This window comes from Streptomyces sp. WZ-12 (genome assembly GCF_028898845.1).
Taxonomy (GTDB): Bacteria; Actinomycetota; Actinomycetes; order Streptomycetales; family Streptomycetaceae; genus Streptomyces.
Genome location: NZ_CP118574.1, coordinates 3,662,103 through 3,717,567, shown reverse-complemented (window position 1 = coordinate 3,717,567; position 55,465 = coordinate 3,662,103). Strand labels below are relative to the sequence as shown.

The 55,465-nt window shown below is 72.7% G+C and carries 53 protein-coding genes (2 of these 53 only partly in view); 29 read left to right on the top strand and 24 right to left on the bottom strand.

From position 1 onward, the window contains the following. The 5 genes from PV796_RS15650 to PV796_RS15630 form a co-directional block, all read left to right on the top strand. Positions 1-1,354: the 3' portion of a GMC family oxidoreductase gene (locus PV796_RS15650; RefSeq protein ID WP_274913777.1), read on the top strand. Its footprint begins 188 nt before the window's first position; only the last 1,354 of its 1,542 coding nucleotides appear in the window; the start codon falls outside the window, past its left edge; the stop codon is at positions 1,352-1,354. 44 nt (positions 1,355-1,398) lie between these two features. Continuing rightward, a complete protein-coding gene (locus tag PV796_RS15645) occupies positions 1,399-2,568 on the top strand; it encodes a quaternary amine ABC transporter ATP-binding protein (protein ID WP_446750686.1) in 1,170 nt (389 codons plus the stop codon). Further along, on the top strand, positions 2,568-2,738 hold the full coding sequence (locus tag PV796_RS15640) for a hypothetical protein (RefSeq protein WP_274913774.1): 171 nt from the start codon (positions 2,568-2,570) through the stop codon (positions 2,736-2,738). The genes PV796_RS15645 and PV796_RS15640 overlap by 1 nt, the downstream gene beginning before the upstream one ends. Before the next feature lie 73 nt (positions 2,739-2,811). Continuing rightward, a complete protein-coding gene (locus PV796_RS15635; protein WP_274913772.1) occupies positions 2,812-4,806 on the top strand; it encodes an ABC transporter permease in 1,995 nt (664 codons plus the stop codon). Positions 4,807-4,808: 2 nt separating this feature from the next. Next, the gene (locus PV796_RS15630) at positions 4,809-5,813 is read left to right on the top strand and encodes an ABC transporter substrate-binding protein (RefSeq protein ID WP_274913770.1); all 1,005 of its coding nucleotides are present in this window, start codon (positions 4,809-4,811) and stop codon (positions 5,811-5,813) included. A 111-nt stretch (positions 5,814-5,924) separates the two neighbouring features. On the opposite strand, the gene PV796_RS15625 is transcribed toward PV796_RS15630, so the two are convergent. Beyond that, positions 5,925-6,704 carry a GntR family transcriptional regulator gene (locus tag PV796_RS15625; RefSeq protein ID WP_274913768.1) on the bottom strand — a complete coding sequence of 260 codons (780 nt, stop codon included), beginning with the start codon at positions 6,702-6,704 and terminating at the stop codon, positions 5,925-5,927. After that, on the bottom strand, positions 6,701-7,243 hold the full coding sequence (locus PV796_RS15620; protein WP_274913767.1) for a GntR family transcriptional regulator: 543 nt from the start codon (positions 7,241-7,243) through the stop codon (positions 6,701-6,703). The genes PV796_RS15625 and PV796_RS15620 overlap by 4 nt, the downstream gene beginning before the upstream one ends. A gap of 139 nt (positions 7,244-7,382) precedes the next feature. On the opposite strand from PV796_RS15620, the gene PV796_RS15615 reads away from it, so the two are divergent. Then, entirely contained in the window at positions 7,383-7,571 is a 189-nt protein-coding gene (locus PV796_RS15615) for a hypothetical protein (protein WP_274913766.1), read from the top strand. A gap of 183 nt (positions 7,572-7,754) precedes the next feature. Here the strand turns inward: PV796_RS15615 and PV796_RS15610 are convergent, their stop codons facing one another. Together PV796_RS15610 and PV796_RS15605 are read right to left on the bottom strand one after the other, a co-directional pair. Then, entirely contained in the window at positions 7,755-8,501 is a 747-nt protein-coding gene (locus PV796_RS15610) for a BPL-N domain-containing protein (protein WP_274913765.1), read from the bottom strand. A gap of 11 nt (positions 8,502-8,512) precedes the next feature. Beyond that, the gene (locus PV796_RS15605) at positions 8,513-12,688 is read right to left on the bottom strand and encodes a Pls/PosA family non-ribosomal peptide synthetase (protein ID WP_274913764.1); all 4,176 of its coding nucleotides are present in this window, start codon (positions 12,686-12,688) and stop codon (positions 8,513-8,515) included. 267 nt (positions 12,689-12,955) lie between these two features. On the opposite strand from PV796_RS15605, the gene PV796_RS15600 reads away from it, so the two are divergent. Further along, positions 12,956-13,165 (top strand): hypothetical protein, encoded by a 210-nt coding sequence (locus tag PV796_RS15600; protein ID WP_274913762.1) that lies wholly within the window; start codon positions 12,956-12,958, stop codon positions 13,163-13,165. A gap of 29 nt (positions 13,166-13,194) precedes the next feature. Here the strand turns inward: PV796_RS15600 and fabV are convergent, their stop codons facing one another. Then, on the bottom strand, positions 13,195-14,412 hold the full coding sequence (fabV, locus tag PV796_RS15595) for an enoyl-[acyl-carrier-protein] reductase FabV (RefSeq protein ID WP_274913761.1): 1,218 nt from the start codon (positions 14,410-14,412) through the stop codon (positions 13,195-13,197). 226 nt (positions 14,413-14,638) lie between these two features. On the opposite strand from fabV, the gene PV796_RS15590 reads away from it, so the two are divergent. Then, positions 14,639-15,865 carry a trypsin-like serine peptidase gene (locus PV796_RS15590; protein ID WP_274913760.1) on the top strand — a complete coding sequence of 409 codons (1,227 nt, stop codon included), beginning with the start codon at positions 14,639-14,641 and terminating at the stop codon, positions 15,863-15,865. Positions 15,866-16,032: 167 nt separating this feature from the next. Here PV796_RS15590 and PV796_RS15585 read toward each other — a convergent pair whose 3' ends face one another. Beyond that, the gene (locus tag PV796_RS15585) at positions 16,033-16,299 is read right to left on the bottom strand and encodes an SCO4848 family membrane protein (protein WP_274913759.1); all 267 of its coding nucleotides are present in this window, start codon (positions 16,297-16,299) and stop codon (positions 16,033-16,035) included. Positions 16,300-16,399: 100 nt separating this feature from the next. Here PV796_RS15585 and PV796_RS15580 point away from each other — a divergent pair, with 100 nt between their 5' ends. Next, on the top strand, positions 16,400-17,695 hold the full coding sequence (locus PV796_RS15580; RefSeq protein ID WP_342456915.1) for a D-alanyl-D-alanine carboxypeptidase family protein: 1,296 nt from the start codon (positions 16,400-16,402) through the stop codon (positions 17,693-17,695). Positions 17,696-17,759: 64 nt separating this feature from the next. Here the strand turns inward: PV796_RS15580 and PV796_RS15575 are convergent, their stop codons facing one another. The 3 genes from PV796_RS15575 to trpS all read right to left on the bottom strand — a co-directional run bounded on the left by PV796_RS15575 (position 17,760) and on the right by trpS (position 20,699). Continuing rightward, the gene (locus PV796_RS15575) at positions 17,760-18,776 is read right to left on the bottom strand and encodes a YihY/virulence factor BrkB family protein (protein WP_274913757.1); all 1,017 of its coding nucleotides are present in this window, start codon (positions 18,774-18,776) and stop codon (positions 17,760-17,762) included. Between the two features lie 129 nt (positions 18,777-18,905). Further along, positions 18,906-19,505: a 2'-5' RNA ligase family protein gene (locus PV796_RS15570; RefSeq protein WP_274913756.1), complete on the bottom strand. Its 600-nt coding sequence runs from the start codon at positions 19,503-19,505 to the stop codon at positions 18,906-18,908. Between the two features lie 180 nt (positions 19,506-19,685). Then, complete coding sequence (trpS, locus tag PV796_RS15565; protein ID WP_274913754.1) at positions 19,686-20,699, bottom strand: tryptophan--tRNA ligase; 1,014 nt, start codon at positions 20,697-20,699, stop codon at positions 19,686-19,688. Between the two features lie 249 nt (positions 20,700-20,948). On the opposite strand from trpS, the gene rocD reads away from it, so the two are divergent. From rocD to PV796_RS15550, 3 genes are all read left to right on the top strand, one after another. Continuing rightward, the gene (gene rocD / locus PV796_RS15560) at positions 20,949-22,157 is read left to right on the top strand and encodes an ornithine--oxo-acid transaminase (RefSeq protein WP_274913753.1); all 1,209 of its coding nucleotides are present in this window, start codon (positions 20,949-20,951) and stop codon (positions 22,155-22,157) included. An 86-nt stretch (positions 22,158-22,243) separates the two neighbouring features. Continuing rightward, positions 22,244-23,161 carry a hypothetical protein gene (locus PV796_RS15555; RefSeq protein ID WP_274913752.1) on the top strand — a complete coding sequence of 306 codons (918 nt, stop codon included), beginning with the start codon at positions 22,244-22,246 and terminating at the stop codon, positions 23,159-23,161. A gap of 79 nt (positions 23,162-23,240) precedes the next feature. Further along, a complete protein-coding gene (locus tag PV796_RS15550) occupies positions 23,241-23,780 on the top strand; it encodes a GNAT family N-acetyltransferase (RefSeq protein WP_274913750.1) in 540 nt (179 codons plus the stop codon). Between the two features lie 54 nt (positions 23,781-23,834). Here the strand turns inward: PV796_RS15550 and pdxR are convergent, their stop codons facing one another. Continuing rightward, positions 23,835-25,265, bottom strand: a complete 1,431-nt coding sequence (gene pdxR / locus PV796_RS15545; protein WP_274913749.1) for a MocR-like pyridoxine biosynthesis transcription factor PdxR — start codon at positions 25,263-25,265, stop codon at positions 23,835-23,837. Positions 25,266-25,312: 47 nt separating this feature from the next. Between pdxR and PV796_RS15540 the strand changes: the two genes are divergently transcribed. The 7 genes from PV796_RS15540 (at position 25,313) to PV796_RS15510 (ending at position 30,345) form a co-directional block, all read left to right on the top strand. After that, a complete protein-coding gene (locus tag PV796_RS15540) occupies positions 25,313-25,825 on the top strand; it encodes a carboxymuconolactone decarboxylase family protein (RefSeq protein ID WP_376567314.1) in 513 nt (170 codons plus the stop codon). 5 nt (positions 25,826-25,830) lie between these two features. Further along, positions 25,831-26,280 (top strand): carboxymuconolactone decarboxylase family protein, encoded by a 450-nt coding sequence (locus tag PV796_RS15535; protein WP_274913748.1) that lies wholly within the window; start codon positions 25,831-25,833, stop codon positions 26,278-26,280. Continuing rightward, positions 26,277-27,026 (top strand): isocitrate lyase/PEP mutase family protein, encoded by a 750-nt coding sequence (locus PV796_RS15530; RefSeq protein WP_274913747.1) that lies wholly within the window; start codon positions 26,277-26,279, stop codon positions 27,024-27,026. Before PV796_RS15535 ends, PV796_RS15530 begins: the two co-directional genes overlap by 4 nt. Before the next feature lie 15 nt (positions 27,027-27,041). Continuing rightward, the gene (locus PV796_RS15525; RefSeq protein ID WP_274913746.1) at positions 27,042-27,806 is read left to right on the top strand and encodes a serine hydrolase; all 765 of its coding nucleotides are present in this window, start codon (positions 27,042-27,044) and stop codon (positions 27,804-27,806) included. A gap of 163 nt (positions 27,807-27,969) precedes the next feature. Continuing rightward, positions 27,970-28,281: a hypothetical protein gene (locus PV796_RS15520; protein WP_274913744.1), complete on the top strand. Its 312-nt coding sequence runs from the start codon at positions 27,970-27,972 to the stop codon at positions 28,279-28,281. A gap of 64 nt (positions 28,282-28,345) precedes the next feature. Further along, positions 28,346-29,770 (top strand): hypothetical protein, encoded by a 1,425-nt coding sequence (locus PV796_RS15515; RefSeq protein WP_274913743.1) that lies wholly within the window; start codon positions 28,346-28,348, stop codon positions 29,768-29,770. Between the two features lie 65 nt (positions 29,771-29,835). After that, on the top strand, positions 29,836-30,345 hold the full coding sequence (locus PV796_RS15510) for an FBP domain-containing protein (protein WP_274913742.1): 510 nt from the start codon (positions 29,836-29,838) through the stop codon (positions 30,343-30,345). A gap of 46 nt (positions 30,346-30,391) precedes the next feature. On the opposite strand, the gene PV796_RS15505 is transcribed toward PV796_RS15510, so the two are convergent. The 6 genes from PV796_RS15505 to PV796_RS15480 all read right to left on the bottom strand — a co-directional run bounded on the left by PV796_RS15505 (position 30,392) and on the right by PV796_RS15480 (position 36,075). Beyond that, a complete protein-coding gene (locus PV796_RS15505) occupies positions 30,392-31,213 on the bottom strand; it encodes an alpha/beta fold hydrolase (RefSeq protein ID WP_274913741.1) in 822 nt (273 codons plus the stop codon). A 753-nt stretch (positions 31,214-31,966) separates the two neighbouring features. Continuing rightward, positions 31,967-32,740 carry a succinate dehydrogenase iron-sulfur subunit gene (locus tag PV796_RS15500; protein WP_274913740.1) on the bottom strand — a complete coding sequence of 258 codons (774 nt, stop codon included), beginning with the start codon at positions 32,738-32,740 and terminating at the stop codon, positions 31,967-31,969. After that, complete coding sequence (gene sdhA, locus PV796_RS15495) at positions 32,740-34,494, bottom strand: succinate dehydrogenase flavoprotein subunit (RefSeq protein ID WP_274913739.1); 1,755 nt, start codon at positions 34,492-34,494, stop codon at positions 32,740-32,742. The genes PV796_RS15500 and sdhA overlap by 1 nt, the downstream gene beginning before the upstream one ends. Positions 34,495-34,525: 31 nt before the next feature. Continuing rightward, positions 34,526-35,005, bottom strand: coding sequence for a succinate dehydrogenase hydrophobic membrane anchor subunit (locus tag PV796_RS15490; RefSeq protein ID WP_274913738.1), 480 nt, complete (start codon positions 35,003-35,005; stop codon positions 34,526-34,528). 8 nt (positions 35,006-35,013) lie between these two features. Beyond that, positions 35,014-35,394, bottom strand: a complete 381-nt coding sequence (gene sdhC / locus PV796_RS15485; RefSeq protein ID WP_016574684.1) for a succinate dehydrogenase, cytochrome b556 subunit — start codon at positions 35,392-35,394, stop codon at positions 35,014-35,016. A 180-nt stretch (positions 35,395-35,574) separates the two neighbouring features. Beyond that, positions 35,575-36,075 (bottom strand): 2-oxo-4-hydroxy-4-carboxy-5-ureidoimidazoline decarboxylase, encoded by a 501-nt coding sequence (locus tag PV796_RS15480; RefSeq protein ID WP_342456962.1) that lies wholly within the window; start codon positions 36,073-36,075, stop codon positions 35,575-35,577. A gap of 406 nt (positions 36,076-36,481) precedes the next feature. Here PV796_RS15480 and PV796_RS15475 point away from each other — a divergent pair, with 406 nt between their 5' ends. The 3 genes from PV796_RS15475 (at position 36,482) to PV796_RS15465 (ending at position 40,498) form a co-directional block, all read left to right on the top strand. Next, a complete protein-coding gene (locus PV796_RS15475; RefSeq protein WP_274913734.1) occupies positions 36,482-38,191 on the top strand; it encodes a beta-N-acetylhexosaminidase in 1,710 nt (569 codons plus the stop codon). A 499-nt stretch (positions 38,192-38,690) separates the two neighbouring features. Beyond that, complete coding sequence (locus PV796_RS15470) at positions 38,691-39,425, top strand: RNA polymerase sigma factor (RefSeq protein WP_274913733.1); 735 nt, start codon at positions 38,691-38,693, stop codon at positions 39,423-39,425. Further along, positions 39,425-40,498, top strand: coding sequence for a hypothetical protein (locus PV796_RS15465; protein WP_274913732.1), 1,074 nt, complete (start codon positions 39,425-39,427; stop codon positions 40,496-40,498). Before PV796_RS15470 ends, PV796_RS15465 begins: the two co-directional genes overlap by 1 nt. A 211-nt stretch (positions 40,499-40,709) precedes the next feature. Here PV796_RS15465 and PV796_RS15460 read toward each other — a convergent pair whose 3' ends face one another. Next, positions 40,710-41,093 carry a peptidoglycan-binding domain-containing protein gene (locus PV796_RS15460; RefSeq protein WP_274913731.1) on the bottom strand — a complete coding sequence of 128 codons (384 nt, stop codon included), beginning with the start codon at positions 41,091-41,093 and terminating at the stop codon, positions 40,710-40,712. A 100-nt stretch (positions 41,094-41,193) separates the two neighbouring features. Here PV796_RS15460 and PV796_RS15455 point away from each other — a divergent pair, with 100 nt between their 5' ends. Together PV796_RS15455 and PV796_RS15450 are read left to right on the top strand one after the other, a co-directional pair. Beyond that, positions 41,194-42,774, top strand: a complete 1,581-nt coding sequence (locus PV796_RS15455; RefSeq protein ID WP_274913729.1) for an acyl-CoA mutase large subunit family protein — start codon at positions 41,194-41,196, stop codon at positions 42,772-42,774. Positions 42,775-42,829: 55 nt separating this feature from the next. Then, a complete protein-coding gene (locus PV796_RS15450) occupies positions 42,830-43,042 on the top strand; it encodes a hypothetical protein (protein WP_274913728.1) in 213 nt (70 codons plus the stop codon). Between the two features lie 42 nt (positions 43,043-43,084). On the opposite strand, the gene PV796_RS15445 is transcribed toward PV796_RS15450, so the two are convergent. Beyond that, positions 43,085-43,795 (bottom strand): FadR/GntR family transcriptional regulator, encoded by a 711-nt coding sequence (locus PV796_RS15445; RefSeq protein ID WP_274913726.1) that lies wholly within the window; start codon positions 43,793-43,795, stop codon positions 43,085-43,087. Positions 43,796-43,984: 189 nt separating this feature from the next. Here PV796_RS15445 and PV796_RS15440 point away from each other — a divergent pair, with 189 nt between their 5' ends. Both PV796_RS15440 and PV796_RS15435 read left to right on the top strand, forming a co-directional pair. Further along, positions 43,985-44,500 carry a gluconokinase gene (locus PV796_RS15440; RefSeq protein WP_274913725.1) on the top strand — a complete coding sequence of 172 codons (516 nt, stop codon included), beginning with the start codon at positions 43,985-43,987 and terminating at the stop codon, positions 44,498-44,500. Positions 44,501-44,744: 244 nt separating this feature from the next. Beyond that, complete coding sequence (locus PV796_RS15435; protein WP_274913724.1) at positions 44,745-46,142, top strand: GntT/GntP/DsdX family permease; 1,398 nt, start codon at positions 44,745-44,747, stop codon at positions 46,140-46,142. A 122-nt stretch (positions 46,143-46,264) separates the two neighbouring features. Here PV796_RS15435 and PV796_RS15430 read toward each other — a convergent pair whose 3' ends face one another. Together PV796_RS15430 and PV796_RS15425 are read right to left on the bottom strand one after the other, a co-directional pair. Further along, a complete protein-coding gene (locus PV796_RS15430; RefSeq protein WP_274913722.1) occupies positions 46,265-46,735 on the bottom strand; it encodes an NUDIX domain-containing protein in 471 nt (156 codons plus the stop codon). Positions 46,736-46,765: 30 nt separating this feature from the next. After that, the gene (locus tag PV796_RS15425) at positions 46,766-47,488 is read right to left on the bottom strand and encodes a GntR family transcriptional regulator (RefSeq protein WP_274913721.1); all 723 of its coding nucleotides are present in this window, start codon (positions 47,486-47,488) and stop codon (positions 46,766-46,768) included. Positions 47,489-48,637: 1,149 nt separating this feature from the next. Between PV796_RS15425 and PV796_RS15415 the strand changes: the two genes are divergently transcribed. Beyond that, positions 48,638-49,174, top strand: coding sequence for a class IV adenylate cyclase (locus PV796_RS15415; protein ID WP_274913720.1), 537 nt, complete (start codon positions 48,638-48,640; stop codon positions 49,172-49,174). A 55-nt stretch (positions 49,175-49,229) separates the two neighbouring features. Then, the gene (locus PV796_RS15410) at positions 49,230-50,336 is read left to right on the top strand and encodes a radical SAM protein (protein ID WP_274913719.1); all 1,107 of its coding nucleotides are present in this window, start codon (positions 49,230-49,232) and stop codon (positions 50,334-50,336) included. Between the two features lie 229 nt (positions 50,337-50,565). Here PV796_RS15410 and PV796_RS15405 read toward each other — a convergent pair whose 3' ends face one another. Next, positions 50,566-52,152 (bottom strand): FAD-dependent monooxygenase, encoded by a 1,587-nt coding sequence (locus PV796_RS15405; protein WP_274913717.1) that lies wholly within the window; start codon positions 52,150-52,152, stop codon positions 50,566-50,568. A gap of 38 nt (positions 52,153-52,190) precedes the next feature. Here PV796_RS15405 and PV796_RS15400 point away from each other — a divergent pair, with 38 nt between their 5' ends. Further along, a complete protein-coding gene (locus tag PV796_RS15400) occupies positions 52,191-52,868 on the top strand; it encodes a TetR/AcrR family transcriptional regulator C-terminal domain-containing protein (protein WP_274913716.1) in 678 nt (225 codons plus the stop codon). A 31-nt stretch (positions 52,869-52,899) separates the two neighbouring features. Here PV796_RS15400 and PV796_RS15395 read toward each other — a convergent pair whose 3' ends face one another. The 3 genes in view from PV796_RS15395 to PV796_RS15385 are tightly spaced (each overlapping or abutting the next) and all read right to left on the bottom strand, a layout consistent with a single transcriptional unit that may run on beyond the window. Then, positions 52,900-54,075: an acyltransferase family protein gene (locus tag PV796_RS15395; protein WP_274913715.1), complete on the bottom strand. Its 1,176-nt coding sequence runs from the start codon at positions 54,073-54,075 to the stop codon at positions 52,900-52,902. Continuing rightward, positions 54,075-55,454: a polysialyltransferase family glycosyltransferase gene (locus tag PV796_RS15390; protein WP_274913713.1), complete on the bottom strand. Its 1,380-nt coding sequence runs from the start codon at positions 55,452-55,454 to the stop codon at positions 54,075-54,077. The genes PV796_RS15395 and PV796_RS15390 overlap by 1 nt, the downstream gene beginning before the upstream one ends. Next, on the bottom strand, positions 55,454-55,465 hold the final stretch of the coding sequence (locus PV796_RS15385) for a glycosyltransferase family 2 protein (RefSeq protein ID WP_274913712.1). It continues 1,005 nt past the right edge of the window; only the last 12 of its 1,017 coding nucleotides appear in the window; the start codon falls outside the window, past its right edge; its stop codon occupies positions 55,454-55,456. Before PV796_RS15385 ends, PV796_RS15390 begins: the two co-directional genes overlap by 1 nt.

Here is a 55,465-nt window from a genome sequence, read left to right as displayed (position 1 = left end):
CACGACCACCGAGCAGCCCCGCGGCAACTCGCACATCCTGCACAGCCGCGCCAAGGTCCTCGGCGGCTGCTCGTCGCACAACACCCTGATCTCCTTCAAGCCGCTGCCGTCCGACTGGGACGAGTGGGAGGCGGCCGGCGCCACCGGCTGGGGCGCCAAGGCCATGGACCCCTACTTCGGCAAGCTGCGCAACAACATCGTGCGGGTGGCCAAGAAGGACCAGAACCAGATCGCCACCGACTGGATCGAGGCCACCAAGAGCGCCCTGGGCGTCCCCGAGGTCGTCGGCTTCAACGACCAGCCCTTCGACGAGGGCGTCGGCTTCTTCGACCTCTCCTACCACCCGGAGAACAACAAGCGGTCCTCCGCCTCCGTCGCCTACCTCCACCCGCACATGGAGGCCGGCGACCGCCCCAACCTCACGCTGATGCTGGAGACCTGGGCGACGAAGCTGGAGCTCGACGGCACCCGCGCCAAGGGCGTCCACGTCCGCACCAAGGACGGCGAGGAGGTCTACGTCGAGGCCGCCCGCGAGGTGCTGGTGTGCGCCGGTGCGGTGGACACCCCGCGGCTGCTGATGCACTCCGGCATCGGGCCGCGGAAGGACCTGGAGGCGCTGGGCATGGAGTGCGTGCTCGACCTGCCGGGCGTCGGTGAGAACCTGATCGACCACCCCGAGTCGGTCATCGTCTGGGAGACCAACGGGCCGCTCCCCGACAACTCCGCGATGGACTCGGACGCCGGTCTGTTCATCAAGCGGGACCCGGCCCACAAGGGCCCGGACCTGATGTTCCACTTCTACCAGATCCCGTTCACGGACAACCCGGAGCGGCTGGGCTACGAGCGCCCCGAGCACGGCGTCTCGATGACCCCCAACATCCCCAAGTCCCGCGCCCGCGGCCGGCTTTACCTGACCTCCGCCGACCCCGAGGTCAAGCCCGCGCTGGACTTCAGGTACTTCGAGGACGAGGGCGACTACGACGGACGGACCCTCGTCGACGGCATCAAGCTGGCCCGTAAGGTCGCCGAGGCCGAGCCGTTCAAGAAGTGGCTCAAGCGCGAGGTCTTCCCCGGCCCCGAGGTCACCGACGACGCCGAGATCAGCGAGCTGGTCCGCAAGGCCGCGCACACCGTCTACCACCCCGCCGGCACCTGCAAGATGGGCGCCAAGGACGACGCGCTCGCGGTCGTCGACCCGGAGCTGAAGATCCGCGGCCTGTCCGGCATCCGGATCGCCGACGCCTCCGTCTTCCCGACCATGCCCGCGGTGAACCCGATGCTGGGCGTGCTGATGGTGGGGGAGAAGTGCGCCGAACTGCTCCGCGAGACCCCGGCTCAGGGGGGTGACGCGTGATGGCCAGCGCGCCCGCCGATACCGCCGCCGAGAAGAACGGCGGGATGAACGCCGACCAGGCCGCCGACAAGGCAGCTGAGCAGACCTCCGAGGGCGGCGCCGAAGCCACCGCGGCCGCCGAACTCCGGGCCGGGGAGGCCGGTTCGGCCGCCGACGAGCGGCCCTCGGTGTTCTCCGTCCGCAACCTGTGGAAGGTCTTCGGCCCCAAGGCCGAGCGGATCCCCGAGGACGCCTCGCTGACCGGGCTGAGCGCCCAGGAGCTGCGCGAGCGGACCGGCTGCACCGCCGCCGTCCGCGACGTCTCCTTCGACGTGCGCAAGGGCGAGGCGTTCGTGGTCATGGGGCTCTCCGGCTCCGGCAAGTCCACCCTCGTGCGCTGCCTGACCCGGCTGATCGAGCCGACCGGCGGCACCCTGGAGATGGACGGCGAGGACGTCCGCGCCATGGACCGCACCGCGCTGCGCGAACTGCGCCGCCGCCGGGCCGCCATGGTCTTCCAGCACTTCGGCCTGCTGCCGCACCGCACGGTCCTGGACAACGTCGCCTACGGCCTGGAGATCCAGGGCATGGGCAAGGCCGAACGCCGCGAACGGGCCGCCGAGATGGTGCAGAAGGTCGGCCTGGCCGGCCTGGAGAAGCGCCGTCCCGGGCAGCTCTCCGGCGGTCAGCAGCAGCGCGTCGGGCTGGCCCGCGCGCTCGCCGTGGACCCCGAAGTCCTGCTGTTCGACGAGCCGTTCAGCGCCCTGGACCCGCTCATCCGGCGCGACATGCAGGAGGAGGTCGTCCGCCTGCACGTCGAGGAGGGGCGGACGATGGTCTTCATCACCCACGACCTCGCCGAGGCGCTGCGGATCGGCGACCGGATCGCCCTGATGCGGGACGGCGAGATCGTCCAGCTCGGCACCCCGGAGGAGATCGTCGGTTCGCCGGCCGACGACTACGTCCGCGACTTCGTCCGGGACGTGCCGCGCGAGCAGGTGTTGACCGTGCGCCGCGCGATGCGCCCCGCCGAGGCCGGCGAGGCCGCGGAGGGCCCCGCGCTCACCCCCGACACCCTGATCTGCGACGCGATCGAGGCGGTCGCCCGCACCGGCGGCCCCGTCCGGATCGTCGACGACGGCCGCTGCCTGGGCATCGTCGACAGCGCCTGCCTGCTGAACGTGGTGGCCCGGAACTCGGCGTCGCACGACGAGCTGGGGGAGGTGGCCGCCTGATGTACGCCGCCGCCCCCTACCGCGGTGCCGTCCGCGCCGTCATACCCCGCGCGCCCGCGGTCGGCCCCCGGGCCCGGCTGCGCGCCGTCCTGCTCCGCCAGTGGCGCCACGCCCAGCGCGCCGCCGCGATGAACGTGCCGGCCGGCACGGTGAAGCGGGGTCGGGCATGAGCGAGCGCAGCGGGCGAATAATCCCAAGGTGCGTGCCGTGGGCGTGCAGGGCCTCGCGAAGCGAGGTATCAGCATGAGCACCGCCGCACCCCCCACTGCTGGCGGCCTGGGCGCCGTCGGCAAACTCGGGCCCCTCCAGGGCCTGTTGAGCCGCCGCGGTCTCGCCAAGATCCTGCTGCTCGCCGTCGCCGCGGCGGTGTTGATCCCCCTCATCGAGGCCAAGTGGCCGGGCGCCGCCTGGCCCAGCGCGCTGACCGTCGACGTCTCCGGGCCGCTCGATCACGCCAGCAACTGGATCATCGACAACCGCGACAGCAACTGGCTGTTCGTCTACGTCCTCGGTCACCTCAGCAACGCCGTGGTGCTCTCCGTCCGCGCCGTCTACCTGGTGCTGCTGGCCCTCGGCTGGACCGGTGTGACGGCCGGCGTGACGCTGCTGGCCTGGCGCGTCGCCGGCCTCCGGATCGCCGCCGTCGCCCTGGTGTCCTTCCTGGTCAGCGGGGTGCTGGGGATGTGGGTCCCGACCATGCAGACGCTGGCCCTGATGATCGTGGCGGTGTTCGCCTCGGTCGTGGTCGGCGCCCTGCTCGGCCTGGCCGCCGGCCTCTCGCCGCGGCTGTTCAAGGTCCTGCGCCCGGTCCTGGACACCATGCAGGTGCTGCCGGCCTTCGCGTACCTGCTGCCGGTCGTCATGATCTTCGGCATCGGCGTGCCGGCCGCGCTGCTGGCCACCGTGATCTACGCGGCGCCGCCGATGGCCCGGCTCACCGCGCTCGGCCTGCGCGGCGCCGACGCCGGCGTGCTGGAGGCGGTCTCCTCGCTCGGCGCCACCGGGCGCCAGCGCCTGCTGACCGCCCGGCTGCCGCTGGCCCGCAAGGAGCTCCTGCTCGGCCTCAACCAGACGATCATGATGGCGCTGTCCATGGCCGTGATCGCCTCGATGATCGGCGCCGCCGGACTCGGTGACCGCGTCTACCAGGCGCTCGCCTCCGTCGACGTCGGCACCGCGCTCGCCGCCGCCATCCCGATCGTGCTGCTGGCCATCGTCATGGACCGCACCACCGCCGCGGCGGGCGAGAGGCTGGGCGCGAACCCGTCCGCCGGCCGCCACCGGCTGCTGACCGGCTGGCCCGCCTGGGTCGGGGTCGCCGCGCTCACCGCGGTGTGCGCGCTCGTCGGCCGGCTGGCCGGCTCCACGATCTGGCCCGCCGGCGCGACGCTCGCCATCGCCCGCCCGGTCAACGACGCCAAGGAGTGGATGGTCAACCACCTCTACTCCGGCGTCCCGGTCGTCGGCGGCACCGCCGACTGGGCCGCGCACTTCACCAACTGGGTGCTCAACCCGCTGCGCGACGGCCTGACCGCCCTGCCCTGGTACGGCGTGCTGCTCATCGTCGCCGCGCTGGCCTGGCTCATCGGCACCTGGCGCACCGCGCTCACCGCCGTCCTGGCCATGGCCGTCATCGGCGTGCTGGGCGTGTGGGGCCCGTCCATGGACACCCTCTCCCAGGTCATCGCCGCCCTGGTGGTGACCCTGGTCCTGGGCGTCGGCATCGGCGTCCTGGCCTCCGGCAGCAAGCGCTTCGAGGCGTTCCTGCGGCCGATCCTGGACGTCATGCAGACCATGCCGCAGTTCGTCTACCTGATCCCGGTCGTCGCGCTGTTCGCGGTGGGCCGCGCCCCGGCCATCGCCGCGGCCGTGGTCTACGCCCTGCCGGCCGTCATCCGGATCACCACCCAAGGCCTGCGCCAGGTGAACCCCGGCGCGATGGAGTCCGCCAGTTCGCTGGGCGCCACCCGCTGGCAGACCCTCCGCCAGGTCCAACTGCCCCTGGCCCGGCCCGCGTTGCTGCTGGCCGTCAACCAGGGCGTGGTCCTCGTCCTCGCCGTCGTCATCATCGGCGGCCTAGTCGGCAGCGGTGCGCTCGGCTACTCCGTGGTCACCGGCCTGGCCCGCGGCGACCTCGCCCTCGGCCTGGTCTCGGGCATCGCCATCGTCTGCCTGGGCCTGATGCTGGACCGGGTCACCCAGCCCACGGAACGGCGCACGACCGGGAAGGGAGCCTGACCATGTCCCGCACCTCGAAGCGCACCCGGACCCTGGCCAGGGCGCTCGCCGCCACCGCCGCGACCGGCGTGCTGGTCGCCTCCCTGTCCTCCTGCGGCAAGGCCGACATGACCAAGCAGGCATCGCCGTTCGCGGCCGCCGCGGGGTCCAAGTCGGTCACCCTCTCCGTCCAGACCTGGGTCGGCGCCCAGGCCAACGTGGCGGTGGCGAAGTACCTGCTCGAACACGAGCTGGACTACCACGTCGACACCGTCCAGGTGGACGAGATCCCCGCCTGGGACGCGCTCAGCCAGGGCCGGGTCGACGCCATCCTGGAGGACTGGGGCCACCCCGACCAGGAGAAGCGCTACGTCCAGGACAAGAAGACGATCACGGCGGGCGGCCCCAACGGCGTCATCGGCCACATCGGTTGGTGGGTGCCCAAGTACTGGGCCGACGCCCACCCCGACGTCACCGACTGGAAGAACCTCAACAAGTACGCCAGCCAACTCCGCACCTCGGAGAGCGGCAACAAGGGCCAGCTGATGGACGGTTCGCCGTCCTACGTCACCAACGACAAGGCCCTGGTGAAGAACCTCAAGCTGAACTACCAGATCGTCTTCGCGGGCTCCGAGGCCGCGCAGATCACCCAGATCCAGCAGTTCGCCAAGCAGAAGAAGCCGTTCCTCACCTACTGGTACGAGCCCCAGTGGCTCTTCAACCAGGTGCCGATGGTGGAGGTCAAGCTCCCGAAGTACACCGACGCCTGCGCGGCCAAGGGTGCCAAGGACCCGGACTCCATCGACTGCGCGTACCCCACCACCCCCCTCCAGAAGTACTTCAACACCGACTTCGCCAAGGGCAACAGCACCGCCGCGCAGTTCCTGAAGAACTTCCGCTGGGACAAGAAGGACCAGAACGAGGTCTCCGAACTCATCGCCTCCAAGGGCCTGTCCGCCGACGAAGCGGGCAAGCAGTGGGTCCAGGAACACCCGGACGTCTGGAAGCAGTGGCTGCCGAAGAAGTAGCCGCAGCCACACCGTCGTCCTGAACACCATCGGGCGGGCCCGTTCTTCCTGAACGGGCCCGCCCGATGGGCGTGTTGGAGCTCGGAGGCCCATCCGTGACGGTGATTCCCCTCACTCCGGGACGAACTCGTACTGCAGCTCGTAGAGATGGCCGGCCTTGGCCATGACGGTGACCTCGACGGGGCGTTCGTCATCGGTGTGGACGACGCGCAGCGTCCGCAGGACCGGCAGGCTGCTGGAGAGTTGGAGCGCGGTGTACTGCTCCTGTGTGGGCACCCGGGCAGAGACCCGGTCCACGCTGAGTCGGGGCGGGTATCCCAGCTCGGCGAGGAGCGTCGGAGTGCCGCCCTTGATCTTGCGACGCTCCATCATCGCGGTGCCGCGGGCGATCTCCAACGGGTAGTAGGACTTGACGAGTTCCACGGGTTCGTCGTCGATGAAGAGGACCTGGCGGCGGAGCAGGGCCGTGCCGCCCGCGGTCAGTCCGAGCGCTGCCGCGACGTCCGCGGGCGGCGTTGCCTCCGCCACCTCAAGGAGTTCGCTCCGTGCGCGTCCGCCCTGCTTCGTCGCCTCGGCGAGCCAGCGGTACGGCTCGCCGTCCTTTGCCGGGGCCATGTACGAGGCCGGCCGCATGGTCCGCTGCCGGTGTTCGCGGACTGTGACGGCTGCACCGGGGCGTCCGACGACGAGGCGTTCGTCCTTCAGGAGGTGCAGCGCCTTCTGCACGGTGGCGTTCGAGGCGGAGAACCGCTCCTTGAGCTGTGTGGTGGACGGCAGTCTGGCGCCCGGAGCGAGATCGCCGCTCATGATTTCCTCGCGCAGATCGGCGGCGACCCGCTCGTGCAGCGAGCGGCGGTCGTATGCGTCGGCTTCGGTCTTGGGCACGGTCATCCGATCCTGAGCTCGTAACGCAGTCGTTGACGTTGCGCGGGCATGACCATCATGTCGACCTGGATCGGCCGGTCGTCGCCGTCCAGTGTGAGGCGCGTCAGCTGTAGCACGGGTTCGAGGGGGCCGATCTGTAGCGTCTTGCGTTCCTCCTCGCTCGGCATGCGGGCGGTCACGTCCTCGTGGACCCGCACGCCTACGTGTCCCAGTTCGGCGAGCAGCTTGACGGCACCGCCGGGGATCTTGGCCGTCCCCGCGAGCCGGGTGCCGCGGGCGATGTGGCTCGGGTAGAAGGTGTCCGTCAACTCGCACGGCTCGTCGTCGAGGTACATGATGCGACGGCGCACAACTACGGCCTCTCCCACGGGCGTTCCCAGTAGCTCGGCCACCTCATCCGGCGGCGCGACCTCCTCGGCGCGGACGACGCGCTGAGTGCCGCGGCGGCCTTTGGACGCGGTCTCGGCGCCCCAGAGGTCGGACGGGCTCTTGTCTCCGGGGGTCAGGTACGGCATCGAGGTGCTGACCCACTTACTGGTGCCCATGGCGTCCCTCCTGCGAAGTCGTAGGTCTTCTTCCGGCGTTGTTGCTCTACACGGTAAGCGAACACCCGAAAGAGTACCTTGCTGCTTTTCGTGAATAGCGACATGATTGCCGTGCTGAGCTCCGACGAAAGGTGGAGCGATGCCCCTTGTCGACGAGCCCGCCGATTGCGACATCTGCACGGCACTTACGCGCCAGCGGGATGCGGCCCGCCAGGCTGGCCGTCATCTCACCGTGCAGGGCCGCAACGCCGAGATCGCCAACCATGCGAGACAATTGGACGTGCCCGCCGAGCTCCAGCCTGATCGTGAGCGGGGGCGGTGCTCGTGACCGCCGCGATCTGCCTCGAATGCGAGCGGCTCAAGGACGGTCTGCGGATCGCAGAGAAGGTTGGCGACAGGTCCAGGGCGACCGACTGCCGGCTCTTGCTCCGGCGTCACCCGCGGCATGATGACCTCCCGGTCCAAGCGCCCGCGCAGGCTGGGGACTTGGCCGCTCGGTGATGTCCCGCCTTCACTCCGCCAGTAGTTCGTTCACCAGGTCGACCGCGAGGTCGTGGGTGTGGTGGAGGGGGAGGCTTTCGTCGAGGAACCAGTCGTCGGTGGCCTCGGGGTGGGGGCCGACGACGGCGACGCGGCCGGTGCCGCAGGGGGCGACGACGGCGGCCACGGTGCCGTTGGGGTAGGTGGCCAGGACGGTGGCGTCGGCGCCCGGGTCGAGGAGGAAGTGCGGGCCGTCCTGGAAGAAGACGGTGCGGGGTTGGCCGCGCCACTGGGTCTCGACGACGGTGTCGCGGTCGTGGGTGACGGTGGCGCCCGGCGTGACGATGTACTGGTCGGTGTCGCCGGGGAGCAGGTCGAAGCCCGGGTCGTCGCCGGCGAGGTAGCCGCCGAGGCAGAAGCCCAGGTAGCGGCCGCCGCCGTGGACGTAGTCGCGGATCTCGTCGGCGTGCTTGTGCATGCGGCGGTAGGCGGGGGCCAACGAGCCGCCGCCGGGCTGGGCGTAGAGGTGGGCGTGGGCCAGGGACGCGGCGGAGAGCGGGATGTCCTCGTGCGGGCCGGTGTAGCGGACGTCGAGGTCCCAGGGGCCGGCGGCCAGCAGTTCGGCGACCGCCTCGGAGCAGCCGGCGGGGCGGGCGGCCGGGCCGCGGTAGACCAGCGCGAGGGGGCGGTCGCCGGGGGCGGGCAGCGGGGTCTTTGGGGCGTTGCGCGTGGCGAGGGTGCGGCGGAGGGAGGCGAGGAAGCGGGTGGGAGGGGACATGGTGTTCACCGTCAGGGGCTGGTGGGGTGTGGGGTGCGGGCGGGAGGGGAGTGGTCGGCCGTGCGGACGGCCAACCCCTGGGCGGGGACGCCGCGCCAGGCCGTGCCGGGGGTGAGGTACTCGCCCTTCATGACCAGGGAGAGGGCGTCGAGCCAGACGCCCTCTCCCACCACGCCGTCGTAGAGCACGATCGCACGGCTACCCACGGTGGCGCCCGCCCGGACGGTCACTTTTGACATCTTCATGACCCGGTCCTCGAACAGGTGCGTCTGGAGGCTCACGCCCGGGCCGACCGCCGCCTCGTCGCCGACGTCGACGAGGTCGAACTCGGTGAGGAAGGTGGTGCCCAGCCACGTCCGGCGGCCGATCCGGGCGCCGAAGAGGCGGAGGGCGGGCGGGAGGAACGGGGTGCCGGTGAGGGCGGCCAGACCGGCGGGGACGGCGGCCGCCTCGTAGAGGCCGGTGACGAACTCGGTGCGGCGGACGAACCAGCTCCACAGGGGCTCGACGCGGGGCCGGTAGCGGCCGACGACGAGGAACTTGAGCGCCGCGCAGGCGACGGTGACGGCCAGGCCGGCGGACATCAACAGGAGCGGGGCCAGGAGCACGGGGACGGCCGGGTGCGGGTCGTGGGCGACGCCGGAGAGGGCGAGGAGGAAGAGGAAGGTGGCGGCGCCGATGAGGGTCGCCGGCACGGTGGCGCGGAAGTACTCGATGGCCAGTCGGCGGCGGACCGCCCGGCGGGTGGGGCGGAAGGTCAGCTCCTCCGGGTAGCTGCCGCTGCTCTGGCGCCGCGGGAGGTGGATGGCGGGCGAGCCCAACCAGGCGGTGTCGGGCGGCACTTCGTCGCCGGGCGGGACGGTGCCGACGCCGATCAGCGAGCCCGGCCCGGTCCGGGTGCCGGCCGGCAGGTACGCGGCGTTGCCGACGAACGCGCGGCGGCCGACCTCGGTGCGGCGGCAGTCCACCCGGCCGCCGGCGAACGCGGCCCCGCCGATCCCGGCCAGGTCCGCGACGAACGAGCCCTCGCCGAGCGCCAGCAGGTCCGGGTCGAGGTGGGCGGCGGTGGAGACCTCGGCGCCGCCGCCGATCCGGGCGCCCAGCAGCCGCAGCCAGGGGACCGTGTAGAGGGTGGCGTAGAGGGAGTTGGTGAGGGCCAGGCTGGACTCCAGCAGCTTGTCGGAGAACCACTTGCGGACGCCGAGCGCGGAGCGGACCGGGTGGGTGCCGACCGGGGTGCGGGCCAGCACCACCCGCTTGGCCAGCGCGATCGCGGCGCAGACGGCCAGGACGTAGAGCGGGGCGGCGACGACCAGGGTGGCGGCAAGGGCCGGCCCGCTGCCCCAGGCCAGCCAGCAGCACCACACCAGCGCGGTGCCCGGCGCCACGACGGCCAACGGGAGGACCTCCAGGAAGGCGGTCCCCAGCAGCGCGGCGGCGGCGTGCCGGGGCCGGCCGGGCTCGGTCGTGCCGCCGGCCCGCAGCATCTCCTCGACGGTCGGGGCCAGCGCCGGCACCGGGGACGGCGGCGAGCCGGCCCACCGGGCGCCGGGCGGCACCCTCTCGCCCCGCCCGAGCACCGACTGCTCGCCGAGCCCGGAACCCGCCGCCATCCGGGCGCCCGGCTCCAGCACGGCGTGCGCCCCGACGTAGGCGCGCGGGCCGATGTCGATCGGGGCGACGGTGACCCAGCCGTCCGCCACCCGCCAGGCGCGCAGCGTCACGCCGTAGCCGACCGAGGCGTCCGCGCCGATCCGGACCAGCGACGGCAGCGGGACCACGCCGGTGGCGATCGTCGTCCGCGGCCCGATCCGGGCGCCCAGCAGCCGCAGGTAACGGCCCATCAGCGGGGAGCCGCTGAGCACCGGCAGCGGGCCGAGGCTCAGCAGCAGGCCGAGCGCCCACAGGCGCAGATAGGTCCCGCCCCACAACGGGTAGCGGCCCGGCCGGATGCCGGCCGCCAACGGGCGGGCCAGGGCCACCGGCAGCAGCCAGCGGACCCCGAAGTAGCCGACCAGCACGGCCAGTACGGGGCGCAGCGGGACCGGCGCGCGGCCGGTGAACTCCCCGCCCTGCCGGCTGAAGACGACCGCGAGGGGGAGGGCCATGAGGAAGAGCAGCAGGTAGAGCGCGGCGGCCTGGACCAGGCCGGCGGCGGCGATCCGGGCGCCGTGGTGCCGCAGCGGGCGGGGGCGGACGGGCGGCGAACCGGCCGCGGTGTCGGGGGAGTTGGCGGCGCCCTCGCGGTCGTCGCTCCTCCGGTCGCGGTCGCCCGGCCCGTCCCCGTCGTACGCCCGGCCGCCGTCCGCGGCCCCGGCGGCCGTCGCCGGGGTGCTCAACGCCGCCAGGTGGGCCGCGAGGCCGCGCACCGTCGGGTGGGCGTAGACGTCGCGCAGCGCGACGCCCATGTCGCCCCCGATGCCGCGGGTGCGCAGCAGCGAGACGACCTGGGCGGCGAGCAGCGAGTGCCCGCCGAGGTCCCCGAAGAAGTCCGCCTCGGTGGAGAGCGCGTCCGGGCCCATGCCGAACGCCTCGGCCCACACGTCCCGCACCCTGGCCTCCAAGTCGCCCCGCGGCGCCACCACTTGGCCGACCACCCCCAGTCGCCGACCGCTCGGCGCGGGCAGCGCCCTGCGGTCCACCTTGCCGCTCGGCAGGGCCGGCAGGCGGGGGAGGACGTCCAGGAACGGCGGCACCATGTAGGACGGGAGCCGGCTGCGCAGCCGCCGGTGCAGCCGGGCGGCCAGGGCGTCCCCGCCCGCCGTCCCGGCACCGCCGGTGTGGCCCGGCGCCAGCACCACGTACGCGGACAACTCCCGGTCCCCGCCCCGGCCGTCCCGCCGTTCCCGCGTCACCAGCGCGGTCGCCGCCTCGGCCACCGCGGGCTCCTCCAGCAGGACGTTGTCGATCTCGCCGAGGTCGACCCGGTAGCCGCGGATCTTCACCTCGTCGTCGGCCCGCCCCAGGAACTCGATCTCCCCGTCCGGGGCGCGCCGGCCGAGGTCGCCGGTGCGGTAGAGCCGGCCGCCGGCGGGCGCCAACGGGTGCGCGACGAACCGCTCCGCGGTCAGTTCCGGGCGCCCCACATAGCCGCGGGCGACGCCGGAGCCGCCCACGCAGATCTCGCCGACCGCCCCGTCCGGCACGGGGCGCAGCCGGTCGTCGAGCAGGGCCACCGTGTAGCCGGGCAGCGGCCGGCCGATGGTGACCGGGCGGCCCGGCCGCAGCTCCGCGACGGTGGCGGTGACGGTGGTCTCCGTCGGCCCGTAGGTGTTGAGGATCCGGCGCCCGGGCCGGCTCCAGCGCCGCACGAGCTCGGCCGGGCAGGGCTCCCCGCCGACCACGAGGGTGCGCACCCGCGGCAGCTCCCGGGGGATCGTCGCCAGCAGCGTCGGCACGCAGTAGAAGACCGTGATGCCCAACTCCTCCAGGGAGTCGGCAAGTTCGGCGCCGAGCCGGACCGGGCCGGCGCCGGCCGGACCCGCGACCAGGGTCGCGCCGACCGTCCAGGTGGGCCAGATCTCCTCGATGGAGAAGTCGAAGGAGAGGGTCATGCCCTGGTAGACCCGGTCGTCCGGCCGCACGCCGTAGGCGTCCGGCACGACGGCGAGGAAGGCGCAGACGCTGGAGTGCGCGATGGCCACGCCCTTGGGCCGGCCGCTGGAGCCGGAGGTGTACATGATGTAGGCGAGCGGGTCGTCGGGGGCGTCGTCCAGGTCCGCGGCCGGCGCCGGTGCGCTCGGCGACGGCACCGGCCGGGTGTCCGGCGCCGCGGCCAGCTCCCCGGCCAGCGCGTCGAGTTCGATCACCGTCGCGCGCCGGCCGGCCAGCTCCGGTGCCAGCTCCGGGACGGTCAGGACCGCGTCCACCCCGGCGTCCGACGCGATGAAGGCGGCCCGGTCCGCCGGCGCCGCCGGGTCGATCGGCACGAACGCCGCGTCCGCCTTGCCCACGGCCAGCAGCGCGACGTACATCCCCACCGACCGCGGCACCAGGACCGCGACCCGGGAGCCGGCGCCGATGCCCCGCGCGCACAGGAGGTGGGCGAGCCGGTTGGCGCGGGCGTCGAGCTCGGCGTAGGTCAGGGCGTGCCGCCCGCACTGAAGCGCCGTCGCCCACGGCGCGCGGTCACAGGTCGATTCGAAGAGGCGGTGCAGCCGCGCCGAGCCCCGCCTGCACGTGGCCATGTCTCCATCGCATCGCTGATCACCCGTGATCGCATGTCCGGTCCGGGCTCGGGCCGGCGCGACCAAGGTGACCTGCGTGTTCACCGGGGGGCTGGGCCGGGGCGGGGGTCGGATGGCCGCGTCACCCGGCGATGCCGGCGGTCACCCGATCGTATGGCGCGCCCGCGGCCCCTGCCACCGCGCACCCCGCGGCGCCCCACGCTGGAAGTCGCCCAGCCACCCCCGGGGTTCCGCTGCCCCGGCCGCCCACGGAAGGTCCGGTCCGCCATGTCCCTGCCGCCGCACTGCCCGACCGTCGACTGCGACGACCGCCTGTGGAAGGACACCACCACCACCGAGGTCCACTGGGACAACTGGCGCTGGTGGTGCCACCGTTGCGACAAGAAGTGGTACCCGACTCGCGAGCAGATCGAGCAGTACCGGCACGGGGTCGGGACCGGCCGCAGAGATCCCCGGGTGGCGGCCCACCCGCGCTGACCGCGCCCGTGGGCCGCCGCTGCCTCCCGTCAGGCCGACTGCCCCGGCCAGGGCGCCTCGGTGGCGACCGGCGCCGCGTAGTCGACACCGGGCACCGCGAAGCCGTAGAGGCGGTGCACCTCGCCGTGGAACCAGTCGAGGTCGGCGAGTTGCCCGATGTTCTCCGTCGTCGCCGCCCGCCAGCGCTCGCCGACCGCGGCCTGCACCTCGTCGGTCAACTCCCAGGTGTCCAGCCGGATCCGGCCCTCCTCGTCCAGCGCCAACGGGCGGACGCCGGTGAGCTGGTCCCACAGGTCGCTGAGCTGCGCGGTCGGCGGCACCAGGCGTGCGCCGAGCACCCCGCGCAGCAGACCGACGTAGAGCGCGATGCCGGGGATGGCGGTGGACGACTGGGTCACCGCGGCCCCGTTGACGGAGGTCACCGCGCGCCCGCCGACCAGCTCCGACAGCCGCTTGTCCAGGGTGCGGGCGGTGGCCTCCAGGTGGGCCTTGGCGGCGCCGATGGTGCCCTTGCGGTAGATCGCCTCGGTCAGCGACGAGCCGATGTAGGAGAGCGCGGCGGTGGCGAACCCGTCGGCGAGCAGCCCCCGGCCGGCCAGCTGCTCGATCCACCGCTCCCAGTCGGCGCCGCCCATCACCGCCACGGTCTGCGCGAGGTCGTCCCCGGCGGCCGGCTCGGTCTGCACCTCCTTGACCTCGGGCGCGCCCGCGTCGTCGAAGGCCAGCGTCCTGGTGCGGGACGCCGCGCCGATCGGCCGGAGCACCGACGCGTAGGTGGTGCCGGTCTCCGGGTCGGTCCGGCGTGGCGCGGCCACCGAGTAGATCAGGTAGTCCAGCCGCCCGCCGAAGCGCTCCGCCAGCACCTCGGCGACCCGGTCCTTGAGCCCGTCGGAGAAGGCGTCGCCGTTGAGGAAGACGACGTCCCGGCCGGCCCCGCGGGCCAGTTCGGCGGTGGCGGCGGTGCGGTACCAGCCGGCGGTGGCGGTGCGCCGCGCGCTCGCCGGCTTCTCGAAGCAGACGCCGATGCCGCGGATTCCGGCGCGCTTGAGCCCGGCCAGGGTGGCGGCCAGGCCGTAGCCGGCGGACGAGCCGATGACGAGGGCCACCGGGCCGTCGGCCGGCGGCGGCGCGGTCGGGGCGGTCACGGCCTCCCACATGTCGTTCACCAACTGCCGGCACCCGGCGGGGTGGGAGTCGAGGAACAGGAACCCGCGGCTGCGGGGGCGGTCGATGACGCGGTCGGTCACGGTGGGTCCTTGGGATCGGTCGGTCGATATCGGATGGTCTCGGTCCGGACGGGGCAGGACACCACTGAGTGTCCTGATCCCGTCACCGCCACGGCCTGCCGGCCCGCCCGAGGCGGTGGAACGGCATAGTAGGGCGCGCCCCAGCAGGGGCATGACAGCAACACCGCGGCGGACCGGCCGCCCTCGGCCCGCCGCCCGCACATACGCACCAGGGGGGACCCGCACCATGCCGCACACCCAGCCCACACCGCCCGATCCGACCGCACGGCCCGGGGGGACGGCGCCGCGCGCCCGCTCCCGCCGCCGCGCCGCCCTCGCCGCCGCCGCGACCGCCGCCCTCCTCGCCCTCACCGCCACCGCCTGCGGCCCCGACGCCAACTCGGCGGCGGCGTCCGGCGGTTCGGCCGGCTCCGGCCAGAACAAGGCCGCCGGCCCGCACCTCCCCGACGGAGCCCCCACCAGCCTCGACGACCTCAAGAAGTGGAAGGACGGCGGCTGGAAGGACTGGGGTCGATGGGCGCACCGCGCCCAGGACTTCATCAACCCGATCATCAAGAACCACTGGGAGTCGGACCGGCTCGCCCGGGCCAAGGCCGCCCCCGACATCAACGTCAACGCGACCGCGGCGGACAGCGGTTACGGCGCCACCGACCCCACGCCGCCCCGGGTCACCGCCCAGGAGGTGGCCCGCCCCTACCACCGCAACATGGCCCCGGTCGGCAAGATCTTCTTCGACAGCCCCAAGGGCCCGATGGTCTGCTCCGGCACCGTCGTCGAGGACCCGGCGCATCCGGGGAAGTCCAACCTCGTGTGGACCGCGGGCCACTGCGTGCACTCCGGCCGGCAGGGCGGCTGGATGCGCAACATCATCTTCGTGCCGTCGTACAACGACAACGGCGTCCCCATGAGCCAGGTCGGCCGCACCCCCGCCCAACAGGTCACGCCCTACGGCAAGTTCTGGGCCGACTGGATCACCACCTCCGGGGAGTGGATCGACCGCGGCAGCGAGACCGACGCCGGCTCCGGCGCCCCCTACGACTACGCGGTGCTGCACGTCCGTCCCGAGAACGGCGGCGGCAGGTCCCTCCAGGAGTCCGTCGGCGCGGCCGCCCAGGTCTGGTTCGACCCCCCGCCCGCCGGCCGCATCGGCCAGCTCCAGGCGTTCGGCTACCCGGCCGCGGCGCCCTACGACGGCGCCCGGATGATGTCCTGCCTCAGCCCCTCTGGGCGCCTCGCCGCCGTCCAGGGCGCGCCGCCCATGGACCGGATCGGCTGCTCCATGACCGGCGGTTCGTCGGGCGGCGGCTGGTTCGTCAACCGCGGCGGCAAGCTGACGCTGGTCTCCAACACCTCGGTCGGCAACCCGACCGAGGGCTGGCAGGCCGGCCCCTACCTCGGCCCGGTCGCCCAGCGCGTCTTCACCACGATCAGCAACAAGTTCGCGGGCCGCTAGGGGGCTTCCACCGAGTCAACGGGCCCCGGGCGTCGCGCAGTTGTGCGGCGGCCGGGGCCCGTTCGCTCCGGGTCGGAGGCGGCCGCTGTCCGTCGGCGCTCCCGGGGGACGTCCCCCATCGAGTGAGACCTGCGTCACTCCGGGCGGGTCGAGGGGCAGCGCGCGGATCACCCCTCGGTGGTCGTGCCCGACGCCGCCTCCCGGCGCAGCGCCCGCACGCCCCGGAACCCGATCACGCCGATTGCCGTCCCCAAGAGAAAGGACACCACGGCGAGCAGCAGGTGGACCCAGAAGTACGCGGTCGGATGCCCGGCCGCGTCGAAGGCGAGACCGCTGGCGTCCTTCCAGAGATTCTTGGCGAAAGTGAACCAGATGCACCAGCTCCACACCCCGAAGGCGAGCAGGAACCAGGACACGGGGCGAGAGAGCTTCATGGGTTCCAGTATGGACAGCGGCTCCATCCGGCCGTTCGGAGGGGCACTCTTCCGTGGGGCGCGTTCCAGGACGCGGGCGCAGGCGGGTACGTTCACGGACGTGCCGACGACCTTGAGTGCCTCCGCGTCCCCGTCCGCCGTCCGCGCCGTGCGTACCGTCGCCGCGCTGGCGACCTCCGCGCTATTGGCGTCGCCGCTGATGATCGGCACCGCGCATGCCGCCCCCGGGGACGGCGGGCAGCCGCCGAAGGCGCCCGTGCCGCCCGCGAAGATGTCACAGGTCGGCGGGGAGCGCCTGGGGCAGCCCGGCGTCCAGGTGCAGCCCAAGGCGGGCGCGCCGAAGCTCCCGGACGACAAGGAGCTCAGCGCCCGCTCGTGGATCGTCTCGGACGCCGAGTCCGGCGAGGTGCTGGCCGCCAAGAACCCGCACTGGCAGCTCGCGCCGGCCAGCACCCTGAAGATGCTGTTCGCCGACACCGTGCTGCCGAAGTTCCCCAAGACCCAGAAGTACACCGTCAAACCCACCGACCTGGCGGGCATGGGCGAGGGCAGCAGCCTGGTGGGGATAAAGGAGAACCTCACCTACACCGTGCACGACCTGTGGCTGGGGGTCTTCCTGCGGTCCGGGAACGACGCGGTGCACACGCTCTCCGCCATGAACGGCGGGACGGCGGCCACGGTCCAGCAGATGCAGCAGCGGGCGAAGCAGCTCAACGCCAGTGACACGCACGTGGTCACGCCGGACGGCTACGACGCGCCGGGGCAGGTGTCCAGCGCCTACGACCTGAGCCTGTTCGCGCGGGCGGGGCTGCAGAACGCGGACTTCCGGGAGTACTGCTCCACGGCGAGCGCGCAGTTCCCGGGGGAGGTCGGCAAGGACGGCAAGCGCGGCAGCTTCGGCATCCAGAACACCAACCGGCTGCTCAGCGGCGACTACGACGTCAAGCCCTACCCGGGCATCGCGGGCGTGAAGAACGGTTCGACGACCAACGCCGGGTCCACGTTCACCGGGGTCGCCCAGCGCGGGGACCGCAAGCTGCTGGTCACCGTGATGCACCCGGAGAAGAAGATGCACAACGAGGGGTACCGGGAGGCCGCCAAGCTGCTCGACTGGGGCTTCTCCGCGGACGGCAAGGTGGAGCCGGTCGGCCACCTCGTCGGGCCGAAGGGCGCCGGCGACGGGTCAGGAAACGGCAACGCGAAGAACGGTGACCAGCAGGCCCAGGCCGCGCTGGACTCCGGCAGCGGCTGGGGCGGGCCGTGGACCGCGGTCGGCATCGGCGGCGGGGCGGTGGTCCTGCTGGGCGCGGTGGCGTTCCTGGTCCGCCGGCGGCGACCGCTGCCGGAGGCCGTCCAGGGGCGCCGGGGCGCTTCCGGGAGCCGGCGGAAGAAGTAGCCGCAGAAGCGAGCAAGAGCGCCAAGACGGGCCGGGCCGCCGCTGGTTGGCGGGCCCGGCCCCGTCAGGTGGCGGACGGGGCGGGGGCCGGCGTCGGCTCCGCGGGCGCCTCCTGGGTGGCCGTCCAGGACGCGCAGAAGACCAGCAGCTTGGCCGTGAAGTTGATCCACAGCAGCAGCGCGACGGGGGTGCCGAAGGCGCCGTACATGCTGCGCGCGGCGACGTCCCGCAGATAGCCGCTGAGCAGCAGCTTGAGGAGTTCGAAGCCGACCGCGCCGATCAGGCCGGCGACCACGACGGCGCGCCGCGGCGGGTGGGCCCCGGCCAGCTTGGTCAGGACGAAGACCAGCATCACGAAGGCGGCGAGCACCGCGATGCAGAACCCGGCGACCGACAGCAGGATGCTGGCCGCGCCGCCCTTCGACAGCCCGATCTCCGCCGCCGCCCGGCCCACCGCCGCGGACGCGAACGCCGAGCAGCCCACCGAGACCAGCGCGACCCCGCCGAGGCCGAGCAGCAGCCCGCCGTCGCGGACCTTGCCGAGCAGGAAGTTGGTGTCCTCTGCGGGCGCCTCCCACACGGCCCGCAGGCAGTCGCGCAGCGACTGCACCCAGCCGATGCCGGTGACCAGCAGCGCGGCGCCGGCGATCAGGCCGATGGTGCCGGCGTTGTTCACCAGCGCCGCGAGGTCGAGTTGGCCGGCGATGCCGGGGACCTGCTCGGCCAGCTTCGCCTCCAGGCTGTGCACCTGACCCGTGCCGAGCGCGGCGGCGACGCTCGCGGCCGCGACGGTCAACAGCGGGAAGAGCGCGATGAAGCTGGTGAAGGTGATGGCCGCGGCCAGCCGGGTCCAGTGCACCCGTTGCATCCGGTCGTAGGCGCGCCAGAGGTGGGTGGCGAGCAGCCAGCGGACGGCGGGGGCCAACCGCGGGCCGATGAGGGGGAGGCTGGTGGCCCAGCCGAGGGGGTTGCCGTCGATGGGCGGGGGAGGCGTGCCGTTCCGGTCCTCCCGGGGTGCCCCGCCCCCGTCTCCGTCCCGGTCGTTCCCCGGTACGTCCCGTCCGCCCGTCGTCCCCGTCATCCCCGTACGTCCCTCCCGTGCCGGCCGTCCCGACTGATCCGGAACACTAGCTTCCGGCTACCCCGGAGGGCGGCGGCTACCCGGCGCGCCGTCGGCCGGATGAGGGGCGAAGGGAGCGCGCGGGTCCGCTCAGCGGTGGGACGTGGCGGACGACCGGGGCAGCTCCGCCTCGGTGGCCTGCCGGGGCACCGCCACCGTGCCGCCGCCGGCCCCGAACGGGAACTCCCGCTCCAGCCGCCACACCTCGTCGTCGCCCTTCTCGTAGAGCGCGAAGCCGCCGACCGTCCAGGCGGCCGAGAACTCCGCCAGCTCTGCCTGGGCGCGGTCCATGGCGGCCTCGTCGATGCCGTGCGCGACCGTCACGTGCGGGTGGTACGGGAACTGGAGCTCGCGCGCGCACGGGCCGGACGCGCCGCGGACCCGCTCCTGGAGGGCGGCGCAGCCGGCCGCCCCCTCGACGACCTTGACGAAGACCACCGGCGACAGCGGCCGGAAGGTGTCGGTGCCCGCCAACCGCAGCGCGAACGGCAGGCTGGCGGCGGCGACCGCGGCGAGATGGCGTTCGACGTCGGGCAGCGCCGCGGCGTCCGCCTCGGTCGGCGGGAGGAGGGTGATGTGGGTGGGGATGCCGCGGGCGGCCGGGTCCCCGAAGCCCTCGCGCTCCCGTTGGAGGAAGCTGCCGTACGGCTCCGGGACCGCGAGCGAAACGCCGAGCGTTACGGTCCCCACTGCGTTCTCCCTCCTGACGTGGTGCCCCGACGCGTGCGCGCCGTGGCGTGGTGCCCGGGCGTGGTCGCCCCGGCGCGGGGGCGCGCGCCGCGGGGACGCGCACCCTTGCGGTGTACCGGGCCAGTGTGCCGGGGACGGCCCCGATGGGCACGTCCCCGTCGCCGGTCCCGGCCCGACGGATCAGCGCTTGGCCGGCAGGAACCCGATCCGGTCGTAGGTGGCGGCCAGGGTCTCGGCCGCCACCGCGCGGGCCTTCTCGGCGCCCTTGGCCAGGATCGTGTCCAGCGTCTCCGGGTCGTCGAGGTATTCCTGAGTACGGGTGCGGAACGGCGTGACGAAGTCGACCATCACCCCGGCCAGGTCGGTCTTGAGCGCGCCGTACATCTTGCCCTCGTAGGAACGCTCCAGCGACGGGATGTCCTCGCCGGTGAGGGTGGACATGATGCTGAGGAGGTTGCTGACGCCGGGCTTGGCCTCGCGGTCGAAGCGGATGACGGTGTCGGTGTCCGTCACGGCGCTCTTGATCTTCTTCGCGGTGACCTTGGGGTCGTCGAGGAGGTCGATGATGCCCTTCGGCGAGGAGGCCGACTTGCTCATCTTGATCGAGGGGTCCTGAAGATCGAAGATCTTCGCGGTCTCCTTGACGATGTACGGGTTGGGGATCGTGAAGGTGTCGCCGAAGCGGGTGTTGAAGCGGTCCGCGAGGTCGCGGGTCAGCTCCAGGTGCTGGCGCTGGTCCTCGCCGACCGGGACCTGGTCGGCCTGGTAGAGCAGGATGTCGGCGACCATCAGCACGGGGTAGGTGAACAGGCCGACCGTCGTGCGGTCCGTGCCCTGCTTCGCCGACTTGTCCTTGAACTGCGTCATGCGGGACGCCTCGCCGAAGCCGGTGACGCAGTTCATGACCCAGGCGAGCTGGGCGTGCTCGGGGACGTGGCTCTGCACGAAGAGCGTGCAGCGCTCCGGGTCCAGGCCGGCGGCCAGGAGCTGGGCGGCGGCGACCCGGGTGTTGCGACGCAGCTCCGCGGGGTCCTGCGGGACGGTGATCGCGTGCAGGTCCACCACCATGTAGAAGGCGTCGTGGGACTCCTGCATCGCCACCCACTGGCGCACCGCGCCGAGGTAGTTGCCGAGGTGGAAGGAGCCGGCGGTGGGCTGAATACCGGAGAGCACACGAGGACGCTGGAGAGCCATGGCATGCATTGTCTCAGGTCCGCGGGGGCGGGGGCGGGGAGGTCCGGGGCACCCCGGCGGGGGCCGGAGGGCCCAGGCGGGCGCGGGGGCCCGACCCGTACGCCCTGCGCGGGTGCGGGCGCCGGCGTGACAATGAGCGCGAGGAGCGCGCGGCGGGCGGCACGGGGGTGCCGGAGGTCGCGCTCCAGTGGGGCACAGCCCGTTCGTAGCTCCCGGGCCGGAGGTCCGGGCCGTTGGATGGAGTCGCCCGTGACATCCACGGAAGCGTTCATCGCCGCCGCCGAGGCGCACGGCGCGCACAACTACCGGCCGCTGCCCGTCGTCGTGGCCACCGCCGACGGCGCCTGGATGACCGACGTGGCCGGCCGCCGCTATCTCGATCTGCTCGCCGGGTACTCCGCGCTCAACTTCGGCCACCGCAACCGCCGGTTGCTGGACGCGGCCCGCGCCCAGTTGGAGCGGGTCACCCTCACCTCCCGGGCCTTCCACCACGACCGCTTCGCGGACTTCTGCACCCAACTCGCCGACCTGTGCGGGATGGAGCTCGTGCTGCCGATGAACACCGGCGCGGAGGCGGTGGAGACCGCGATCAAGACGGCCCGCAAGTGGGGCTACCGGGTCAAGGGCGTCCCCGACGGCCGGGCGCGCATCGTCGTCGCGGAGAACAACTTCCACGGCCGGACCATCACCCTGGTCTCCTTCTCCACCGACCCCGAGGCCCGCGCCGACTTCGGCCCGTACACCCCCGGCTTCACCGTCGTCCCCTACGGCGACCTGGCCGCCCTGGACGCCGCCGTCGACGCCGACACCACCGTCGCCGTGCTGCTGGAGCCCATCCAGGGCGAGGCCGGCGTCCTGGTGCCGCCGCCCGGCTACCTCTCCGGCGTGCGCGAGCTGACCCGGGCCCGCAACGTGCTCTTCATCGCCGACGAGATCCAGTCCGGGCTGGGCCGCACCGGCGCCACCTTCGCCTGCGAGCACGAGGGCGTGGTGCCCGACGTGTACGTCCTGGGCAAGGCGCTGGGCGGCGGGGTGGTGCCGGTGTCGGCGGTGGTCTCCTCCCGCGAGGTGCTGGGGGTCTTCCGGCCCGGCGAGCACGGCTCGACGTTCGGCGGCAACCCGTTGGCCTGCGCGGTCGGCCTGGAGGTCATCGCGCTGCTGCGCACCGGCGAGTACCAGCGGCGGGCCGCCGAGCTCGGCGCCCGTCTGCACCGCGCGCTGGCGCCGCTGGTGGGCGGTGGCGCGGTGGACGCGGTCCGCGGCCGCGGACTCTGGGCCGGCGTCGACGTCAACCCCTCGCGCGGCGACGGCCGGGCCGTCTCCGAACGGCTGCTGGCCCGCGGCGTCCTGGTCAAGGAGACCCACGGCGCGACGATCCGGATCGCCCCGCCGCTGGTGATCAGCGAGGAGGATCTGGACTGGGGGATCGAGCAACTCCGCGCGGTGCTGGGCGCGTAGCGGCGGGTTCGCGCGTAAGCGGGCCGGCCCCCGCGCCGTGCCCCCGCACCCGGCCGCCCCCGTACAGTCGGGCCATGGTTCTCGGGATGAGCTGTGCCCTCGCGTCCGCGGTGTGCTTCGGCACCGCCTCCGTCTTCCAGGCCGTGGCCGCGCGGGACACCCCGCCCGGCACCGGGTCCGGCGTCGACGCCCGGCTACTGCTGCGGGTGCTCACCCAGTGGCGGTACCTGCTGGGGCTGTCGCTGGACGGCCTGGGGTTCCTGCTGGAGCTGGTGGCGCTGCGGACGTTGCCGATCTACACGGTCGGCGCGGCGCTGGCGGCGACCCTCGCGGTGACCGCGGTGGTCGCCGCGCCCGTCCTGGGCGCCCGCCTCAAGCGCGCCGAATGGCTCGCGGTCGCGGTGGTCTGCGGCGGCCTGGCCCTGCTGGCGCTGTCGTCCGGCGCCGAGGGGCACCGCTCGGGCACCCCCGCGCTCCGCATCGGGGTGCTGGTCTTCGCGCTCGCCGTGCTCGGCGGCGGGGTGCTGGCCGGCCGGTTGCCGGGCCGCGCCCGGGCCGCCGCGCTCGGCCTCGGCGCGGGCTTCGGCTTCGGCGTCGTCGAGGTCGCGGTGCGGCTCATCGACGGCTTCCGGCCCGTCGAGCTGCTGACCAACCCGGCCACCTACGCCCTGCTGATCGGCGGGGGCGCCGCCTTCCTGCTGCTGACCTCCGCGCTCCAGCGCGGCTCGGTCACCACCGCCACCGCCGGCATGGTGATCGGCGAGACCCTCGGCCCGGCCGTGGTCGGCGTCGCCTGGCTCGGCGACCGCACCCGCGAGGGGCTGATGCCGCTCGCGCTCACCGGCTTCGCCCTCGCCGTGGTCGGGGCCCTCGCCCTGGCCCGCTTCGGCGAGGCACCGACGGAGGAGTCCACCGGCGAACGCGACGACCCCACCGCGGCCGAGCCCGGCACCGGCTCTTCCGCCGATCCCGACCCCAAGACGGTGCCGACGAAGCGTCCCTGAGCCCTCACCACCCACCGCCCTCAACCTCCTCCCCCTAGGCTGGCCGAAGAGACCGACAGCGCAGACGGAGGAGGACGGAATGGCGGAAAGCGCTCTGGGTGCGGGCGAGTTGCCGGCCGGACTGGCGCTGCGTCACCCGACGCCGGCGGATCACGCGCGGCTCCAGGTGGCGCTGGCCGAGTGGTGGGGCGGGCTGGGCGGCGCCGCGGGTGCGCAGCAACGGCAGTTGCTGGTGCCGCGGTTGTACCTCCAGCACTTCGCGGACACCAGCTTCCTGGTCGAGCGGGCCGATGGCACCCTGCACGCCTTCCTGATCGGCTTCCTCTCGCAGAGCGACCCGGAGGCCGCCTACGTCCACTTCGTGGGCGTCTGCCCGGACGGCACGCGGGGCGGCGTCGGCAGCGCGCTCTACCGGCGCTTCTTCGCGCTCGCCCGCGCGGCGGGGCGGAGCCGCATCCGCTGCATCACCAGCCCCAACAACCGCAGTTCGATCGCCTACCACACCCGGATGGGCTTCCGGATGGAGCCGGGCGACCTCGTCGACGACACCGGGGTGCCGGTCCACCGCGACTACGACGGGCCGGGCCTCGACCGGGTGTCGTTCGTGCGGGAGGCGTGAACGGGGCGGCGGGGCGGGCGCGTTGGGCCCCGGATGGGTGCCCGCCGCGCCGCGTCAGTCGGCCGGCGGCAGCGCCCGCAGCAGGGCGTGCAGGACGGCCGGGAACGCGTGCTCCGGCGGCCGGCCGTAGGCGATGACCAGGGCGTCGCGGGCGACCGCCGGTGCCGCCGGGTCGGTGAACTCGGTCAGGCCGTGCACCGCGAGCCCCTGCCACAGGGCGGCCTGGGCGATGGACTGCTCGGTCCCGGGCGGGAGTTCGAGCACCGCGTGCAGCCCGGCGGCGATCCCCGAGACGTGGACGTGCGGGGCGTGCTCGGCCAGCGCGTCGACCAGGTGGTCGCGCCGGCGCCGGTAGCGCAGCCGCATCCCCCGCAGATGCCGGTCGTAGGCGCCGGACTGGATGAACTCGGCCAGGGTGAGCTGGTCCAGCGTGCCGGACTGCCACTCGCCGGTGGACTTGATCTCCAGCACCTGGTCGATCAGCCGGTCCGGCACCACCATCCACGCCAGCCGCAGCGCCGGGGCCAGGCTCTTGCTCGCGGTGCCCAGGTAGACGACGTGGTCGGGGTCCAGCCCCTGGAGGGCGCCGACCGGCTGTCTGTCGTAGCGCAGCTCGCCGTCGTAGTCGTCCTCCAGGACGTAACCACCGGTGGCCCGCGCCCAGTTGACCGCCGCGGCCCGCCGGTCCGGGTGCAGCGGGACGCCGGTGGGGAACTGGTGGGCGGGGGTGAGCAGGGCCGCCCGGAGGCGGTCCAGGCCCGTCAGCCGGCCGGTGTCCGCGCCGTCCGCGTCGACCGGCAGCGGGACGGTGCCGAGCCCGGCGCGGGTGATCGCCTCGCGGTGGAGGCGCAGCCCGTAGGACTCGGTGGCGATCCGGCCCAGGGCGCCGCCGCGGCCCGCGAACGCCCGGGCCAGCAGCCCCAGCCCCTGCATGAACCCCGCGCAGACCACGATCCGTTCGGGGTCGGCCCGCACGCCGCGGGCCCGGGCGAGGTAGTCGGCGAGCACCGCGCGCAGCTCCGGGCGGCCGGCCGGAGTGCCGTACCCGAACGCCTCGTTGGGCGCGGCGGTCAGCGCCCGGCGGGCCGCCGCCAGCCAGGCGGTCCGGGGGAAGGACGAGACGTCCGGGGTCCCCGGCGTGAGGTCGAAGCGCGGTCCGGTGGACGGGGGCGCCGGGGGCGGGGTGCGCCGGGGCGCCGCGCGGCCCGCGCGCGGCAGGGCCCGGTCGGCCACCTCGGTGCCCGAGCCCTGGCGGGCGCGGAGCCAGCCCTCGGCGACCAGCTCGGCGTAGGCGTCGGCGACGGTGTTGCGGGCGATGCCGAGGTCGGTGGCGAGGGAGCGGGAGGACGGCAGCCGGGTGCCGGGGGCCAGTCGCCCGGACCGCACCGCCTCCCGCAGCGCGGTCATCAGCGAGGTCCGCAGCCCGCCGGGACCGGCCAGGTCCAGATGAAGGTCCCGCCCAAAAGTGGCCCGCGATTTCTCCATGGAAGTGGACCATACTCTTGTGCCAGTCACTGCGTAGCGTCGGAGGCATGACGAACTCGACAACTTCTTCCGCAGCAAACGAACCGCAGGTCACCGCGGCCGCGACCGGCCACCGGCACGGCCCCCGGATGCGCTGGGCCGAGCTGGCCCCCGAGGTCTACAAGGCCATGATCGGGCTGGAGGTGGCGGCCCGGAAGGGCCTCGACCCGACCCTGGCCGAACTGGTCAAGATCCGCGCCTCGCAGCTCAACCGGTGCGCGTTCTGCCTCCACATGCACACCACCGACGCCCGCAAGGCCGGCGAGACCGAGGAGCGGATCGTCCTCCTGAACGCCTGGGAGGAGGCCGCCGGCTACTACACCGACCGCGAGCGGGCCGCCCTCGCGCTCACCGAGGCGATCACGGTCCTGACCGACGGCTTCGTGCCGGACGCCGTCTACGACCGCGCCGCCGCCCTCTTCGACGAGCCCGAACTCGCCCAGCTCATCGCCCTGATCACCACCATCAACGCCTGGAACCGCTTCGGCGTGACCACCCGCATGGCCCCGGGACAGGAGTGAACCCGATGACCCACCGCATGCCGTTCTGGCACACCGTCCCCGCCTTCTACCAGGCCCAGCTCAAGCTCACCCTGGCCGCCAAGAAGGGCCTGGGCGACGCGGTCCTGGCCGAACTGGTCGTGCTGCGCGCCTCCCAGCTCAACAGGTGCGCGTTCTGCATCGACATGCACGTGCGCAACCTCCGCGAGGCCGGCGTCGACCAGCAGCGGATCGACCTGCTGCCCGCCTGGGAGGAGGCCGTCGGCCTCTACTCCGAGCGGGAGCGGGCGGCGCTGGCCTTCACCGAGGCGGTCACCGTCCTGACCGAGGGCTTCGTGCCGGACGAGGTCTACGATCGGGCCGCCGCGCACTTCGACGAGGCCGAACTCGCCCATCTGCTGGCCGTGATCGTCGCCATCAACAACTGGAACCGCGTCAACGTCACCGTCCGCCAGCCACCCGGGGAGGAACTGTGACCACCACCGGCACCGCCCCCGCGGCGGCCCTCCGCGCCCTCCACCACGACCGCCGCCCCGGCGACCCGCTGATCCTCCCCAACGTCTGGGACGCCGCCTGTGCCCGGGTCTTCGCCGACGCCGGCTTCCCGGCCCTGGCCACCCCCAGCGCGGGCCTCGCCGCGACCCTCGGGTACGAGGACGGCGCGACCCCGGCCGACGAGATGTTCGCCGCGATCGCCCGGATCGTCCGGGCCGTGGACGTCCCGGTGACGGCGGACGTGGAGGCCGGATACGGGCTGTCCGCAAAGGAGTTGGTCGGCCGGCTCGCCGAGGCCGGCGCCGTCGGCTGCAACCTGGAGGACTCCGACCACGCCACCGGCGCCCTCCGCGACCCGCGCGAGCAGGCCGACTGGTTGGCCGCGGTCCGGGCCGAGGCCGGCGACGCGCTGGTCATCAACGCCCGCATCGACACCTTCCTGCGCGGGGACCCGGGCCTCGACGCCGCCCTGGAGCGGGCCCACCACTACGCAGCCGCCGGCGCCGACTGCCTCTACCCCATCCTCGCCCCGCCCGAGGTCCTCCCCGAACTGTCCGCGGCGGCCCCCCTCCCGCTCAACGCCCTGGCGAAGGCCGACGGCCCGGCCCCGCACGAACTGGGCGCCCTGGGCGCGCGGCGGATCACCTTCGGCGGCGGCCTGCACCGCGCCGCGATGACCGCGCTGGCCGGGGTCGCGGCACGGCTGCGGGACGGGCAGCACGGCTGACCGGGAGGTGCCACCATGGCGGCCATGCTCTCCCTCGCCGTGGCCTCCTGGGGGCGACCCCCGGTGCTCCTGCGGAACGCGGACGTCCCGCACTACGCGGCCAGCACCATGAAGATCGCCGTGCTGGCCGCCGTCCACCGCAGCGGACTCGACCCCGACCGGCAGGTCCCGGTGGTCAATTGCTTCCCCTCGGCGGCCGGCGGGAGCTACGCCCACTGCCGTGCGGAGGACGGCGACCCCGAGCCGTGGGCCCGCCTGGGTGGCACCGCGCCCCTGGGGTGGCTGGCCGAGCGGATGGTCCGGCACTCCTCCAACCTCGCCACCAGCCTGTGCCAGTCGGCGGTGGGGCACCCGGCGGTGGCCGAGGTCTGGCGGCGGGCCGGGGCGTCCGCCGCCAGCGGCAGCCCGCGCGGCATCGAGGACGCCGCGGCCCGCGCCGCCGGCATCGACAACACCGTCACCGCCCACGACCTGCTCCGGCTCCTTGAGTCCCTGGAACCGGCGGTGCTGGCCCAACTTGAGCACAACGCCCACGCCGTGGACCTCGCCGCAGGACTGCCCCCGGGCACCCGCCTGGCCAGCAAGAACGGCTGGGTCGACGGGGTACGGCACAGCGCCGCCGTGATCCACCCGCCCGACGCCCCGCCCTATGTCCTCGCCGTCTGCTACACCGGCCCGCTCGCCAACGGCCAGGACGCCGACGACCCCGCGGCCCGCCTGTTGGCCCGCCTCTCCTCCCGCGTCTGGGCCCGCCGCCACCACCTGGCTCAGGTGGCGTAGCGTCAAGTGAGCGTCCCCCTCGGCGCATTGCCCGCTTCCCGCCGCCCGGATCGCGCTACGGCCGGCTCCCGCGCGGGTATACAGGAGAACGGGCGTACGGGGAGCGCCGCGGGCTTGATAACTTGGTGGTGAAGGCCCGCGGGGGAACGGGGAGAAGCGGTATATGGCCGAGCAGTTCAGGGTCGACCTGGAAGAACTGGACGTCGTCGTCCGACAGCTGCGTCATCTGCAGCGGGACATGGACGAACCGGGCCAGGCGGTCAAATACGGCACGACGCTCCCGACGTCCGCGTTCGGGACCGGATTCGACGAGGCCGGCAAGCTGGCCGGGGCGCACGACGGCATGCAGGCGTACATGGCGGACGTGCTCGGTGCGCTCCAGGACCTCCTCCACACCTTCGGCGAGAAGACCGAGGCCAGCCGCGGCGCCTACGAGGACCAGGAACACGCGGCCCGACACCCACGGCACGACTGACCGACACCGCACCGCCCACGGGCGGACGCATGCGACGGCGAGGACGAGGAAGGGGGACCGCGGCATGGCGGAGGCCGGACAACAGCACGACGGCGCCAGGGACATGGAGCGCCGGCGGAACGAGCAGGAGCGGGCGGAGCGGCTGAAGTCGCTCCAGGGACACCGGATGACCCCGCGGTCGCCCGCCGACTTCCCGCGGCGCGAACTGCCCGAGATGCGGGCGATGATCGAGCACGCCAACCCGGGGGCGATCGAGACCTCCGGCCGGCACTGGCGGTCCGCCGCCGACCAGTTGGGCGGCGAAGACGGCCACGGCGGCCTCCGCAAGGCGTTCCAGGACGCCGTCGCGCACGCCTCGGCGCACTGGGAGGGCTCGGCGGCCCAGGCGTTCCGCCGGGAGGCCGCCAAGGTGCTGGCCAAGATCGACCGCAGCTACCAGCACGCCCGCAACGTCGAGTCCACGCTGATCGGTTCGCGCACCGCCGGCCCGGAGGTCGGCGTCGCCCACAACCTCCGCGAGGCCCAACAGGCCGTCGTCCGACTGCAACTCGCCGCGGCCGCCCACACCGCGGAGCCGCCCCCGGCCGACGGCGGCCAGCTCGCGCGCGACCTCGCCAACCCCAAGCTGGACACCCGCATGGCGCTGGAGCTCAACCGCGCCACCCTCCCGCCGGGCAAGCAGCGCCAGTTGGAGGCCGCCGTCGTCATGGACGAACTGGCCGCCCACTACGACGCGCAGGGCACCCGGCTCCGGGACGGCACCGGCCACGGCCTCGACGGGGACTGGCCGGTCGCGCCCTCCGACCACCCGGCCCCGCCGCCGGTGAACGCCGCGGCGGTCGGCCACCCCGAGCAGCACGCGCCCACCGCGCACCGTTCCCACGGCGGCGCGGTCCCGGCCGGGTTCGGCAGCCCCCGGGCCGACGGTCCGGTGGCCATCGGGCTGGAGAGCGCCCACGGCACCGCCCTCGCCGCACCGCACGCCGGCGGCCACGCCCTCATCGCCGGGCCGCCGACCGGCCCGGTCGCGCCCGCCCCCACCAGCGGCGGCGTCCCGGCGCCCGCGTTCATGCCGGGCGTCATCGGCCTGGCGACCGGCGGCGCGCGGCCCGCCGGCGGCCCGGCGCGCGGCACGGGCGACGCCCACCACAGCGCGAGCGGCCCCGCCGGCAACCCCGACGCGGTCGCCGCCCGCGCCGCCGCACCGCTGACACCGGGCGTGCCCCGCCTCCCCGGCGCCCCGGGCGCCCGGCCGGACGGCCCGACCGGCGGCAGCCGGCAGGGCGGCGCCGGCCTGCACCGCAGCCGCGGCGGCGCCCGGGCCACCGGTGACCCGGCGGCCGCCCACGGCAGGGGCCAGCACGGCCCGGGAGAGCACCCCGACAAGGGAGGCCGGGGGCGCCCCGAGGAGCGCCGGCGCCGGTACCTCGACGAGGACGAGGCCACCTGGACCCCGCCGCGGGAGCTCCCGCCGCCCGTGATCGAGTAGGCGCCCGGCGGGGCGCGGCGAAAACCGGACGACGCGCCCCGCACCCCGCTGTTAGCGTCCGGACCATGCATCCGGTTGGTGAGAAACAGATACGCGGGTCCTTCGTGAACTGCTCCAAGGGCGAGGCGAGCCGGCTCAACCTCCCCGCGGGACTGGCCGAACTCCCGTGGCAGGACCTCGACTTCCTGGGGTGGCGGGACCCGCAGGCGCCGGACCGGAGCTACCTCGTCGCCCCGCGGGACGACGGCCTGCTCGGTGTCACCCTGCGGGCGCCGCAGGGCGTGCGGCGCAGCTTCACCAAGACGACGGTGTGCTCGGTCTGCCTGACCGGACACCCGGGCTCCGGCGTCAGCCTGCTCGCCGCCCGCCGCGCCGGCCCCGCCGGACGACAGGGCAACACCGTCGGCACCTACCTCTGCGCCGACCTCGCCTGCTCCCTCTACGTCCGCGGCCGCAAGCAGTCCCAACTCGCCGGCCGCCACAAGGAGGACCTCCCGCTGGAGGACCGGATCGCCCGCACCGTGCGCAACCTCGACGCCTTCCTGACCAAGGTCCTGGAGGGCGAAGGGGCCTGAGCCGGCGGGGCGCCGGGCCACCCGGCCCCGCCGCCCGGACCGCCCCTCAGAGCCCCCGGGCGGCCAGGAAGTCCCCGATCAACGCCAGCCACTCCGCGTTCCGTTCGACCATCGGCAGATGCCCGGTGGCGATCTCGACGTACTCCGCGCCCGGGATGTGGTCCGCCAGGTAGCGGGAGTGGGACGGGTCGATCAGGGGGTCGAGCGTGGTGGCGACGACCAGCGTCGGGACCGCGAGGCCCGGCAGGTCGGCGGTGGTGTCCAGGGCCTTGACCAGGGCCGCCTGCTCGGCCGAACCGGCCTGCGGCAGCGTCGGGTCCGGGTCCAGGTAGGCCGCCAACTCGGCCGGCGCCAGCGCGTCCAGGGCCGCCGGCGACAGCGCGGCGAGCGTCCGCGCCTGGGCGAAGCCCTGGTAGTCGTCGCGCTCCAGCAGCCGCAGCCACAGGTCCACCCAGATCCGCGCCCGGGCGTTCGCCCTGGCCAGCCCGGCGGTCAGGACCAGCCCGCGCACCCGCTCCGGGTGCCGGGCCGCGGCCCGTACGGCCACCGCGGTCCCCATCGAGAAGCCGATCGCGGTGAAGGTCTCCTGGCCGGCCGCGACGGCCTCGGCGACCACCGCATCGGCCAGCGCGTCCAACTCCAACGGGCCCTTGGCACGGGGGGTTTGACCGGACCCGGGATAGTCGGGCGCCACCACCCGGTGCCCGGTGGCGGTCAGGGCCGGGATCAGCGTGCCGTAGTTGTCCCGGACACTGCCGGTGGCGCCGTGCGCCAGCAACACACCGGGCCCACCGGCCGGACCGGCGACGGTGGTGGAGAGCGGTGAAAGGGAAGCGGGCGTGGTCCGCGCGGCGGGAATCTGCGTCATGCCCACCAGGGTGCCGCCTCACATCGGTGTGAGGGTCAAGCCGACGGTTGGTTGTCTTCCCACGTTGTTGGCTCTCCCTCCGCGCGGGTTGCGGTCCGCTGCGCTTGGCTTGCTGCCCACGTTGTCGGCTGTCCCACCGTGGCGCCTGCGGCGGGCCGGTCCGCCGCCGGTCCGCTTGCGCGGGGCGGGTCGAGTTGTCTGGTCCGCTGCGCGGGGCTGTCGGGTTGCGGTGACGGGCCTCCGGGGGCGGTGTGCCAGACTGCTTCGCTTTACGTCTGGCACACCGCCCCCTCCGGCCCGTCCCCTCCCGTTGGGTGGGTGGAATTCTCCAGTTGGGGGCTGGCCACTGTGGTCCGCTGACGGTCATCGCCCGGTTGCTTGGGCCACCTGTCCTCTTAACGGTCACCACCCAGGCTCACGCGTACTCGTCCCCTGACGGTCACCACTCAACCCAGCGGCCCGAGTTGACCCACCGGGCAGACGCGGCACCCACCGTTTTCACCCACCCCCAACGGGAGGGGACGGGCCGGAGGGGTGGGTGTGCCAGACGTAAAGCGAAGCAGTCTGGCATGCCCGCCCCGGAGGCCCGTCACCGCACCCCGACAGCCCCGCGCAGCGGACAACTCAACCCGCCCCGCGCAGCGGAACCGCAACCCGCGCGGCGGGAGAGCCAACAACGTGGGAGGCCCCAACCCCCGTCGTGGACGGGAGTTGGGGCCTCACAAGGCCGTCAGGCCAAGGTGGTTCAGGCGATCAGAACCGCCGCGTGATCAGCGCGCGCTTCACTTCCTGGATGGCCTTGGTGACCTCGATGCCGCGCGGGCAGGCGTCCGTGCAGTTGAAGGTCGTGCGGCAACGCCACACGCCGTCCTTGTCGTTGAGGACCTCCAGCCGCTGCTCGCCGCCCTCGTCGCGCGAGTCGAAGATGAAGCGGTGGGCGTTGACGATCGCCGCCGGGCCGAAGTACTGGCCGTCGTTCCAGAACACGGGGCACGAGGTGGTGCACGCCGCGCACAGGATGCACTTGGTGGTGTCGTCGAACCGCTCGCGGTCCTCGGCGGACTGCAGCCGCTCGCGGGTCGGCTCGTTGCCCGTCGTGATCAGGAACGGCATCACGTCCCGGTACGCCTGGAAGAAGGGCTCCATGTCGACGACAAGGTCCTTCAGCACCGTCAGGCCCTTGATGGCCTCGACGGTGATCGGCTTCTCCGGGTTGATGTCCTTGATCAGCGTCTTGCACGCCAGGCGGTTGCGGCCGTTGATCCGCATCGCGTCGGAGCCGCAGATGCCGTGGGCGCAGGAGCGGCGGAAGGTCAGCGAACCGTCCAGATCCCACTTGATCTTGTGGAGGGCGTCCAGGACGCGCTCCTTGGGATCGATCTCAAGCTGGAAGTCCTCCCAGCGGGCCTCCTCGGAGACCTCCGGGTTGAACCGACGGATCCGGAAGGTGACCGTGATCAGGTGCGAGGCGGTGTTCTCGGCCGCGTCCAGCGCCGCGGAGTGCTTGTCGAGAGTGGGGGTGCTCATCAGTACTTACGCTCCATCGGCTGGTAGCGGGTCTGCACGACCGGCTTGTAGTCGAGCCGGATCGAGTCGGAACCGTCGGCGCCCACCTCGCGGTACGCCATGGTGTGCCGCATGAAGTTGACGTCGTCGCGGTTGGGGTAGTCCTCGCGGTAGTGACCGCCGCGGGACTCCTTGCGGGCGAGGGCGGAGACCGCCATGACCTCGGCCAGGTCGAGCAGGTTGCCCAGCTCGATGGCCTCCAGCAGGTCGGTGTTGAAGCGCTTGCCCTTGTCCTGGATGGAGACGTTGCGGTAGCGCTCGCGCAGCTCGCCGATCTTCTCGACCGCGGTCTTGATGGTCTGCTCGGTGCGGAAGACCATGACGTTGGCGTCCATGGTCTCCTGCAGCTCGTTGCGGATCTCGGTGACCCGCTCGCTGCCGGTGGCGTCCCGCAGCCGCTCGACCTGCTCGACGACCAGCGATGCCGGGTCCTCGGGCAGCTCGACGAAGTCGGCGGTGGCCGCGTACTGGGCCGCGGCGATGCCGGCCCGGCGGCCGAAGACGTTGATGTCCAGCAGCGAGTTGGTGCCCAGGCGGTTGGCGCCGTGCACCGAGACGCAGGCGACCTCGCCGGCGGCGTACAGGCCCGGCACGACGGTGGTGTTGTCGGACAGCACCTCGCCCTCGACGTTGGTCGGGATGCCGCCCATCGCGTAGTGCGCGGTCGGCTGGATCGGGATCGGGTCCGTGTAGGGCTCGATGCCGAGGTAGGTCCGCGCGAACTCGGTGATGTCCGGCAGCTTGGCGTCAAGCTGCTCCGGCGGCAGGTGGGTCAGGTCCAGGTAGACGTGGTCGCCCTCGGGGCCGCAGCCGCGACCCTCGCGGATCTCGGTGTAGATCGAGCGGGAGACGACGTCGCGGGAGGCGAGGTCCTTCATGACCGGCGCGTACTTCTCCATGAAGCGCTCGCCGTCCTTGTTGCGGAGGATGCCGCCCTCACCACGGGCGCCCTCCGTCAGCAGGATGCCCATCCGCCAGATGCCGGTCGGGTGGAACTGGAAGAACTCCATGTCCTCCAGCGGCAGTCCGCGGCGGTAGACCGCGGCCTGGCCGTCACCGGTCAGGGTGTGGGCGTTCGACGTCACCTTGAAGAACTTGCCGGTGCCGCCGGACGCGTAGATGACCGACTTCGCCTGGAAGACGTGGATCTCGCCGGTGGCCAGCTCGTAGGCGACCACACCGGCGGACTTCTTGACGCCGTCGACCTCGGTGATCAACTGGTCCAGGACGTAGAACTCGTTGAAGAACTCCACGCCCTCCTTGACGCAGTTCTGGTACAGCGTCTGGAGGATCATGTGGCCGGTGCGGTCCGCGGCGTAGCAGGACCGGCGGACCGGGGCCTCGCCGTGGTTGCGGGAGTGACCGCCGAACCGGCGCTGGTCGATCCGGCCCTCGGGCGTGCGGTTGAACGGCAGGCCCATCTTCTCCAGGTCGAGGACGGAGTCGATGGCCTCCTTCGCCAGGATCTCGGCGGCGTCCTGGTCGACCAGGTAGTCACCGCCCTTGACGGTGTCGAAGGTGTGCCACTCCCAGTTGTCCTCCTCGACGTTGGCGAGGGCCGCGGCCATGCCGCCCTGGGCGGCACCGGTGTGGGAGCGGGTCGGGTAGAGCTTGGTCAGCACGGCGGTGCGGCTGCGCTTCGTCGCCTCGATGGCGGCGCGCATGCCGGCGCCGCCGGCGCCGACGATGACGGTGTCGTACTTGTGGATCTGCATGGGTCGTTACCTCAGTCCCTCAGCCCGGGGCCTAGCGGATGTTCGGGTCGAAGGTGAAGATCACCAGCGTGCCCAGAAGGACGGTGAACACCGTGGCGGTGTAGAGCAGCATCTTCAGCCAGAAGCGGGTGTTGTCCCGCTGCGCGTAGTCGTTGATGACGGTGCGCAGGCCGTTGGCCCCGTGCAACATGGCCAGCCACAGCATCAGCAGGTCCCAGACCTGCCAGAACGGCGAGGCCCAACGGCCGGCCACGAAGGCGAAGCCGATCTTGGAGACGCCACCGTCGAGCACGAGCTGGATCAGCAGGTGGCCCAGGACCAGGACGACCAGGACGATGCCGGACAGCCGCATGAACAGCCAGCCGTACAGCTCGAAGTTGGTGCGGGTCGCCTTGGGCGACTTCGCGGTGCGCTTGCGGGGCGCCTCGATGACCGGGGCCGGGTTGTCCGCGTCGAAGAGCGCGACGTTCTCCGCGGCGGTGGCACCCGCGGTGGTGGATTCAGCAGACATCTCTCGCCTCAGCTCCCGAACAGCGTGCGCAGCGTGTGCTGGAGCACGGGGTAGAAGGCACCGGCCATCAGCACGACCCAGACACCGACAACGGTCCACAGCATCTGCTTCTGGTACTTCGGGCCCTTGGACCAGAAGTCCACCGCGATGACCCGCAGGCCGTTGAGCGCGTGGAAGAGGATGGCGGCCACCAGGCCGTACTCCATCACGTTGACGATCGGCGTCTTGTAGGTCGCAACGACGTTGTCGTACGCGTCAGGAGAGACGCGGACGAGAGCGGTGTCGAGGACGTGTACGAACAGGAAGAAGAAGATGAGGACGCCGGTGACTCGGTGAGCCACCCAGGACCACATGCCTTCCCGGCCGCGGTACAGCGTTCCAGCCGGCACGGAAGAACCCTCCGGGAGCGGGGACTAGGGCCGCGCCGGCTTCGTTGGTCGGTCGGGCCCAGCCGGGTACGGTCCACCGGCCGCTCGTCATCGTATCGACGCCCTGTCGGTTCCTCGCGCGGGGGGCCTTAGGTGTGATCAAACAGGCACCAACGGGCTATCACACAAGAAGAAATGGGGCTATTGCCGGCAAAACGCCGCAAGTTGGGCCAGTCTGGCGCGTGCCAGCCGCCGTAGGGCGTCCGCGGCGACCGGTCGCTCCTCGTCCGGTTCGTGGGCGAGCCGGGTGCGGATGGCGTGCAGGGTCTGGTCCAACATCTCGTCGTCGCGGTGGCCGTCGAGGCAGATGACGAAGGCGTACCGGAAGCGGCGCTCGTAGGCGGCGTGCGCGGCGCGCAGCGCGGTGTGTGCGGCGAGCGCGCCGGGGCCGGGGCGGGCCGGTGGGAGCGGGGCGGGCGGCTCCTGGGTCAGTGCCCGGATCTGCTCGGTCGCGGTGAGGTCGTAGCCGGCCTCGTCGGCGGCGGCGAGCAGTGACTCGGCGTCGGGGTAGGGGCGGTGGGCGGCGATCCGCTCGGCCCAGCGGAGGCAGCCGCAGCAGGTCAACAGGGTTGCCACGGCGCGGGAGTGGGGGAGGGCGTTGAAGCGGGCGAGGCCGGTGGCCGCGGGCGGGGTGGGGTGGATCTGCCAAGGTATGTCGCGCCGCGGCGCGGGCGCGGGCGGCCGGGTCAGTGGACGGGCGGCCGGAGTGTCACCGGACAGCGGGGGCTCCTCGGAGGGAGGGGAGGGGGAGAGGTGACTGGCGGAAACTCAGTGGTGGGTGGGGCGAAACGGATGAAAAGTCTGATACGTACGGAGCTGAAGGCGGGTGTGGTGAATACGTCACATGAGGTGGCACCCGGCGATCGTCCGGCGGTCCACGCGCCCCGGAAGGGAGTGAGCGACGGCGAGGCCACGCTAACGACGCCCGCCGAACACTGTCCGACGGATGCGCGATTTTCACCCGGATGAGAGAGCTTTCGCGTGCCCGGTAGACGCCTCGCTCCGCGCACCAGGCAATGCCTTCGCCCCGAAAAGTGAGGATTGCACGATGTCGAACCCGATGCGGCCGCCGCGTTCCCCGTGGCCCTCGGCCTCCCCACAGCCCCCGCTCCCGGCCCGGCCGGCCGTCGGACCGGGGGCCCGCCGCATGCTGTTGACCGCCCCGGTGCTGGCCGGCGCGCTGGTGCTCGGCGGCTGTTCCCAAGGGGCCAACTCCCAGACCCCGGGCGCCGCCCCCAGCTCCTCCAGCCCCGCCGCGCCCATCCCGAGCTGGGCCAAGGTGACCGGCCCGCCGCACATCGTCCCGGCCGTACGGGAGTTCCGTCCGGCCGACGGAAACGGCTGGCGACCGACCAAGGGCGCCCGGATCGTGGTACCGGCCGGGGAGAAGAGCACCGTCGCCGATGAGGCGCAACTCATGGCCAAGGATCTCGGCGGGCTGGCCGTGGTGTGGGGCAAACAGGACGTCCGCCCCGGTGACATCGAGGTGAAGCTCAGCGGAGGGGCCCGCGGCGCGCGCGCCAACAACGCCCCGGTCGGCAGCGCCGCCGACGAGTCCTACACCCTCACCGCCCGGGACGCCCGGCTCACCCTCACCGCCCCCACCGACACCGGCGTCTTCAACGGCACCCGCACCGTCAAGCAGGCCGTCCGCACCGCCGGCGGCCTCCCCGAGGGCACCATCGAGGACCGCCCGGACCGGCCGCAGCGCGGCATGATGCTCGACAACGCCCGCAAGCCGTTCACCGCGGACTGGATCGAGGCCCGCATCCGGCAGCTCGCCGACCTCAAGCTCAACCAGCTCCAGCTGCACTTCTCCGACGACCAGGGCTTCCGCATCCAGAGCGAGGGCCACCCCCAGATCGTCTCCGCCGACCACCTGACCAAGGATCAGGTCCGCCACCTGATCAAGGTCGGGCAGAGCCTGCACGTCGCGCTCATCCCGGAGATCGACTCGCCCGGCCACCTCGGCGCCGTGCTCGACCACTACCCCGACCTCCAACTGCGCAACGCCTCCGGCAAGGTGCTCCGCGGCGCCATCGACATCTCCAAGCCCCAGGCCGGCGAGCTCATCGACTCGTTGCTGAAGGAGTTCGGGCAGCTCTTCACCGGCCCCTACTGGCACCTGGGCGGCGACGAGTACCAGGCGCTGATGGCCTCGAACCCCGAGGCGTCCTACCCGCAGCTCGCCAAGGCCGCCCGGGACAAGTACGGCTCCGGCGCCACCATCAAGGACCTGGCCACCGGCTGGCTGAACGACCGGCAGAAGACCGTCGAGGCCGCCGGCAAGAACCGGATCGAGGCGTGGAACGACGGCTTCTTCGCGGGCGGCAAGGTGGCCGCCGACAAGAACCGCACGGTCGCCTACTGGACCGGCAAGGAGATCGGCGCCCGCGAACCGGAGAGCTACCTCCGCGAGGGCCGCACGGTGCTCAACCTCAACGACGAGTTCCTCTATTACGTGCTCGGCGAGCCCAACGGCTTCACCTACCCGACCGGCGAGCGGATCTACAAGAGCTGGACCCCGCGCGTACTGCGGCACACCTCGCCGGTCTCCGTACCGGAGTCCCAGACCGGGGCCGACCGGATCCCCGGCGGACGGTTCGCGATCTGGTGCGACCACGCGCAGGCGCAGACCGCGCAGCAGATCGCGGCCGGGATCAAGCTGCCGCTCGCTGCGCTGGCGCAGAAGACCTGGGACCCGCGGACCCCCGCGCAGTCCTGGCCGGACTTCAAGGCGCTGGCGAACCGGCTCTGAACGGCCGGGCGGAGAGGGACTGACGAAGACGGCCGGGGCCGCCACCCCCCACAGGAGAGGCCCCGGCCGTCGCTCGTGCGGGGCCCGCGACGGGCCCCTAATCGATACAGCGCCATCGGGCCGAAAAGCGTCACACGCGGTACGGGCCGGGGCACGGCCAGTGGTCTGGACGCGGGGCGGGAGGGGCCCGTAACGTGCCCGAACGCGCCGGTGGGCGCGTGGGTACCGCCGGTCCGGGGGGTGAAGAGCGGTTCGTTTCCCGGGAGTTGGGGGCGACCGGCGCGTGCCGCGGCGGTGTGGCGTCCGCCGCAAGAAGTGGCCCGGGTGCCGGACACGGGGTCTGACCCGTTACGGTCAGCAGGAACGGCCCGACGGGGGGCGGCCGCGGCCGGACCGACCGGGCGCGCGACGGCCCCGGCGGACCGGGCGACCGACTCACAGCAAACGCATAGCGGCAAGGACCGGGCGGCGGGCATTCAGCGTGCGACAGGATGGACCCGTGCGAGGGGACGACATTCAGCCGGACGACGGACGGCTGACGGTTGCCGTGCAGGCGGCGCAGGACGGTGACGAGACCGGGTTCCGGCTCGTCTACCGCGCGATACACCCCCGGCTTCTCGGCTACGTCCGGACCCTGGTGGGCGAGGGCGACGCCGAGGACGTGGCGTCCGAGGCGTGGCTCCAGATCACCCGGGACCTGGCCCGCTTCGAGGGCGACGCGGACCGCTTCCGGGGCTGGACCGCGCGGATCGCCCGTAACCGGGCACTGGACCACATACGGATGCGCGGCCGACGCCCGGCCGTCGGCGGCGACGAGAGCGAACTCGCCGATACTCCGGCCGCGTCCGACACCGCCGGCGAGGCGCTGGAGGCGCTGGGCACCGGCCGCACCTTCCGACTCATAGGCCGGCTGCCGCAGGACCAGGCCGAGGCCGTGACGCTGCGGGTGGTGGTCGGGCTGGACGCCAAGAGCGCGGCGCAGGTGCTCGGCAAGCGGCCGGGCGCGGTGCGCACCGCCGCCCACCGCGGACTGAAGAAGCTGGCCGAACTGCTCGGGGAGGACGGCGGGGACGACGGCGACGGGGAGCCCCAGGGGGCGTCCGCCGGTTCGGGCGGGGGGAGCGGGACGGTGGGCGAGCTGCCCGTACAGGACCGAAGACACCGTGACGGTGCGCCGGATTCGTACGTTCCAGGTGTGACGGAAACGGCCGCGCGAACGCAGAAGGACATGTGATGGCCGACGACCGGTACAGCTGGCTCGACAAGGACGCCGCGGAGCGACTGCTGCGCGGCGAGCCGGTCGGTTCCCAGGTCGGCGACGGCGCACGCGAACTCGAACAACTGCTGAAGGCCGCCGCGGCGGCCGGCTCCGGACGGCCCGGGAGCGCCGCACTGCCCGGCGAGGAGGCCGCGCTGGCCGCCTTCCGCCGGGCGGGCCACGGCCCCGGCGCCCACCCGCGCGACCCCGTCGGCGGCGCGACGCTGCCCACCGTGCGCGCCGCCCGCGGCAATCGCCTCACCGAACGCATCGGCCTCGCCCGCCCGTTCAGACACGGCTTCGCCGTCGCCCTCGCGGTCTGCGCGATCAGCGGTATCGCGGTCGCCGCCGGCACCGGCGTGCTGCCCACCCCGTTCCACGGCAGCGAACCCGAGCCCGGCGCCAGCGTCTCGGCGGCCGAGACGCCCAGCACCTTCGAGACCCAGGAGCCGGCCACCACCACCGGCGACACCAACCCGACCCCGGGCACCTCGCCCGGCGGACGGACCCCCACACCCGGCGCCACCCCCAGTCCCGGCGACAGTCACGGCACCGGCCGGACGCCGGACGCCCCGTCGCCCAGCGCCAGTAGCCCCGGCGAAGACGTCGCACCGCTGCCGGACGACGGCGGCGGTGGCAAGAAGAAGCTGCTGCTCGCCGTCTGCAAGAACTACGAATCCGGCAAGCGGGGCGACCTGGACCGCGACGCGCTGCGGCGCCTCGAAGCCAAGGCCGGCGGCCCGGACCGGGTGCACGCCTTCTGCCGGCAGTACCTCTCCCAACTCGGCGCTCCCGGCGGCGGCTCGGGTGACAACGATGGCGCGGGCGGCGCCAAGGGCGGCGACGGCCAGGGCGAGAACGGCGGCAACGGCGGCGGTGGCCACCACGGTGGCGGCGGCGACGGCGACGAGGAGGGCGACTCTCCCCCCGCCGCGTCCCCCTCCGTAAGCCCCGAACCCGGCACCACCACCCCCGCGCCGACCCCGTCCTCGGCCCCCTCCTCCGCCACCCAGGCGCCTAGCGGAACCCTTCCCACCGGTCAGGTGTGACGTTTTTTGACGTGGTGACGCAGTAAGAAATGAGCCGACTGGTCATCGGCGGCGCCAGAGCCGGGGTTCCCCCCGTACCTGCGGCATGGCGCACCCGGCGCGGGCGGGGCACGTTCCCCCGGCCCTGCCCGCGCCGTTTCTCGCGCCTGAACCGGCGCCGCTTTCGCGGATGTGGTGGGCGTGTGTGGGGGCTGCCCCATTTCCGCTTCGGTCAGGGCGGGTTCCCTGGGCCTCGCGGCGGCTTGGCTGTCCGATTCCTGAACGTTCCCTGGTAGTGGAGCTCGTCGTGTTCTGGCTTGCGGGTACGGGAGTTGAGGGCCGTGCGGTCCGTGGTGGTGTAGGTACCGGTTGGGGGTAGGCCGGCCTGTTGTTGGAACGCGCGGAGTGCGGTGGCCGTTTCGGTGGCGTAGCGGCCCGTGGGGGCGTGGTCGAGCAGGCGCAATTGGGCCAGGCGGGCCTGGAGGTCGCGGACGGCGGGGCCGTGCGCGCCGGGCGCCAGGAGCGGCGTGGCCCGCACCGGGTGACAGGCCGTCGCCAGGGTCAGTGCCGCCAGCGCCAGCAGTACCGCCGGTCCTCGTCTCCCGCTTCGCCGCATGACGCACCCCCTTCCCAGCGGTGCGCAGGGGCGAACCTCCGGGCATGCTGTCCATATGGTGCGAACCCGTACTGTTCATCCGTTTGGAGGCGTAGGGGACATGGCGCGGTACAGCGAGAGCGGGCTGCCCATCGAGCCGGTGTACGGGCCGGCGGCGCTGGCGGGTTGGGACCCGGACGCCGCGCTGGGCGGGCCGGGGGAGTACCCGTACACCCGCGGGGTCTACCCGTCGATGTATACGGGGCGGCCCTGGACGATGCGGCAGTACGCCGGGTTCGGGACGGCCCGGGAGTCCAACGCGCGCTACCGGCAGTTGATCGAGCACGGGACGACCGGGCTGTCGGTCGCCTTCGACCTCCCGACGCAGATGGGCCACGACTCCGACACCCCGATCGCGGCGGGCGAGGTCGGCAAGGTCGGGGTGGCGATCGACTCCGTCGAGGACATGGAGGTGCTGTTCGGCGGCATCCCGCTGGGCACGGTCTCGACCTCGATGACCATCAACGCGCCGGCGGCGGTGCTGCTGTTGATGTACCAACTCGTGGGCGAGGAACAGGGGATGAGGGGGCATCAGCTCAACGGGACGGTGCAGAACGACGTGTTGAAGGAGTACATCGCGCGGGGGACGTACATCTATCCGCCGCAGCCCTCGCTGCGGCTGACCGCGGACATCTTCCGCTACTGCCGGGCCGAGATCCCCCGTTGGAACACCATCTCGATCTCCGGCTACCACATGGCGGAGGCCGGCGCCTCGCCCGCCCAGGAGATCGCCTTCACCCTGGCCAACGGCATCGCCTACGTCCGCACCGCGCTCGCCGCCGGGATGGACGTCGACGACTTCGCGCCCCGGCTGTCGTTCTTCTTCGTCGCCCGCACCACGCTGCTGGAGGAGGTCGCCAAGTTCCGGGCCGCGCGGCGGATCTGGGCGCGGGTGATGCGGGAGGAGTTCGGGGCGCGCGACCCCAAGTCGCAGATGCTGCGGTTCCACACCCAGACCGCGGGGGTCCAACTGACCGCCCAGCAGCCGGAGGTGAACCTCGCCCGGGTCACCGTCCAGGGGTTGGCCGCGGTGCTCGGCGGCACCCAGTCGCTGCACACCAACTCCTTCGACGAGGCGATCGCGCTGCCGACCGAGAAGGCGGCCCGGCTCGCGCTGCGGACCCAACAGGTGCTCGCGCACGAGACCGACATCACCGCCACCGTCGACCCGTTCGCGGGCTCGTACGCCGTCGAGGCGCTGACCGACGCGATGGAGGAGGCGGTGCTGGCGTTGATGGCGCGGGTCGAGGAGTTCGGCGGGGCGGTCGCCGCCATCGAACGCGGCTTCCAGAAGGACGAGATCGAGCGCAACGCCTACCGGATCGCCCGCGAGACGGACGCCGGCGAGCGGGTGGTGGTCGGCGTCAACCGCTTCCGGACCGACGAGGAGGAGCCCTACGAGCCGCTGCGGGTGGACCCCGCCATCGAGGCGCAGCAGGCCGGGCGGCTGGCGCGGCTGCGCGAGCGCCGCAACCGCACCGCGGTGGCCGCCGCGCTCGGCGCGCTGCGGAAGGCCGCCGAGGGCACGGACAACGTGCTCTACCCGATGCGCGAGGCGCTGCGGGCCCGGGCGACGCTGGGCGAGGTGTGCGATGCGCTGCGGGAGGTCTGGGGGACGTATGTGCCGACGGACGCGTTCTGAGGTCCGTTACGGGTGCCGGGTGCGGGGCACCGGAGGCGTCCGCCAGACTGGTGGCATGTCCGCACCCCGACGCCACTGTCCCATCTGCACCCGAGAGATCGCCGTGGTCGGCGGCCGCTACGCCCGCCACGACCCCCCGGGGCGGCGGACCGGGATCGAGCTGATCTCCTGCCCGGGGTCGCGGCGGACCGCGCCGATGATGGCTCCCGCTTCGATGCTCTTCGATCCGGAGGAGCCGCCGATGGCGGGGCAGCAGCCGCTGTTCTGACGCCGTGCGGCCGGCTCGGGGCGCGGTGGTACCGGCGCCGAACTACGGTGCCAGCACGTCCAGTTCGGCCATCGCGCCGGTGGTGATCTCCCGGGTGAGGGCCTCCGCGCGGGCCGCGTCCCCGGTGCGGATCGCCTCGGCGACCTGCACGTGCAGGGTGACCGCGGCCGGGTCGGGGTCGGTGAACATCACATGGTGGTGGGTGCGGCCGGTCAGGACGGCGGCGACCACGTCGGCGAGCCGGGCGAACATCTCGTTGCCGGAGGCGCTCAGCACCACCCGGTGGAAGGCCATGTCGTGGACGAGGTAGGCGTCGAGCTGCTGGCCGCGTGAGGTGGCCACCATCCCCATGGCGTGCTCGGTGAGTTCGGCGCACTGGGCGGGGGTGGCGTGCGCGGCGGCGAGGCCGGCCGCCACCGGTTCGACGGCCGAGCGCAGCACGGTCAGCGAGCGGAGCTGCCGGGGGCGGTCCCGGCCGGCCAGTCGCCAGCCGATCACCCGCGGGTCGTAGACGTTCCACTCCTCGGTCGGGCGGACGGTCACGCCCACCCGGCGCCGCGAGACGACCAGGCGCATCGACTCCAGGACCCGGACGGCCTCGCGGATCACCGTGCGCGAGACGTCGAACCGTTCGGCGAGCTCGTCGGTGCGCAGAACGGTGCCCGGAGGGTGGTCGCCCGCGGTGATCGCGGGCCCCAGGGACTCCAGCACGCGGGCGTGCAGCCCCTTCTCCCCGTTCCCGGTCTCTTCCATGGGGCAAGCCTACGATCTCGCTTCTCGGCCAATTAAGTATGACGTTTGCGTCACAGGGGCTTGAATACGTCGTACCTAATGGGTTTCAGTGGGGGCGCACGAGGTCGAAGAGGACAGCGTCATACCGAAAACGCCGGTAACGGCGGTTTGGCATGTAAGTCCTGCATACGAGGTATCGAGGTATTCGGGATGGGCAGCGCCGACGTCATCGTCGTGATGGGTGTGGCCGGGACCGGCAAGACGACGATCGGTCCGTTGGTGGCCGACGCCCTGGAGGTTCCGTACGCCGAGGGCGACGACTTCCACCCGCCGGCCAACATCGCCAAGATGTCGGCCGGCACCCCGCTGGACGACGCCGACCGCGGCCCCTGGCTCGACGCCATCGGCGCCTGGGCGCACGGGCGGGCCGGCCGCGGCGGAGTGGTCAGTTGCTCGGCGCTCAAGCGCTCCTACCGCGACCGGCTGCGGGCCGCCGCCCCGGGCGTGGTCTTCCTCCACCTCGCCGGCGACCGCGCGCTGATCGAGGCGCGGATGACCGAACGCAAGGGGCACTTCATGCCCACCGCCCTGCTGGACTCGCAGTTCGCCACGCTCGAACCGCTCGGACCGGACGAGGCGGGCGTGGCCGTCGACGTCTCCGGCACCCCGGAGGAGATCGCCGCCCGCGCGGTCGCCGCCCTGCGTCACCCCGCGCCGGCCGCGTAGCCCAGCGGCCCTCGCCCCCTCGACCGGGGGCCTCAACACGCCCCCGAGGGGGCGCTGTTGGGACCCCGAGCGAGGACCTGAGACCAACTCCCCGCGGCCGGGCCCCCACCCCCCTCCGGGGCCCGGCCGCCCCCTCTCCCCCTTCCCGCCCTTCCCCTCTCCCCCCCAGCCAGGGGAACCGCCGACCAAGGGAACTGCCAACCAGGGAACCGTCCTTCCCCTCCTTCCAACCAAGGGAATCGCCGTGCCACATCTCAGCGTGGAGATGCTCGCAGCGGACGCGACCGCGCCCATCACCTCGGCCGGTCACGCCCAGCTCGGCATCGCCGTCCTGGCGGGTATCGCCGTCATCGTCCTGCTGATCACCAAGTTCAAGCTGCACGCCTTCCTGTCGCTGATCATCGGTTCGCTGGTGCTCGGCGCGGTCGCGGGTGCGCCGCTCGACAAGGCCATCGCCAGCTTCTCCACCGGGCTGGGGACGACGGTCGCCGGCACCGGCGTGCTGATCGCGCTCGGCGCCGTCCTCGGCAAGCTGCTCGCCGACTCCGGCGGCGCGGACCAGATCGTCGACACGATCCTGGCGAAGGCCGGGCGACGGGCGATGCCCTGGGCGATGGTGCTGATCGCCGGGATCGTCGGGCTGCCGATCTTCTTCGAGGTCGGCATCGTGCTGCTGATCCCGGTGGTGCTGCTGGTCGCCAAGCGCGGCAACTTCTCCCTGATGCGGATCGGCATCCCGGCGCTGGCCGGCCTCTCCGTGATGCACGGGCTGATTCCCCCGCACCCCGGCCCGCTCGCCGCGATCGACGCGGTCAAGGCCAACCTCGGCGTCACGCTGGCGCTCGGCGTCGTCATCGCCATCCCCACGGCGATCATCGCCGGCCCGCTCTTCTCCCGTTACGCGGCCCGGTGGGTCGACATCGCCCCGCCGGAGAAGATGATCCCGCAGCGCACCTCCGACGACCTGGAGAAGCGTCCCGGCTTCGGCATCACCGTCGCCACCGTCCTCCTCCCGGTCGTGATGATGCTCGCCAAGGCCCTGGTGGACGTCGTCGTCGACGACCCGAAGGACTCCCTCCAGCGGGTCTTCGACGTCGTCGGCTCGCCGCTGATCGCGCTGCTGACCGCCGTGGTCGTCGGGATGTTCACGCTCGGCCGGGCGGCCGGCTTCACCCGCGGCCGGATCGCCTCCACCGTCGAGTCCTCGCTCGGCCCGATCGCCGGCGTGCTGCTGATCGTCGGCGCCGGCGGCGGCTTCAAGCAGACGCTGGTGGACTCCGGCGTCGGCCAGATGATCCTGGACGTCTCCAAGCACTGGAACATCTCCACGCTGCTGCTGGCCTGGCTGATCGCGGTCATCATCCGCCTGGCCACCGGCTCCGCCACGGTCGCCACCATCTCGGCCGCTGGCCTGGTCGCCCCGCTCGCCGCCGAGATGAGCACCACGCACGCCGCCCTCCTCGTCCTCGCCATCGGCGCCGGCTCCCTCTTCTTCAGCCACGTCAACGACGCCGGCTTCTGGATGGTCAAGGAGTACTTCGGCATGGACGTCGGCCAGACCCTGAAGACCTGGTCGGTGATGGAGACGCTGATCTCGGTGGTGGGGATCGTGGGGGTGCTGCTGCTCTCGCTGGTCGTCTAGCGGACGCGACAGCCGCCGCGGACGCAACCCCGGCGCAAGGACACCAACAAGCCCCTGCCGACTGCCCCAACGGGCGGTCGGTGGGGGCTCGTTGGTGCTGGGGTGGGGTGCCGGGGTGTGCGCTACCCCAGGTACGGAGCCGGGCGGCGTTCCAGGAAGTGCTGGATGCGTAGCCGCTGGGTGTGGTGCATGGGGAGGGCGTCGATCTCGCCGGGAGCTACGAAGCGCAGCTCGGTCGACTCGTCGGAGAGCGCGAGCGAACCGCCGGTGATACGCGCCGTGAAGCACACGTTGAACTGCCGCCGCACCTCCCCGTCGCTGTACGCGATGACGTGCCGCGGGTCCGTGTACGTGCCGACGAGCCCGGTGATTTCCACGTCCAGCCCGGTCTCCTCCTTGACTTCGCGAACGGCCGCGCCCGGGAGGGAATCCGCCAGCTCCATCCCGCCACCGGGAAGCGCCCATAGGGCGTTGTCGGTCCGGCGTTGGAGCAGTATGCGTCCCGAGCTGTCGGTGACGACGGCTGACGCGGCGACGACCATGCTGTTCGGTTCGGGTGCGTTGGGATCGTCGTAGAACTCGGTTCGGGGCATGTCTGCGGCCGCCTTCCGTTCCGACGGCTCTCAGGGCTGGTACTCGTACCCGATCGTGAAGCGGGGCGGTAGGCACCATTCCCCGTACTCGATGATGCCGTCGGCGTCCGACCAGCGGTGTGCGCCCGCCAGGATCGGGGAGCCCACGGCGAGACCCAACGCGCTTGCCTCGCGCGCGTCCGCGGGGCGGGCGTGCAGGTCGTCCCTGGCGTGCGTGATGGTGCGGCCGGTGGCCTCCAACACCTTTGCAGACAGGCCATGGTTGCGCCCGGGCGCGGTGTTCAGCAGGTCGGGTACGAGGGCGGCGAATGGCGCCGGGTACCACGTCACCGCGAACACCGTCCGGGTCTTGCCCCGCCCCGCCAGCCACTCCCGGCGCACCACCTGATCTCCCGTGTCCAGATCGAAGATTTCGGCGATGTAGAGGGGAGGGGCGATCAGTTCCGCGGCCGTGACCCGGCTCGTCTCGCCGTCCGCGAGGATCGATTTCACGCGCTGCACTCTGGCGAGCCGGTCCCGTCCCGACAGGGTCCACACCGGGTCGTCGGCGACGTAGGTACCCCGTGGGGTGGTCCGGATGTACCCCTCTACCTGGAGCGCTTGGAGGGCACGGGACACCGTGGCGGCGGCCACCTGCCACTGCCCCGAGATCTCCCGGTTCGTGGGCAGCTTCGCCCCCGGTTCGAGATCGCCCGACAGGATCCGCTCCCGGAAGTGATCTGCGATCTTCGTGAATGTTTTCGGACCGGCCATCTCCCTTGCTCCTCACGCGAGTTGAGAACCGATTCGACTCAGCACACTAGGGCACCGGTATCCGTAGCGGAAGTGCTTCGGCCACTCGGATACTGAACTAGTTCACTCGGCCGGGGCAGTGAACGAGGGCACAGCCGTGACCGGGGCGATGCCCGGAGGCGCAACGGGCTCTACGCGGGCCCCCGCGACCGAGCCACCGGCCCGGGGCATGGCCATCAATTGGCAAGGAGTTGACGACGTGACCAACACTGTTGAGAGGCCCCTGATCCCGTTGCGGCGGGCGCCGTTGCCCGTGTGCGGGGTGGGGGTGGCCGCGGGGTGAACGCCATGGGTGGTGCGCGGCTGTTGCCGTGGACTAGTCCGGACGGAAAGCCGTGCTACCTCCTCGGTGGTGACGGGACCGGGTATGTCTCGCGTCTGGCGACAGGGCGGAGGCAGAGCAGATGGACTCTGCCGCCGAGCTCATGGAGGAAGCTGGCGGGATTCTCTCCCGGCGGGCATGGACGCCCGGAGAGATCCATTTGCTTGCCGTTGAGCTGAAAGCTCACCTGGCCAACGTCCTTAGGGTTTCCGAGAGTCGGGGCGCTCGCCTGTTCCTGTTTGAAAGCGAATGTGAAGCGGGTGAGGTGAGCGGTGGTCCTGCGGCGGGTGATGCGAGTGACGGAGGGAAAGACGTCCCGTCCGCGCACGACTCCCCCGACCGGGCAAGTCCTGAGCAGGGGCAGTGCGTGCCCCGGTCGAGCTGACGGGCTCGGCACACGACACCGGTCCGTCCTGCGGGGAGCGTCCTGGGCGCTCCCTCGAAGGATGCCGCGCAGGGTGCGCCCGCGCGGTGAGGGAACCGGTCCGCTCTCCCCTTGGTCAAGGGAAGGGCGGACCCATCCCGCCTCTAGACCACCGGATTCTGCGATCGCAAGTGCTGTTGCTGCTATGGCGGTTCTTCGCCGCAAGATGATCGCGGGGCGTGACTGACGCGGACCCGCCGTGGTTGCTCGGTGAGCCGCATGGCATGGGCGTACGCGGTGCGGGACGAGCGTGGTCGGATTCGCAGGCAGGCAGCGCAGGGAGACACCCGCGACCGCACCACATGGCAGTGATATCGGCATGTCGGTGTTCTGACACGCAACATCTGCACAGAAAAGGAGAGCCGTGCACGCTGTTGAGTACGAGGCGAAGGCGTTGGGGATCGCCCCTGATGTCATGGCCGAGCGGATCAAGGAGGCCGGCGGGAGTTTCCAGGGCGAGCGCCTCATGCGTCGGTACGTCTATGACACCGTTCCCGCGGTGCCGGGCCGTTGGGTGCGCCTGAGGGACTCCGGCGGCGCGGTGACCCTGTGCGTGAAGACGATCAGCTCGGACGAGATCGACGGCACCCGGGAGACCGAGACAACCGTCGGCTCGTTCGAGGACACGCACGCCCTGCTCGGCCTCATGGGGCTCACCCACCGCGGCTATCAGGAGAACCGGCGCTCGTCCTGGCTGCTGGACGGCGTGCGGCTGGAGATCGACACCTGGCCGCGCATCCCGCCCTATCTGGAGATCGAGGGGGACACCGAAGAACAGGTGTGGGCCACCGCTGATCGCCTGTCCCTCACGCGGGACGAGTTGACCAGCGAGAACACGACCAAGGTGTTCGCCCGCTACGGGATCGACCTCGACTCGATCGACGAACTCCGCTTCACCTAGCTTGCTCCATCACCCGCCGGCGGGGACACCCGTCCCCGCCGGCCAGGAGGCAACCATGACCAAGACCGACCCAAACGACTTACCGGTCACGGTAGTTCCGGACCGGACCCTGCGCGTCAAGATCATCGATGCGTGTGGGCTCGCCTGCACCTTCTGCCACAACGAAGGCACCCCCGTTACGACGGACAACCTCGGCCGCGGGGCAGGGCAGTTCACCGGGACCCCCGGTCGCTCCGGACGGGTCTCGATCTACCTCACCACCAACGGCGCCAACTTCCTCCCCGAGCGGATCAAGGCGGACGCCGACTTCGCCCTGGCCCTGGCGGCGGTGCGCGGCAGCCTCCCGACCGCCGAAGTCCACTTCACCGGCGGGGAACCCACCCTCCACCCCGAACTCCCCGAACTCATCCGTATCGCCCGTCGACTCGGCCTGACGGTCGGGCTCACCAGCAACGGCGAGAACGGGGCCACCGTGCTGCCCGAATGCGCCGCGGCCGGGCTCGACCGCATCAACCTGTCCGTCTTCGGCACGACTCCCGAGGAACTTGCCGCCGTTCAGGCCCCGCGCCTGGCCTCGCCGAAACTGGCGGCGCGGAAACTGGACGCCCTGACCGCCACCATCGAGGCCGCCACCCGCCACGGGGTGAAGGTCTCGGCGAACATCGTGATCCCGAACCATGACCACGTGGCACGGGTGCTCCGCGTCATCGAGGACCACGGACAAGCCGTCACCGTGCGGATGCTGGTCAACCTGGAGGACGGGGCCTCAATCGCCGCCATGCAGGAGGTCGTCGACCACCTCGGAGCGGTACCGGTCCGCCGCATCGTCACCGCCGGCGCCTCCGACCAGCGCACCCGCTACCGGCTCCCCGACGGCCGCACGCTCTACGCCAAGAGCATCCGGCCCGTCCGACTGCCGGAGACCTGCGCCGGATGCCGGTTCAACAACGACCGGGACTGCCAGGAGGGGTACTACGGCGTACGCATGTACCGCGCCCAGAACGGCCCCTTCATGGTCGGCGTCTGCCTCCAACGCATGGACCTCTGCCTGACCTTGGGCGAATTCGTGATGAGCCAGCGTTGTGCCGAGGTCCGGGACTTCCGCGAGGAGGAGACGGCCCGGCTCGCGGCCCTTCACCGGTCGGCCCCCGTGCCCCGATGACGGGCAGGAATCCGCCGACCGTCTGGGAGCCCTTGCCGGCCGAGCCGATTGGGCTCCCAGGTGTGGCTATGGCAGCCGGCGGTGCCGCACGAGAGGGTGGCGCTGAGCCGCATGGGGGCGAGGCAAGAGGGCTCGCTCGGTGTTTGTCGGGCCGGCCTCTCGTGCCTCAAGCAGCCCTCAACCGCGAAGGGTTGGGCCTACGGCGGTGGTCGGCCGTCGGGGTGGCCGGTCAGGTGAGGGCGCTGGTGCCGCTGAAGTGGGTTTCGAGGGCCTTGGTGATCGCCTCCGTTGCCGTTTCCGGTGGGGTTGATACCGCGATGTAGCCGTCGGGGCGGATGAGGTGGACGGTGGGGGTGGGGCCGTAGGTGGTGTGGAGGTGGCCTTCGGGGTCGAGGAGGTCGGGGGTGGGGCCGCCTACGCGGACGATGTGGAGGGGGGTTGAGCCGGCGGCCTTGGTGAGGGCGGCGGGGTCCAGGTCCGGGGCGTCGAGGGCGAGCACGGTGAAGTGGGGGCCGCGGAGGACGTCGAAGAGGCGGCGGGGGGTGCCGTCGGGGGTGGTGCAGGGGGCGTCCGGGGCGCGGTCGCCGGCGGTGCGGGCGCCTTCGGGGAGGTCGGTGCGGAGTTCGCGGCTGAGCGGGCTGTCCGGGTAGCCGATGTCGAGTTGGTGGAGGTCGCGGCCGCGGCGGAGGCTGCCCGAGCGGTGCAGCCGGGTGCTGGTGGCGAGGATGCGGGCGGCGATCGGGCGGCGCTCGGTCTCGTAGGTGTCGAGGAGGGTGTCGGGGGCACCGTGCCGGAGCACCTGGCCCAGCTTCCACCCGAGGTTGTAGGCGTCCTGGACGCTGGTGTTGAGGCCCTGGCCGCCGGCCGGGGAGTGGATGTGCGCGGCGTCGCCGGCGAGGAAGACCCGGCCCCGGCGGAAGTGGTCGGCCATGCCCGCCTTGGGGCGGTAGACGGAGGTCCACTGCACCTCGCGGACCTGGTCCACGGTGAGGTGGGTGTGCGCGGCGATCAGGGCGCGCACGGCCTCGGGGGAGGTGTCCGGCTCGGCGTTGGCCGCGGCGGCGAGCATCTGGAAGCTGTCGGTGCCGACCAGCGGGAGCAGGGCGAGGAAGCCGCCGCTCGACAGCATCCAGCGGTGCCAGTGGTCGCGGTCCAGGCCGTCGAGGCGGACGTCGGCCAGGATGGCGTGGCCGGGGGCGAGTTCGGGGCCGGTCATCCGCGTGCCGAGTTGCTTGCGGACGGTGCTGGCGCCGCCGTCGCAGGCGACGAGGTAGCGGGCGCGGACGGTGCGGGGGCCGGTCTCGGGGCCGGTCAGGTGGGCGGTGATGCCGTCGGGGTCCTGGGTGAAGTCGACCAGTGTGGTGGCCAGTTGGACGGTGGCGTCGAGCTCGCGGAGGCGGGCGTGGAGCAGTTCGACGTTGCGCCACTGGGGGAGCATCAGGGCGTTGGAGTACGGCGTGGACGGGGTCGGGGCGACCCGCTCGACCATCTGGTGGGTGCGGACGATCCGGCCGTCCTGCCACAGCGCCATGGGCGGGTAGATGCCGCCGGCGGCGTGCGCGGCGGGGAGCAACCCCAGGTCGTCGTAGACCTCTTGGGTGCGCGGCTGGACGCCGGTGCCGCGGGCGCCGCGGGAGAGGGTGGGCTGCCGCTCGACGATCAGGGTGGTCACGCCCCGGCGGGCGAGGTCGATGCCGAGCGCGAGGCCGGTCGGGCCCGCACCGGCGATCAGGACGTCAACGAGGTCGGTGGTGGCCCCGGGGGCGTCCTGGGCAGCGGTCGTGGCGACGGTGTCCTTAACGTTGTTAAGTGCCATGCTTTCGAGGGTGCGCTTAACGGTGTTAAATTGTCAATATGGCTTCGCGTATTGACCGGGATGTGGTGGTGGAGACCGCCCTGCGGCTGCTCAACGAGGGTGGCCTGGACGGCCTGACCCTCCGGCGGATCGCCAAGGAGCTCAACGTCCAGGCGCCGGCGCTCTATTGGCACTTCAAGAACAAGCAGGAACTGCTGGACGAGATGGCGACGGAGGTCTTCCGGCGGCTGTTCCGGTCGACGGCGTCGGGCGGGCCCGGGCCGGACGGCCGGTGGTCGTCCTGGCAGGAGATGCTCCTGCGCTCCTGCGGCGCGCTCCGCCGGGAGCTGCTCACCTACCGCGACGGCGGCAAGGTCGTCAGCGGCACGCGGATGACGGACGACACCCTCGCGGCCCCGCTGGAGCTCTTCCTCGGCCACTTCACCGCGGTCGGCTTCACCCTGCCCGAGGCGGTCAGCGCCTGGTGGACCGCGTACAACTACACCGTCGGGCTGGTCATCGAGGAGCAGTCGGTGCACCCCGACCCCGAGCACCCGGAGATCCGCGACCCCGCCTACGACCTCGACGAGCGCGAGCGGCGGCTGGGCGCGACGTACCCGCTGGCCGCGCACGCCGGGCGGCAGATGTTCGGCGATGTGGAGGCGTCCTACGATGCCGGGCTGCGGATCATCATCGCCGGGATCGAGGCCAATTTCGTGAAGCGGAGGCAGAGTTGAGGGAGGGCGGTCGCCCCGGTGGTCGCCCCCGCTAGCGGCGCGGGTCGATGGCGCGGCGGAGGCGGGGGGCCAGGGGGCGTTCGACCCAGCGGTGCATCGTCCAGGCCAGCAGCAGCATGAGCGCGACGGTCCCCAGCAGGGTGGCGTAGGAGGGCAGGCCGGCGCCGCGGTGCAGGGCGCCTATCACCACCCAGCCCAGGTGCTCGTGGACGAGGTAGAAGGGGTAGGTCAGCGCGCCGGCCACGGTCAGCCAGCGCCAGTCGGCCCAGCGGAAGGCGCCCAGCGCGACGGCGGCGACCAGCGCGAAGCCGGCGGTGACGACGGCGATGATGACGGTCGCCGAGCGGTAGGAGAAGGCGTGCACGGACGGCGCGTGCCAGAGCCCGGCGACCGCGTAGTGCTGTCCTATCAGCCAACTGACCAGCACGATCGTCCAGGCGACCGGGTCCTTGCGGCCGAAGCGGTGCAGCAGGTACAGGCCCACGCCGCCGATGAAGAACGGGGCGTACTGCGGCATCAACACGGTGTTCAGGAACGGTTCGTGGGACGACTGGGCCAGCGCGGCGGCCAGCGTCCAGCCGGCGCAGAAGAGGACCACCCGGCCGCGGGTGGCGCCGGGCAGCACCACGCACAGCGCGAACAGCGCGTAGAACCGCATCTCGGCCCAGAGGGTCCAGCAGACGCCGAGCACCCGGTGCACGCCCAACGGGTACTGAAGCATGGTGAGGTTGGTCAGCACCTCGCTGGGGGAGAGCGCCTTGAAGGCGACCCAGGGGAGCGCGAAGACCGCGGTGACCAGGAGGATCGCCACCCAGTACGCCGGGTAGAGGCGGCTGATGCGGGAGGCGACGAAGGAGCGCAGGGTGCGCCCCCAACCGCTCAGGCAGATCACGAAGCCGCTGATCACGAAGAAGATCTGGACGCCCAGGCAGCCGTACGCGAACGCGCCGGACAGGGCCGGGAATTGGTGGGCGGGGGAGTCGCCCCAGGCCCGGGAGACGTCGCCGCCGCGGCCGCCGTAGTGGTAGGCGGCGACCATCAGGGCGGCGACCAGCCGCAGCCCGTCCAGGGCGCGCAGCCGGGAGGCGCCGCCCCGGCCCCGTATCGCGGTGTCCTTGGCGGCGGCCGGCGCGGCGCTCGGGGCGGCCGGCGCGGCGCGGTCCGGTGCCAGGCGGGGCGCGCCGGCCGCCGGTGAGGTGGTGGTCATCAGGCGGCGGCCCACTTCTTGAGACGGCGCTGCCTGAGTCGGCGCTGCGCGGACCGGGCCCGGCGCGCCACCCGGCGGAGCGCGGCATTGCGGGGCAGGAACGCCAGTTGGGACGGGAGCGCGCCGGGCAGCGCCAGCGCGGTCAGCCGGCGCCGCTTGAAGTAGCGGCGGGTGTACGCGTCGAGGTGGGCGGCCAGGTAACGCTCGGCGGCCGGGCGGAGCTGCGGGTAGATCTGGTGCTGCATCGCGTAGCCGACCGCGGTGACCAGCGGGCCGACGTCCGCCGGGGTGGCGAGGGTGCGCGGGGCCGCGCCGCGGTCGGCGAGGTCCGGGACGAGCGCGTCCACCAGCGTCACCGGCATCCGGTTGCTGTTCTGGTACGGCGTCAGGCGGTCCAGCAGCAGCCCGGTGCCGGTCCGGGCGACCGGCAGGTCGAAGAGGGTGGCGGCGGTCAGCAGCGCGGTGGAGAAGCAGCCGACCACCAGCGCCGGGCGGGCCCGTTGGTAGAGGGCCTCGGCGAGCACCGGCCGGTCCAGCACGGTCAGCGCGACCCCGAGCCGCTCGGCCTCCCGCTCCAGCATCCGCGACCAGCGGGCCGGCGCCGACGGATGCGGCTTGAAGACGAGCGTGCGGTGGCCCCGCTCGACCGCCCCCCGCACCATCCGGACGTGCAGCTCCTCTTCCTCCTGCGGGGTGAGGATGGACAGCGCCGAGAGGTACTGCCCGAGCAGCAGCGCCGCGCCCTGAGGGACGCCCGCCAGCTCGCCCAACGCCTCGCTCTCGTCGGCGAGTTCGGCCAGCACCGTGGTGACCGCGTCGCCCGGCACGATCTGCGGCGCCACCCCGAACTCGGTGAGCAGCAACGGCGCCAGGCCCGGCACGAGGTCCAGGTGCAGCACCCGGTCGATCCGGGTGCCGATCAGCGGGTCCAACTTGTCGCGGGTCGGGCCGTAACTCATCAGGCCGTCGGCGTAGACGTCGATCGGGGCGCCCGGGAAGAGCTGGGCGAGCGCCTGCGCCGGGTTGACCTGGATGGACTCCAGAACCAACGCGACCTCGTCGTCGCCCAGTTCCCACAGCAGCCGCAGATGGCGCTCCCACAGCGGGACGTCGTTGGGGCGCGGGGACCAACCGCCGGGGTGGAACGGGCGGATCGTCTCGTTCCACGACAGCACGCCGTCGAAGCGGTCGCGCAGCCGCGCGAAGCCCGGCATCGCGTCCAGCGCCGGGCTGGTCTCCGGGGTCATCGCGTTGTTGGCGATCAGCAGCAGCCGGCGGTCGGCCGGGGCGAACAGGTCGGCGTCCAGGGCGGCGGCCAGCGTCGCCGCGCCGTAGAGGGTGGACGCCAGGAAGATCTGGGTGCGGGGCCGGCCGGGCATCAGGCGGTGAC

Excerpts from the sequence above, each read along its gene's own strand:
- PV796_RS15585 (WP_274913759.1), bottom strand. The coding sequence starts at position 16,299 with ATGAAGCTCTCTCGCCCCGTGTCCTGGTTCCTGCTCGCCTTCGGGGTG.
- PV796_RS15445 (WP_274913726.1), bottom strand. The coding sequence starts at position 43,795 with ATGGAAGAGACCGGGAACGGGGAGAAGGGGCTGCACGCCCGCGTGCTG.
- PV796_RS15605 (WP_274913764.1), bottom strand. The coding sequence starts at position 12,688 with ATGGCCACGTGCAGGCGGGGCTCGGCGCGGCTGCACCGCCTCTTCGAA.
- PV796_RS15430 (WP_274913722.1), bottom strand. The coding sequence starts at position 46,735 with ATGCCCCGAACCGAGTTCTACGACGATCCCAACGCACCCGAACCGAAC.
- PV796_RS15635 (WP_274913772.1), top strand. The coding sequence starts at position 2,812 with ATGAGCACCGCCGCACCCCCCACTGCTGGCGGCCTGGGCGCCGTCGGC.
- PV796_RS15505 (WP_274913741.1), bottom strand. The coding sequence starts at position 31,213 with ATGACGCAGATTCCCGCCGCGCGGACCACGCCCGCTTCCCTTTCACCG.
- PV796_RS15510 (WP_274913742.1), top strand. The coding sequence starts at position 29,836 with ATGCATCCGGTTGGTGAGAAACAGATACGCGGGTCCTTCGTGAACTGC.
- PV796_RS15465 (WP_274913732.1), top strand. The coding sequence starts at position 39,425 with ATGGCCGACGACCGGTACAGCTGGCTCGACAAGGACGCCGCGGAGCGA.
- pdxR (WP_274913749.1), bottom strand. The coding sequence starts at position 25,265 with ATGGAGAAATCGCGGGCCACTTTTGGGCGGGACCTTCATCTGGACCTG.
- PV796_RS15450 (WP_274913728.1), top strand. The coding sequence starts at position 42,830 with ATGTCCGCACCCCGACGCCACTGTCCCATCTGCACCCGAGAGATCGCC.
- PV796_RS15625 (WP_274913768.1), bottom strand. The coding sequence starts at position 6,704 with ATGACCGTGCCCAAGACCGAAGCCGACGCATACGACCGCCGCTCGCTG.
- PV796_RS15555 (WP_274913752.1), top strand. The coding sequence starts at position 22,244 with ATGAGCTGTGCCCTCGCGTCCGCGGTGTGCTTCGGCACCGCCTCCGTC.
- PV796_RS15425 (WP_274913721.1), bottom strand. The coding sequence starts at position 47,488 with ATGGCCGGTCCGAAAACATTCACGAAGATCGCAGATCACTTCCGGGAG.
- PV796_RS15395 (WP_274913715.1), bottom strand. The coding sequence starts at position 54,075 with ATGACCACCACCTCACCGGCGGCCGGCGCGCCCCGCCTGGCACCGGAC.
- PV796_RS15440 (WP_274913725.1), top strand. The coding sequence starts at position 43,985 with ATGGGCAGCGCCGACGTCATCGTCGTGATGGGTGTGGCCGGGACCGGC.
- PV796_RS15610 (WP_274913765.1), bottom strand. The coding sequence starts at position 8,501 with ATGTCCCCTCCCACCCGCTTCCTCGCCTCCCTCCGCCGCACCCTCGCC.
- PV796_RS15600 (WP_274913762.1), top strand. The coding sequence starts at position 12,956 with ATGTCCCTGCCGCCGCACTGCCCGACCGTCGACTGCGACGACCGCCTG.
- PV796_RS15405 (WP_274913717.1), bottom strand. The coding sequence starts at position 52,152 with ATGGCACTTAACAACGTTAAGGACACCGTCGCCACGACCGCTGCCCAG.
- PV796_RS15535 (WP_274913748.1), top strand. The coding sequence starts at position 25,831 with ATGACCCACCGCATGCCGTTCTGGCACACCGTCCCCGCCTTCTACCAG.
- PV796_RS15400 (WP_274913716.1), top strand. The coding sequence starts at position 52,191 with ATGGCTTCGCGTATTGACCGGGATGTGGTGGTGGAGACCGCCCTGCGG.
- PV796_RS15410 (WP_274913719.1), top strand. The coding sequence starts at position 49,230 with ATGACCAAGACCGACCCAAACGACTTACCGGTCACGGTAGTTCCGGAC.
- PV796_RS15520 (WP_274913744.1), top strand. The coding sequence starts at position 27,970 with ATGGCCGAGCAGTTCAGGGTCGACCTGGAAGAACTGGACGTCGTCGTC.
- PV796_RS15490 (WP_274913738.1), bottom strand. The coding sequence starts at position 35,005 with ATGTCTGCTGAATCCACCACCGCGGGTGCCACCGCCGCGGAGAACGTC.
- PV796_RS15630 (WP_274913770.1), top strand. The coding sequence starts at position 4,809 with ATGTCCCGCACCTCGAAGCGCACCCGGACCCTGGCCAGGGCGCTCGCC.
- PV796_RS15455 (WP_274913729.1), top strand. The coding sequence starts at position 41,194 with ATGGCGCGGTACAGCGAGAGCGGGCTGCCCATCGAGCCGGTGTACGGG.
- PV796_RS15590 (WP_274913760.1), top strand. The coding sequence starts at position 14,639 with ATGCCGCACACCCAGCCCACACCGCCCGATCCGACCGCACGGCCCGGG.
- PV796_RS15525 (WP_274913746.1), top strand. The coding sequence starts at position 27,042 with ATGGCGGCCATGCTCTCCCTCGCCGTGGCCTCCTGGGGGCGACCCCCG.
- PV796_RS15615 (WP_274913766.1), top strand. The coding sequence starts at position 7,383 with ATGCCCCTTGTCGACGAGCCCGCCGATTGCGACATCTGCACGGCACTT.
- PV796_RS15575 (WP_274913757.1), bottom strand. The coding sequence starts at position 18,776 with ATGACGGGGACGACGGGCGGACGGGACGTACCGGGGAACGACCGGGAC.
- PV796_RS15645 (WP_446750686.1), top strand. The coding sequence starts at position 1,399 with ATGAACGCCGACCAGGCCGCCGACAAGGCAGCTGAGCAGACCTCCGAG.
- PV796_RS15515 (WP_274913743.1), top strand. The coding sequence starts at position 28,346 with ATGGCGGAGGCCGGACAACAGCACGACGGCGCCAGGGACATGGAGCGC.
- sdhA (WP_274913739.1), bottom strand. The coding sequence starts at position 34,494 with ATGCAGATCCACAAGTACGACACCGTCATCGTCGGCGCCGGCGGCGCC.
- PV796_RS15500 (WP_274913740.1), bottom strand. The coding sequence starts at position 32,740 with ATGAGCACCCCCACTCTCGACAAGCACTCCGCGGCGCTGGACGCGGCC.
- PV796_RS15460 (WP_274913731.1), bottom strand. The coding sequence starts at position 41,093 with ATGCGGCGAAGCGGGAGACGAGGACCGGCGGTACTGCTGGCGCTGGCG.
- PV796_RS15620 (WP_274913767.1), bottom strand. The coding sequence starts at position 7,243 with ATGGGCACCAGTAAGTGGGTCAGCACCTCGATGCCGTACCTGACCCCC.
- trpS (WP_274913754.1), bottom strand. The coding sequence starts at position 20,699 with ATGGCTCTCCAGCGTCCTCGTGTGCTCTCCGGTATTCAGCCCACCGCC.
- PV796_RS15550 (WP_274913750.1), top strand. The coding sequence starts at position 23,241 with ATGGCGGAAAGCGCTCTGGGTGCGGGCGAGTTGCCGGCCGGACTGGCG.
- PV796_RS15390 (WP_274913713.1), bottom strand. The coding sequence starts at position 55,454 with ATGCCCGGCCGGCCCCGCACCCAGATCTTCCTGGCGTCCACCCTCTAC.
- PV796_RS15640 (WP_274913774.1), top strand. The coding sequence starts at position 2,568 with ATGTACGCCGCCGCCCCCTACCGCGGTGCCGTCCGCGCCGTCATACCC.
- PV796_RS15475 (WP_274913734.1), top strand. The coding sequence starts at position 36,482 with ATGTCGAACCCGATGCGGCCGCCGCGTTCCCCGTGGCCCTCGGCCTCC.
- PV796_RS15540 (WP_376567314.1), top strand. The coding sequence starts at position 25,313 with ATGACGAACTCGACAACTTCTTCCGCAGCAAACGAACCGCAGGTCACC.